Annotated in this window: 32 protein-coding genes; 14 read left to right on the plus strand and 18 right to left on the minus strand. The window is 58.2% G+C overall.

All coding sequences use genetic code 11. The features are described from left to right. Positions 1-305: 305 nt before the first annotated feature. A complete protein-coding gene (locus IE087_RS22925) occupies positions 306-1349 on the minus strand; it encodes an IS110 family RNA-guided transposase (protein WP_189371914.1) in 1044 nt (347 codons plus the stop codon). A 301-nt stretch (positions 1350-1650) separates the two neighbouring features. On the opposite strand from IE087_RS22925, the gene IE087_RS22930 reads away from it, so the two are divergent. The 3 genes from IE087_RS22930 (at position 1651) to IE087_RS22940 (ending at position 5672) form a co-directional block, all read left to right on the plus strand. Beyond that, entirely contained in the window at positions 1651-3348 is a 1698-nt protein-coding gene (locus IE087_RS22930; protein WP_189371915.1) for an AMP-binding protein, read from the plus strand. Positions 3349-4859: 1511 nt separating this feature from the next. Beyond that, positions 4860-5036, plus strand: coding sequence for a hypothetical protein (locus IE087_RS22935; protein WP_189371916.1), 177 nt, complete (start codon positions 4860-4862; stop codon positions 5034-5036). A 186-nt stretch (positions 5037-5222) separates the two neighbouring features. Continuing rightward, on the plus strand, positions 5223-5672 hold the full coding sequence (locus tag IE087_RS22940; protein ID WP_189371917.1) for a UCP032817 domain-containing protein: 450 nt from the start codon (positions 5223-5225) through the stop codon (positions 5670-5672). Between the two features lie 205 nt (positions 5673-5877). Here IE087_RS22940 and IE087_RS22945 read toward each other — a convergent pair whose 3' ends face one another. The 7 genes from IE087_RS22945 to IE087_RS22975 form a co-directional block, all read right to left on the minus strand. Continuing rightward, complete coding sequence (locus IE087_RS22945; RefSeq protein WP_189371918.1) at positions 5878-7134, minus strand: MSMEG_0569 family flavin-dependent oxidoreductase; 1257 nt, start codon at positions 7132-7134, stop codon at positions 5878-5880. 10 nt (positions 7135-7144) lie between these two features. Next, positions 7145-7423, minus strand: coding sequence for an MSMEG_0570 family nitrogen starvation response protein (locus tag IE087_RS22950; protein WP_189371919.1), 279 nt, complete (start codon positions 7421-7423; stop codon positions 7145-7147). Then, on the minus strand, positions 7416-8399 hold the full coding sequence (locus IE087_RS22955; protein WP_189371920.1) for a sll0787 family AIR synthase-like protein: 984 nt from the start codon (positions 8397-8399) through the stop codon (positions 7416-7418). Before IE087_RS22955 ends, IE087_RS22950 begins: the two co-directional genes overlap by 8 nt. Continuing rightward, positions 8399-8947, minus strand: coding sequence for an MSMEG_0567/Sll0786 family nitrogen starvation N-acetyltransferase (locus tag IE087_RS22960; RefSeq protein ID WP_189371921.1), 549 nt, complete (start codon positions 8945-8947; stop codon positions 8399-8401). Before IE087_RS22960 ends, IE087_RS22955 begins: the two co-directional genes overlap by 1 nt. Beyond that, positions 8944-10044 carry an MSMEG_0568 family radical SAM protein gene (locus tag IE087_RS22965; RefSeq protein ID WP_189371922.1) on the minus strand — a complete coding sequence of 367 codons (1101 nt, stop codon included), beginning with the start codon at positions 10042-10044 and terminating at the stop codon, positions 8944-8946. The genes IE087_RS22960 and IE087_RS22965 overlap by 4 nt, the downstream gene beginning before the upstream one ends. Then, positions 10037-11017 (minus strand): Nit6803 family nitrilase, encoded by a 981-nt coding sequence (locus IE087_RS22970; RefSeq protein ID WP_189371923.1) that lies wholly within the window; start codon positions 11015-11017, stop codon positions 10037-10039. Before IE087_RS22970 ends, IE087_RS22965 begins: the two co-directional genes overlap by 8 nt. 76 nt (positions 11018-11093) lie before the next feature. Next, a complete protein-coding gene (locus IE087_RS22975) occupies positions 11094-11576 on the minus strand; it encodes an MSMEG_0572/Sll0783 family nitrogen starvation response protein (RefSeq protein ID WP_189371924.1) in 483 nt (160 codons plus the stop codon). A gap of 268 nt (positions 11577-11844) precedes the next feature. Between IE087_RS22975 and IE087_RS22980 the strand changes: the two genes are divergently transcribed. The 5 genes from IE087_RS22980 (at position 11845) to rpoC (ending at position 23307) form a co-directional block, all read left to right on the plus strand. Then, positions 11845-13212, plus strand: coding sequence for an aminotransferase-like domain-containing protein (locus tag IE087_RS22980; RefSeq protein WP_189371925.1), 1368 nt, complete (start codon positions 11845-11847; stop codon positions 13210-13212). A 367-nt stretch (positions 13213-13579) separates the two neighbouring features. Beyond that, positions 13580-14092: a 50S ribosomal protein L10 gene (gene rplJ / locus IE087_RS22985; protein ID WP_189371926.1), complete on the plus strand. Its 513-nt coding sequence runs from the start codon at positions 13580-13582 to the stop codon at positions 14090-14092. A 69-nt stretch (positions 14093-14161) separates the two neighbouring features. Next, the gene (rplL, locus tag IE087_RS22990; RefSeq protein ID WP_189371927.1) at positions 14162-14539 is read left to right on the plus strand and encodes a 50S ribosomal protein L7/L12; all 378 of its coding nucleotides are present in this window, start codon (positions 14162-14164) and stop codon (positions 14537-14539) included. 294 nt (positions 14540-14833) lie between these two features. After that, entirely contained in the window at positions 14834-18970 is a 4137-nt protein-coding gene (rpoB, locus tag IE087_RS22995) for a DNA-directed RNA polymerase subunit beta (RefSeq protein WP_189371928.1), read from the plus strand. Positions 18971-19062: 92 nt separating this feature from the next. After that, the gene (rpoC, locus tag IE087_RS23000; RefSeq protein ID WP_189371929.1) at positions 19063-23307 is read left to right on the plus strand and encodes a DNA-directed RNA polymerase subunit beta'; all 4245 of its coding nucleotides are present in this window, start codon (positions 19063-19065) and stop codon (positions 23305-23307) included. 149 nt (positions 23308-23456) lie between these two features. On the opposite strand, the gene IE087_RS23005 is transcribed toward rpoC, so the two are convergent. From IE087_RS23005 to IE087_RS23025, 5 genes are read right to left on the minus strand one after another with little or no spacing between them, the layout of a single operon-like run. Then, positions 23457-24944, minus strand: a complete 1488-nt coding sequence (locus IE087_RS23005) for an AMP-binding protein (RefSeq protein WP_189371930.1) — start codon at positions 24942-24944, stop codon at positions 23457-23459. Then, the gene (sauS, locus tag IE087_RS23010) at positions 24941-26344 is read right to left on the minus strand and encodes an acylating sulfoacetaldehyde dehydrogenase (protein ID WP_189371931.1); all 1404 of its coding nucleotides are present in this window, start codon (positions 26342-26344) and stop codon (positions 24941-24943) included. Before sauS ends, IE087_RS23005 begins: the two co-directional genes overlap by 4 nt. Before the next feature lie 54 nt (positions 26345-26398). After that, complete coding sequence (locus tag IE087_RS23015) at positions 26399-27370, minus strand: tripartite tricarboxylate transporter substrate binding protein (RefSeq protein ID WP_189371932.1); 972 nt, start codon at positions 27368-27370, stop codon at positions 26399-26401. A 40-nt stretch (positions 27371-27410) separates the two neighbouring features. Beyond that, entirely contained in the window at positions 27411-27875 is a 465-nt protein-coding gene (locus IE087_RS23020; protein WP_189371933.1) for a tripartite tricarboxylate transporter TctB family protein, read from the minus strand. Beyond that, a complete protein-coding gene (locus IE087_RS23025; RefSeq protein WP_189371934.1) occupies positions 27872-29401 on the minus strand; it encodes a tripartite tricarboxylate transporter permease in 1530 nt (509 codons plus the stop codon). The genes IE087_RS23020 and IE087_RS23025 overlap by 4 nt, the downstream gene beginning before the upstream one ends. 99 nt (positions 29402-29500) lie before the next feature. Between IE087_RS23025 and IE087_RS23030 the strand changes: the two genes are divergently transcribed. Beyond that, positions 29501-30529, plus strand: coding sequence for a LacI family DNA-binding transcriptional regulator (locus IE087_RS23030; protein WP_189371935.1), 1029 nt, complete (start codon positions 29501-29503; stop codon positions 30527-30529). Positions 30530-30598: 69 nt separating this feature from the next. Here IE087_RS23030 and IE087_RS23035 read toward each other — a convergent pair whose 3' ends face one another. The 3 genes from IE087_RS23035 to IE087_RS23045 all read right to left on the minus strand — a co-directional run bounded on the left by IE087_RS23035 (position 30599) and on the right by IE087_RS23045 (position 35002). Beyond that, entirely contained in the window at positions 30599-32923 is a 2325-nt protein-coding gene (locus tag IE087_RS23035) for a DUF1989 domain-containing protein (RefSeq protein WP_229801551.1), read from the minus strand. 368 nt (positions 32924-33291) lie between these two features. Next, positions 33292-34557, minus strand: a complete 1266-nt coding sequence (locus IE087_RS23040) for an MFS transporter (protein ID WP_189371936.1) — start codon at positions 34555-34557, stop codon at positions 33292-33294. Between the two features lie 115 nt (positions 34558-34672). Continuing rightward, positions 34673-35002, minus strand: coding sequence for a hypothetical protein (locus tag IE087_RS23045; RefSeq protein ID WP_189371937.1), 330 nt, complete (start codon positions 35000-35002; stop codon positions 34673-34675). Between the two features lie 180 nt (positions 35003-35182). Here IE087_RS23045 and IE087_RS23050 point away from each other — a divergent pair, with 180 nt between their 5' ends. After that, a complete protein-coding gene (locus IE087_RS23050; protein WP_189371938.1) occupies positions 35183-36049 on the plus strand; it encodes a DMT family transporter in 867 nt (288 codons plus the stop codon). Here the strand turns inward: IE087_RS23050 and IE087_RS23055 are convergent. Beyond that, on the minus strand, positions 36038-36844 hold the full coding sequence (locus IE087_RS23055; protein ID WP_189371939.1) for a putative rhamnosyl transferase: 807 nt from the start codon (positions 36842-36844) through the stop codon (positions 36038-36040). The two genes, IE087_RS23050 and IE087_RS23055, sit on opposite strands and share 12 nt — an antisense overlap. Positions 36845-36862: 18 nt before the next feature. Continuing rightward, positions 36863-37672, minus strand: a complete 810-nt coding sequence (locus IE087_RS23060) for a heparin lyase I family protein (RefSeq protein WP_189371940.1) — start codon at positions 37670-37672, stop codon at positions 36863-36865. Between the two features lie 379 nt (positions 37673-38051). On the opposite strand from IE087_RS23060, the gene rpsL reads away from it, so the two are divergent. The 4 genes from rpsL to IE087_RS23080 form a co-directional block, all read left to right on the plus strand. Further along, complete coding sequence (rpsL, locus tag IE087_RS23065) at positions 38052-38423, plus strand: 30S ribosomal protein S12 (RefSeq protein ID WP_109385713.1); 372 nt, start codon at positions 38052-38054, stop codon at positions 38421-38423. A 12-nt stretch (positions 38424-38435) separates the two neighbouring features. Further along, positions 38436-38906: a 30S ribosomal protein S7 gene (gene rpsG, locus IE087_RS23070; RefSeq protein ID WP_189371941.1), complete on the plus strand. Its 471-nt coding sequence runs from the start codon at positions 38436-38438 to the stop codon at positions 38904-38906. A 26-nt stretch (positions 38907-38932) separates the two neighbouring features. After that, positions 38933-41050, plus strand: coding sequence for an elongation factor G (gene fusA, locus IE087_RS23075; protein WP_189371942.1), 2118 nt, complete (start codon positions 38933-38935; stop codon positions 41048-41050). Positions 41051-41136: 86 nt separating this feature from the next. Next, positions 41137-41550: GTP-binding protein (locus IE087_RS23080; RefSeq protein ID WP_189368279.1), on the plus strand; the 414-nt coding region annotated here is incomplete at its 3' end.

The raw sequence follows: 41550 nt of genomic DNA on the forward strand, positions 1-41550 counted from the left end.
ACTTCCGAGAACATGACAGAAATCATTTGCGAACAGCAGCCGGTACATACAAATGGGCCGCATCAAACTTTGCAAAGTTTTCTATCTGCGGCTTCGATTTCAAGGGCGGATTTAGGTCGCATCGGGCTCATGGTTCTCTCCGGGGTCGAACGTGCCGCCCCATAATGGCGTCGGTGACGGGATGCCTTCTAAAAGTCCGCTGCGAAGTCGCCTGGTAGGGCGCATCGACTTTGCATCGCGAGATCATCCAGCCTCCGTCCCGATGGGACCTGTTTTCCGCTCAGTGCGGATCTCAGTAGTTCAGTTCAGACCGGCAGCGCCTCCTTTGTCCAAGCAAACTCAGTGCCATCTCGCCATAGCCTCGCCAGGATGACCGCCATTTTGCGCGCAGTCGCGACCGTCGCCTTCTTGAGCCCTTTGCGTTGCACAAGTCGCATTGCCCAGCCTTTTAGCGGACTGAACTTTGCGACCCTCTGTATGAGAATGTTCGCAGCCTCATATAGCAGTTTGCGCATGCTGCGGTCGCCACGCTTAGAGATGCGACCGGACCAGTCAGTCTCGCCCGATTGGTAACGTCTTGGCGTCAGCCCAAGATACGCACCAACATCCACCGCGCGCCGGAACCGCGTCGCATCGTCAATGGTGGCGATGAAGCTTAGGGCAACGATAGGCCCAACTCCTGGCACACTTGTAAGCCGCCGCGCTAGTGCACAATCCTTTGCACATTTCTGTATCTGAGCATCAAGGTCGGTAGTCTTGTGGCAAACTGTTTCATGCACCTGGATCAAGGATGCAAAGACGGCTTCCAGGATCGGATCACCAGAAACAATTTCACTCAGGTGGTCACGGAAGTCGCGACGGCTTCGCCCTTTGCGCACTGGCCCAAGACGGATACCGAAGGTTTTCAGGATGCCGCGCGCTTGTCCTTCTATGTCCATTCGGATGCGTACGAGACGTTCGCGGACTGATAGGAGCAGGCGCAGCCGGTCGCTATTCTCACTTTTGATATGTACCTCGCGGTACCAGCCGGTTCTCGCCAACTGAGCCAATGCCTCAGCATCCGAACGATCCGACGTATTCATCCGCGCAGACAGGGCTTTGTGCGCCGCACGGGCGTCGATGCAGACCACAGGCGCCCCAAGATTGGTAAACTCGCGCGAGAGCCAAATGGACAGCGGTCCAGACTCATGCACAATCCGTTCAACGCAATCGGCGTGAAGAGAAATCGTTTCAATGATCTCATCCGGGTCGGTCGAACACTCTCCTTCGAACACGCCCGAGCCATCTTCATTCAATATACAAATGGCGCAACTGGCCTGCGATATGTCCAAACCAACATAGTTTTTCATGGTCGTCTCTCCTGCAGCTCAAGGTTCCTGAGATCGACAGTAGACGATCTCAATGCCCTTGAAGCTGAGCGCGCAGCAGATACGCCATCTCCGCTTCCTGCGCTTTAGGCTCTTTGTCCAGTCTAAGTGTTGCGCTTTGGCAGGTAGTGGCTTTCGCAATCAAGCAGATATCAGGGTCGTTACCCGCTTCCTTGGTACATCGCGAGGGCGGTCACTCCATTTGAAACCATGTGCCTTTGCCCGCAAAAGATTCTGCGTATACTGATCTTATGCCACCTATGCGTGTGGCTGAGGGAGGAATATGACGCAATCACTGGAACACCCATTCGGCATGCAGGCGGCAGGCTTCGGTTTGGACAAGCTTGAGACCGGCACACTCGTCGAAGCGCTGGACAAAGCTGTGGAGGCATATGGTGCAAGGCCCGCACTGACCACGATACTGCCCACCGGGGCAGAGACCACCGCCACCTATGCCGAGATCAAGGACCATGCTGAGGCGTTGGCTGTCTACCTGCGGGAAGAGCTGGGCCTGTCGAGCGGGGACACTGTGGCGATCATGTCGCCCAACTGCATTGGCTTTTGCGTTGCGTCACTTGGTGTTGTGAAAGCGGGATGCGTGGGCACCAATGTAAATCCGCTTTATACACCGCACGAGCTTGAACATCAGCTGACCCACAGCAAGGCCAAGGCTATCGTCATCATCGACCTTTTTGGCAACAAGCTGGACGAGGTGGTGGCACGCTCAGGCGTGCAGCACGTCATCACCCTGTCCGTTGTCGACTTCTTTCCGACGCTCAAGAAAACCCTGTTGAAGTTCGTGCTGAAAAGGGTGCGCAAGGTGGTCCCGACCATGGCAACGCCCGCGGTGTCCTTGACCACGGCTCTGGCCAAGGGCAGGGCGCGCATGTCTTCCGCAGATGTGCCAGCCTATACACGAGACGTCACTCCTGCGTCGCCTGCGCTTTACCAATATACCAGCGGCACGACGGGCCGGAGCAAAGGCGCGGTTCTGTCCCATCAGGCAATCTTGTCGAATGCAGAGCAGGGGCGGCTGATGACAGCCGGCATCTTGCAGGACGGGAATGAGGTCGCGCTGGTGGCTTTACCCCTCTACCACATCACCGCGTTCAGCCTGATCTTTGTCTCTGGCATGACAGTGGGCGCACACGGCATCCTGGCCCCCAGCCCGCGTCCACCCTCGAACCTCAAGGCGGCATTCGAGAAGTACCAGATCACCTGGTTCACCGGGATCAACACGCTGTTCGCGGCCCTGATGGCGGAGCCGTGGTTTGACCGCTCCCTATTCTCGGCCATTCGGTTCTGTGGCTCTGGAGGCGCGGCGCAGCAGACCGGGGTTGCCCAGAAGTGGCAGGAGATGACGGGTGTCGAAATCCTGCAGGGCTATGGCATGACCGAGGTGTCTGGCATCCTGACCTTCAACCCGCCGGGATCAAATCGGCTTGGGATGGTGGGTGTGCCAGCCCCCGGCGCGCAGATCCGGATCGTGGATGATGCGGGCAACGACGTCCCCGCGGGGACACCGGGCGAGGTGATCGCACGCAGTCCGGGCATGATGGACGGATACCTCGACAATCCCGAAGCCACGGCAGAGACGATCCGGGACGGGTGGTACTATTCTGGCGACATTGGCGTTGTCGATGACGATGGCTACCTCGAGATTGTGGACCGCAAGAAGGACATGATCCTCGTGTCGGGCTTCAACGTATCCCCCAACGAGATTGAAGACGCCATCTCGACTGTGCCGGGTGTCGTGCAGGTTGGGGTTATCGGGATTGAGGATGAAAAGACGGCCGAAGCCCCGGCCGCCTTCGTGGTGCGGTCAGATGAGGCGCTGAGCGAAGAGGATATTCTGGAGGCCTGCAGGGCGCGTTTGACCAACTACAAGGTGCCCAAGGTCGTGCGCTTTGTGGATGAGGTGCCGGTGACGCTGTCAGGCAAGGTGCTGCGGCGGCAGTTGCGCGAAGAATACACTGGCTAAGGGGACGGATTCTGCGTTGAACATGGCGCCTTTCGTTTGGAGCCACGCCTGTTTCATCTTTTGTCCCCGCGGGGACAAGCTGTTCGATGGATTCATTGCTATTTAAGGCATCTGCAAGAAGTGCGGAGGTTCAGTGGGTTGGGCCAACGCACGGCGGGTTTTCAAGATTTTAACGGGTAGGACGGTAGCCTGCCCTACGAGGACGGTCGGGCGTTTGACAGTAGGGCGGGTGCATTCTGTACGTGCCATGTGCGTGCCCTGTTGATGCTGTCAAAAGGGCCCAGTCGCGCGCCGCAAACCTTGGGATGTTGTGTGAGTTTTCCACCTGATCCTTAGACGGTTTGTCACGACACTTCTGAGAGTGGTTTGCCTTGAATTGATCCACTGGCCTTTTCGCCCTGCTTGCTGTGTTGGGGCGCGAAAACTCGGGGTAGAAATTCAACTAAAAATAGAATCTTTGGCTTGACTTTGATGGGGTGCACATGTCGAATGCGCTGAGAGTTGACCAGTATTTTAAACGGTCATCCGCAGCTAGGTAGCTGTTTTTCCCCAAAATTACAGAAAGGACGTCGCATGCGGAGCGTTAAGCCGTTTGAACCCAGGCTCAGGACAAAGACCCCCACACAAGCCAACAGCTGCGAAACTGGAAATGGCAACCAAGGAGGCGGTGACCAAGATTTTGGTGGGGGCTGGAATATGGCTGATCCACTGCCAACACAGACAGAAGACTAGTGCTTTGCAAGCCGTGATGCATGGATCTTCCGAGTCATTCCTCTCATGCGGTTCCGATTTCGGCGGACCCCAAAAGTATACAAGAGCGATTACGTCCGTTCTTCAAACTAAAACCATGAAACCAGAACGGACAAAGAATGCGGAGTATTGCAGCGTTCGGAGAAAGAACACGACCCAAGGCAGATGATTGTCACCCACAGACGCCTTTGGCGGCGTCTTGCAAGATTTGCGATGTTGCAGGCGGCGGCGACCAAGATTTCGGGGATGGCTGGGTCATGATTGATCCCCAACCGGGGGCCGCAAAAGACGAGGGCCTTACCAAATGAGCAGCCTCAAATCGATGTGGCTCGCATATTGCGCATGGTACACTCTGATTGACCTTAAACACCCTCATCGGCGGATATGAGCGCCAATGAAACAACAACTTTTTGAAAGGAAAATATGCAGAGTATTGAGGCATTTGCCCCGAGAACTCGGAAGGCTCAAACGACTGATGGGAAAAGGACGCCGTTGGCTGCATCTTGCAGATCCAACGGTTTCCATCGAAGCAGTTGCATGAGCGGTGACAGTTTCGATGAAGGACGCTGCATGAGTGGTTTCGCTGGATTTCCCGAAACCGTGCCACAATCTGCACAGATTGGAACACGTGACCACGTACAGGCGAAACCCTAATTTTGCCGGGGCAGAGCCCCGTTGCGCCCCAGATGGCCATCAAGCTGGCCAAACCAAGAGACGTCTGGGGTCGCCCTTGCCCACAACATCTCATGAAAGGAAGAAAAATGCGCAAAATTGAAGCCTTTGCCCCGAGAACGCGGACCACCCGTGCGACCAATGATGCAGGGACGTTTTCGACTGCGTCTTGCGGAGCAGAAGGTGGCAATGGAAGTAGTGGCGATCAGGACTTCGGCGGTGGTTGGGGGGCGATCGAGCCCCAAGTCACCCAATCGCAGGAGTAAGCTTGGCTACAGTGGTCGCGGCCACTCGCGATGTATGGCGGCCAGGTCGCCATGCTTGCAATCCTATCGCCTTCACCCTGATGGACCTGTTCCGAACAGCGGCAGGTTTCCAGATCAAGTGACGCAAAGCGGCTGCCTTTCTCACGCACAACATGCCACAGGAAAACACGCGAAAGGGTACGCTCGGTGGAAAATGCACAACCCGACTTGTTGGACCTTGACCCATCCAAGGACCCGAAACTGGCCTATATTGATGGTATGGATTTTGAGTTGCTGGCTGATCGGCTTTGCGAAGAAGACTTGGCCACAGAACTTGACCCGCTGATGGACCGCGATCTGTGTTCCGCGCTTATCCAGAACTACAAAAGGTTTCTGAAGCTCAACTTGATCTACAAAAGCCAATCACTCAGGCCGACGATGGGGATCGATGTGATCTGGCACTACCACATACTGGACACCAAACGGTACATTGCGGATTGCCGACATGTGTTCGGGGCATATCTGCATCATATCCCGAGTTATCATCGCAGTGCGGAACCCAGGCAAACTGACACTAAAGGTGTGGACATGGACGCGTTGTTCCAAAAGCACTTTGGGACGTCTATTCACGTACACTATGCCGGGCGCGTCTATTAGCACCGAGAGTCCCGCTCACTCAGAGGTGAATGTCGCCTGCGAACACCGTGTCACGAAGTAATGTGGTAGGATTTTCATTCGCTGTCTGCGGGCTCATCACCCCGCAGCCAATCCGAGGAAACACCGGATGGCGCAAGTTGGACCATGCCGAGTTTCTTGGAAAACCGGCGCTGAACAGTTGGGTGGCCCAGCGCCGATGTCTTGCTCAGGACGCCGCCTTGAGTGTCGAATTCGTTTTGGCCAGGATATGGTTGGTCAAATACTGCGCGTCTTCGTCGATCCCAAGGAAACGCCCCGATCCCCAGGTGTTGAGCCAGCCAAGCCCGATAAAATAGAACCCGTCCGCCTGACAGACGCCGCGGTCGTAGAGGGGGCGCCCCTTTGCATCGAAAACGTCCACATCAATCCAGTGGTAGTCGGGCCGGAACCCTATGGCCCAGAGGATCGAGGTGATGCCTTCGCGGTCGCAGTCGACCTTGGTGATTTCCTGTGCGGGCTGCCAGACCTTTTCAAACGGAGGTTCTGACGGCGCAGTGATGTCATGTTTGTCGATATACGCGTCAATCGCGTTGCGAATGCCAACATAGCTGTCGTCGGCATCGTCCAGATTGGTGCCCAGATCCGGCAGGAATTCGACCTTGCTGCCGTGCATGCCACTGACCGAGCCGTAGAGGGACACACCGTCGCGTGCAAATTTTCGCAAGTCGATCTCGTGCCCTCCATCGCGGCCAGTCATGTAGTGATTGGTTTTCGAAATCGCATGTTCGGGGTTGGGGTGTTCCGCAATGGTCATGTGGTAATGCCCCATTTCATACAGCCAGTCCGTTGCATCGCGACCGCGGTACACACGCGGCGACCGGGGGGCGGGGCCTACGGCCAGGTGCACCTTGCGGCCCTTGAGGTGCATGTCCTCCATCAGTTGCACACCGGATTGTCCGGTGCCAACAATCAGCGTACCGCCTTCGGGCAGTTGTTCTGGCCGGCGATAGTCAACCGAATGCATCTGCTGGATCGAAGGGTCGAGGTTTTGCGCATAGGGCGGTACAATCGGGTTGTCATATCCGCCTGTCGCAATCACCACCTGATCGGCCGTGAAATTGCCTTGGCTGCTGTCGACCAGATACCCGCCGCCGGGGCGCGGGGTGATCTTCGTGACTTCGCAGTATTCGACAATGGGCGGGTTGAAGGTTTCGGCGAAAGCATCAAGGTAATCGGTGATCTCGTCCTTGACCATGAACCCATGCGGATCGCGGCCCTTGTAGGGAAAATCGGGCAAGCGGCACTGCCAATTGGGTGTGACCAGGCAGAACGTATCCCACCGGTTGTTCCGCCAGGAATGAAATTTGGCATGCCGTTCAAGAATGACGTGATCCAGGCCCTGTTGGCACAGGTAGTAGCTGACGGACAGGCCGGCCTGACCGCCGCCGACTATCACGACGGATTTGTGTTCGCGATGGGTCATCTTGTGTTCCTCATGTCATCGAAAGGCAGGTGACACCTGCCGAACTGGAAAAGCCCTTGGCCTTGGTTTCAATCTGGGCAAGCTGCGCGTCGGCATTGCTGCAACGGTGGCCAAACTTGGCCGCGACACGTAGGCTGGCCGTGTCCAATGCGGTGCTGCACAGATCCACGAAATCGGCGACGGGATAGGTTGTGCCCGCTGTCAGAAAGTCGCGTACGACCGTGGATGGGGAATAGCAGGTATCGACCTCGCCATTGGGCCACCGAACTGTAAACAGTGTCTCAGGCATCTTGGGTCTCTCTCGCAGACAGGTTTAGGTATGGTGTCCGGGCATAGTCCCAGAACAGGGCCGACCCCTCGCGCGCGGTCAGGTGCACGGCGCTGCCGTCGCCTACGTCACCGCAGATTGAGGCCGCAACGCCGCTTTGCGCGAACGCCGCGCAAATGGCCGATGCATGTTCGGCGCGTGCAGACAAAAGAAAGCCATAGCTGGGAAAACTGCGCAGCCAGCGTGTCATTTCAACGCCCGAAGGATGCGGCAACGCCTCGAGCTGGATGTTGATGGAAACGCCAGACGTTTCGGCGAGCATCAGGGCAGTGCCAACGATCCCGCCCTGGCTGATGTCCTTTCCAGATGTCACCAAACCGTCTTCGGCCAGTGTTGGCAGAACCTCCATCGCCGCGCGCAGTTGCGCTGGCGGAGTTGTCAGCGCTGCATTCCAGTTGTCAAAGGGTTCCCGGTAGCTGCCCCGCAGATCCACGGCACAGATCAGCACATCCCCTGGCCGCGCCGCAAAGCTTGAGATCAGGGCCTTGGCCTGACCGATGATGGACACAGACAACTGCAACTCTTCGGTACGCAGGTTGGTGTGTCCGCCCACGATAGGAACACCGTATGCCTGCGAAGCGGCCTTCATCCCGGCTAGAACCGGTTGCGCCTGTTCGGCATTCGGGGCCCATATCGCGTTAGTGATGGCGCGCGGGCGTCCGCCCATGGACAGAATGTCCGAGATGTTGACCATCACGCCGCACCATCCGGCGAACCAGGGGTCGGTTTTGACAAAGGCGTTGATGAACCCTTCGCAAGAGAACAGGTCAAAGCCGTCGCTGGCTGGCAAAACCGCGCAGTCATCGCCCGGGTGCCCATCGCTTTCGCTGCTCAGGCCCAGCGTTTGCGTGCTGGCCGAGATATCCAGCTTGCCCCGAATGGAGGGGTGTTCGCGCAATTCTTGCACCATCTTGCGCAGGGGAAGATGAGGTTTCATCACGCCGCCTTCCGCTTGACCGACAGGGCTTTCCAACCGGCAAAGGGGTCAAGGATGGGTGGGTAAAATGCCAGATCCGCCTGCATTTCCATATGCGGCACGCCATGGACTTCGATTTCGCGCAGCGGGGTCCAGTGCAAGCGCTGGAACAAAGTCACATTCTGAATCTGTACTTGCGCTAGAAAACGGTCGCAGCCGCGACCATGGGCCGTGCTGACAGCGAGGCGGATCAGCTCGGCCCCAAGCCGTCCCATACGGCGGTGGCTTTGCGCTACGGCAAGGCGCGAACCGCGCCACACGCGCGAGCTGCATTCGTGGATGCGCACCGTTCCCACCACCTGATCGGCCTCGGAGGCAAAGGTGCTGAGTGCGGCAAGAGGCAACGCCACGTCGTCGATCGCGTCGCGATCGTGCGTGTCGAAAATCCCCTGTTCCTGGACAAAGACCTGGTGGCGCAGTTGCCGCACGCCCGCCAATTCCCATGGCTGCGCGGCCGCGCGGATGATGAAATCGGGTGACAGGAACCCTTTGACGCTGTGTAAGCTCATGCGACCCTCAACTTTTCATAGATGGACAGGGCCGAGCATGCGCCGCATTTGGCGCAACCCGCTTTGGATGCCTCGGCGCTCATCCCTGCGCGCAGGATCATGCCCGACAGAGGTTTCAGGATGCGGGCCATGAAGTCGGCATTCGGGGTCGGGTGGCTTTCCATCGGGGTGCCAGAGATGGGCACGAAGGGCACCACGAAAGGGTAGACGCCGATCTTGCACAGCTCTTGCGATGTTGCGAGGATCGCTTCTGGCGTGTCGCCAAGTCCGGCAATGATGTAGGTCGAGACCTGACCACGGCCGAACACCCTGACGGCTGCTTTGAAACTGTCGAAATACTTGTCCAGACTTACCTGAGCCTTGCCGGGCATGACGCGCGCGCGCACCTCTGGTGTGACGGCTTCGAGGTGCATGCCCAGATTGTCGACACCTGCCTGGAACATGTGTTCGTGCCAGACGTTGTCCTCGGGCGGTTCGCATTGACCTTGAATGGGCAGATCAACAGCGGCTTTGATCGCTTTGGCGCTTTCGACCATGACCTGGGCCCCGCGGTCTTTGCCTGCCGGGGTGCCTGTGGTCATCACCATGTGCTTGACGCCATCCAGTTCGACGGCTGCCTTGGCCACTTCGGCCAATTGCGCCGGTGTCTTGTGGGCGATGGTCCGCCCTGCCGCCAGTGACTGTCCGATGGAACAGAACTGGCAGGTCTTTTTGCGGCTGGCATAGCGTATGCACTCTTGCAGCACGGTTGTGGCCAACACGTCCCGGGAATGCAGCGTGGCGATCTTGTGATATGCGATCCCGTCTGCCGTTTTTAAGTCGTAGAAGCGGGGGCGCTGCGGGAATTTTAACCGACCCAGCGACACACCGGATTTTGTAACCTCTGCCATACCGTCCGCATCTGGCGCTTGCACCAGATAGGGGCTGTCAAAAGCCGGTGCCGTGTGGACCGGCACCATCACCGTTGTACCGCCAATCGTGACCGCCTTGTGATCGGATGGACCGGCACCGCCCCGGCGGCTTTCCATACCGATGGTCGGGTCGACCATGCGCATGCCATGGGTTTGCAATTCGTTGATCAGTTCTGCTTCAGACATCTTCAGCCTCCGTTTCGACGCGTGCCGTAAGGTCCTGTGGGTCTTCGATGCGGTGCACGGGCTGGGCCGGGCGTGCGTCATGGACGAGATGCAGCAATTCGGGCCGCGCATAGTGGCCGACGCTGTCCATCATGCGTTTGCGTTTCGTGACCAATTTCATATCGAGATCGGCGATCAGGATGCCTTCGCCTTCGGTCAGAGGCGGCACCACATGGCGCCCGTCGGGCGAGATGATGCAGGTCATGCACCCGTCCCGCAGGCCCTTTTGCAATTTGGGATCGTCGCTGATGCTTGCGATCTGGTCTTCGGTCAGCCAGCCGGTGGCGTTGACGACGAAGGCACCTGCCTCGAGCGCATGATGGCGCATGGTGACTTCGATCTGTTCGCCAAAGATCGGGCCTACGAGGCTGCCGGGAAAATGGCCGACATGGATTTCTTCGTGCTGAGACATCAGTGCGTAGCGTGCCAGTGGATTGTAGTGTTCCCAGCAGGCCAGCGCACCGACGCGCCCGACCTTGGTGTCCACCACCTTGATGCCAGCACCGTCGCCTTGGCCCCAGATCATGCGTTCGTGATAGGTTGGTGTAATCTTGCGCCGCTTCAGCGCCAGGGTGCCATCCGCATCAAAGATCAGCTGGGTGTTGAACAGTGAACCATTGTCACGTTCGTTCACGCCAAGCACCACGACGACGCCCCGCTTGCGGGCGGCATCGGCGACGGCCTGCGTTTCGGGCGATGGCACAATGACCGCCTCTTGGTACAGGCGGAGGTGCTCCGGGCCCTGTAGCATCGGGGGCAGGATGAACGAGAAGTAAGGGTAGTACGGAACGAAGGTTTCCGGAAAGACGATCAATTCGGCCCCTTTTTCGGCGGCGTCGGCAATCGCATTCAGGACACGTTCAACCGTGCCGGACCGGCCGGCGAGGTCGGGCGCGATCTGAACCGCAGCGGCACGGACAACACGATCTGACATGGGGCCTCCTTTGGGGCGTGTTTTCGATAAACGGGATATGCCCCGGGGCCGTGTGTGACCCCGGAGCGCGACGCCGTTACAGCGTCCAGGTGTCGACGATCACTGCATTGTCGCGGATGTGCAGCAACTTGAGGTCCAGCACGTCCTGAGGCGCGATGGGCGTGATGCCCGGCAGCAGCGACGGTTCGCCATGGCCCATCAGCATTTGCAATGCAAAGCGGCAGGCATAGACTTTGCCACCCTCCGCAATGAACTTCTTGAGGTTCGCTGCATAGTTCTGAGCGCCAGGGAATGCTTCGTCACCCAGTGTCGGGAAACCGCGCTGCACGCCCAGTGATACACCGGGACCGTATAGAAGAACCGACGTTTCGAACCCTTTGCGCTGCAGGCGAATGGCTTGCAGGATGTTGACCAGACCGATGGACCCTTCGAAGGCCACAGTGTGGAATGTCACCAGGGCTTTTTGGCCTTCTTCGGCCTGCACATCTTCAAATACTTTGTCCTCGTAGTTGACGAAGAAGTCCCCGTCCTTGTGTGCGGGTGTTGTGACTTCGGGCATTGCGTTCTCCTGTCGTTCGCATGGCTGTTGCCCATTGCTAGACGTGGCGGAGAAGAGAACACCATTGATCCATACAATTATGCGATCAATGTAATTGTATTGATTGTATGAACTTGCTCAAAACATGAGCAAGACCAGGTGAAGTCGACCTGAAATAACGCTATTTCTGTCTGAGGCTGTGCGGGACGACTTGAGTAGGGGTATTCGTATTGTATGCGTAATACCCATACAATACGCGAAACCTTATCAGAGTTTTACCGGAGGTGGCATGGAAAACTGGTCTTCCCGAATCGAGCAGTCAGGCAAACCTCGGTATCTGGCGATTGCGGATTGCATCGCGCAGGACATGAAGGATCGTGTTCTGCTGCCGGGTGATCGGCTGCCTGCACAGCGCAAGTTGGCCCATATGATTGGCGTGGACTTCACGACGGTCTCGCGCGGTTATACTGAGGCGCTCAGCCGTGGCCTGATTGAAACGCATGTTGGGCGCGGCACGTTCATTCTGCCGCAACACAGTTTCAGTGACACCGGGGACGAGCGCCGCGCCCTTGCGCATGATCTGACGATGAATGCGCCGCCCGAACCCACTGATCCCGAGTTACTGGAGCGGATGCGCGGGGGCTTGGCGGCTGTGTCGAACGATCTGGTGCACCTGCTGCGCTACCAAAACCCGATTGGCGGCGACATTGATAAAGAGGCCGCGTCAATTTGGCTGTCCATGCGCGGCCTTGTTCCAAACCTTGACCGGATCGCCGTCACGCCTGGCGCGCATGCCACGATGTTGGCCATCCTGACCATTCTGGCCCGCCCGGGCGATTGTATCCTGTGCGAGGATGTCACCTATGCCGGGTTCAAGAAAATTGCCGCGCAGCTTGGATTGCGTTTGATCGGGTTGCCGATGGATTCCGACGGCATACTGCCGGATGCGCTGGAGGCGGCCATCGCCGAGCACCGGCCCAAGGCGCTTTATCTGAATCCGACGTTGCACAATCCAACCACGATGATCGTGCCGCAGGACCGTCGGTTGGCCATAACCGATGTTATGAAGCGATATGACCTGCCTTTGATTGAGGACGACGCTTATGGCTTTGTGCTGCCCGATGCGCCTCCGCCGATGGCGGCCAGTGCGCCTGATCTGACTTGGTACATTGGCGGGCTTGCAAAATGTATCGGCGCAGGGCTGCGTCTGGCATACACCATCGCGCCCACAGCGCGTGCTGGCCTGGCATTGGAAAACGGCATTCGGGCGGTGTCGGTCATGGCGTCACCGGTTGCGGCAGCCATTGCGACGCGCTGGGTCCTGGATGGCACTGCGGATCAAATCCGGCGCTTTATCCGTAAGGAAACGGCGATCAGGCAAGAGATAGCCGCAGAGGCAATCACAGAGGTCGACTTCATCTCGAACGAATACGCCTTCAACATTTGGTTGCCTTTGCCGGAAAATGTGACCGGAGCCGTGCTGATGTCCCATATGCGTGCCCACGAGATAGGGATTTCCCCAGAGAGTGCCTTTCGAACCGTCGGCTCTCAGGACCGGTTCGTGCGTATTTGTCTTGGCGGGCGGCTTCACCGCAAGGCCTTGCCGCAGACACTGGCGCATTTGAACCACCAGATCTGGCAGCTTTCGCGGGAGTAGATCAGAAGGCGCAGGTGATGGCCTGTCTCGAGCAATCTTTTGATGGCGGGTAGGGGGCAATTCAGCCAGGGATGGCTCAGGCGGCGGATTGCCCAAAAAAACCTTCACATCCCGCGTCAAACCTTCTAACCAACCTCACAAGGGCTTCGTGTGATTCGCGCAAGCCCTTATTTCGTCCGAGACGGTGGGTGACTGGGATATGCCAGTCATAATTCCTGCCCGAGGCGGGAACAGGCCACGTTAAGCTCAGATGCTCTGTTGAGCCTCGGGCGGCTTTGGACCCGTGTATTTCGAGGACCAAACCGCCGGAGTGATCCGGTGCAAACTGAGCCGGGGACCCGCAAGGCCCCCAAATTTGGAGAAAACTGTGGATAGAGCCCAGAAAGAGAAAGTGGTCGAGGAACTCGGCCAGATCTTTGAAAGCTCTGGCGTCGTTGTGGTTGCCCACTACGCCGGTCTGACAGTTGCCGAAATGCAGGACCTGCGCGCACGTGCCCGTGACGCGGATGCTTCTGTTCGGGTTGCAAAAAACAGGCTCGCCAAGATCGCCCTGGATGGGAAGCCATGCGAAAGCATCGGTGACTACCTGACGGGCATGACCGTTCTGACCTTCTCCGAAGACCCCGTGGCAGCTGCCAAGGTGTCCGAGGACTTTGCCAAGGAAAACGACAAGTTCGTGATTCTTGGTGGTGCCATGGGTGAGAACGCGTTGGACCGGGCCGGTGTGACGGCTGTGTCGAAGATGCCTTCGCGCGAGGAGCTTATTGCCTCGATCGTTGGTTGTCTGGGCGCACCTGCATCGAACATCGCCGGGGCCATTGGCGCACCTGCAAGCAACATCGCCTCCGTTCTCTCGACCATCGAGGAAAAGGCGGCCTAAGGCATTGTCTGATTGGCGTGCGGACATCGCGCACGTTGGAACACACTGTAAACGGAAAGAGCTGATACAATGGCTGATCTGAAGAAACTGGCAGAAGAGATCGTTGGTCTGACCCTGCTGGAAGCACAAGAACTGAAAACCATCCTCAAGGACGAGTACGGCATCGAGCCCGCCGCTGGCGGCGCTGTGATGATGGCTGGCCCTGCAGGCGACGCCGGTGGCGCCGCCGAGGAAGAGAAGTCGGAATTCGACGTCGTCCTGAAAAACGCCGGCGCCTCCAAGATCAACGTGATCAAGGAAGTCCGCGGTATCACCGGTCTGGGCCTGAAAGAAGCCAAGGACCTGGTCGAAGCCGGTGGCAAGATCAAGGAAGGCTGCGGCAAAGACGAAGCCGAAGAGATCAAAGGCAAGCTGGAAGCAGCTGGCGCCGAGGTCGAACTGGCCTAAGTCCTTTAGGGACGGGGGCGCCTTTGTGCATCAAGGGCGACAGGGGTTCTTGCCGAATTCCACACCCCCACTTGAAAACGATGGGCTGGATGCGCATATCGCGCGTCCGGCCCGACCCGTCTTGGTAAGGGCTTTTTCCGAAAAGTCTTTTCCAAGATGCGGTTTGAAAGGTCGGGAGGTAGCCGGTGGGACGGCAACCATGAATTGACCTGAAACCCATCGTCTCACGGGTGCAGCGTGCCGGGGCCCGACGGCATTGCAGTGTCCAGAGAAACGCTGAAAGGTGACATCAGTATGGCGCAAACGTTCCTTGGCCAGAAACGTCTTCGTAAATATTATGGCAAAATCCGCGAAGTGCTGGATATGCCCAACCTCATCGAGGTGCAAAAATCTTCTTACGACCTGTTCCTGAACTCAGGTGATGAGCCCACGCCCATGGACGGCGAAGGCATCATGGGTGTGTTCCAGTCGGTCTTCCCCATCAAGGACTTCAACGAAACCTCCGTTCTGGAGTACGTCAAGTACGAGCTGGAAAAGCCCAAATACGACGTTGAGGAATGCCAGCAACGCGACATGACCTACAGCGCGCCGCTGAAGGTGACGCTGCGTTTGATCGTGTTTGATGTGGATGAGGACACAGGCGCCAAGTCGGTCAAGGACATCAAGGAACAAGACGTGTTCATGGGCGACATGCCCCTGATGACGCCGAACGGGACGTTCATCGTGAACGGCACCGAACGTGTGATCGTGTCCCAGATGCACCGGTCGCCCGGTGTGTTCTTTGATCACGACAAGGGCAAGACACACTCCTCCGGTAAACTGCTGTTCGCCTGCCGCATCATTCCCTACCGCGGCAGCTGGCTGGACTTCGAGTTCGACGCCAAGGACATCGTGTTTGCCCGTATCGACCGTCGCCGCAAACTGCCGGTGACCACGCTTCTCTATGCTCTTGGTCTCGACCAGGAAGCGATCATGGACGCCTACTACAACACCGTCAGCTACAAGCTGAAGAAGAACAAAGGCTGGGTCACGCCGTTCTTCCCCGAGCGTGTGCGTGGCACCCGTCCGACATATGATCTGGTTGACGCCAAGACCGGTGAAGTGATCGCCGAAGCAGGGAAGAAAATCACGCCCCGCGCGGTCAAGAAGCTGATCGACGAAGGCAATGTCACCGAGTTGCTGGTGCCTTACGAGCACATCGTCGGCAAATTCGTCGCCAAGGACATCATCAACGAAGAAAACGGCGCGATTTATGTCGAGGCCGGTGATGAGCTGACCCTTGAGTACGACAAGGATGGCGATCTGATCGGCGGTACCGTCAAGGAACTGGCGGATGCGGGCATCACCGACATTCCGGTTCTGGACATCGATAACGTCAATGTCGGTCCGTACATGCGCAACACCATGGCGCAGGACAAGAACATGAACCGCGAAACCGCGCTCATGGACATTTACCGCGTTATGCGCCCGGGCGAGCCGCCCACTGTTGACGCGGCAAGTGCCCTGTTCGACACGCTGTTCTTTGACAGCGAGCGCTATGACCTGTCCGCCGTTGGCCGGGTGAAGATGAACATGCGTCTGGCCCTGGATGCCGAAGACACGCAGCGCACCCTGCGCCGCGAAGACATCGTGTCCTGCATAAAGGCGCTGGTGGAACTGCGTGACGGCAAAGGCGATGTCGATGACATCGACCACCTTGGCAACCGTCGTGTCCGTTCCGTTGGCGAGTTGATGGAAAACCAGTACCGCGTCGGCCTGCTGCGCATGGAGCGTGCGATCAAAGAGCGGATGTCTTCCGTCGAGATCGACACGGTCATGCCGCAGGATCTGATCAACGCGAAACCGGCTGCTGCCGCCGTGCGCGAGTTCTTTGGCTCGTCCCAGCTGTCGCAGTTCATGGACCAAACCAATCCGCTGTCCGAAGTGACACACAAACGCCGCCTGTCGGCGCTTGGGCCGGGTGGTCTGACCCGTGAGCGCGCTGGCTTTGAGGTGCGCGACGTACACCCGACCCACTATGGTCGGATGTGCCCGATTGAGACGCCGGAAGGGCCGAACATTGGTCTGATCAACAGCCTCGCCACCTTTGCCCGAGTGAACAAGTATGGCTTCATCGAAACGCCTTATCGCGTGGTGAGCGACGGTCAGGTGACGGATGAAGTGCACTACATGTCCGCCACGGAAGAGATGCGCCACACTGTTGCACAGGCGAACGCATCGTTGGACGCTGACGGCCGTTTCAACAACGAGATGGTGAACACCCGCCAATCCGGCGACTACACGCTGGCACCTGTGGATCAGGTGGACCTGATCGACGTGTCGCCCAAGCAGTTGGTCTCGGTCGCGGCCTCGCTGATCCCGTTCCTTGAGAATGACGACGCCAACCGCGCTCTGATGGGCTCGAACATGCAACGTCAGGCGGTTCCGCTTCTGCAGGCCGAGGCGCCGCTGGTCGGCACCGGCATCGAGGAAGTTGTGGCGCGCGACTCTGGTGCGGCTATCATGGCGAAACGCGCCGGGATCATCGACCAGGTCGACGCCACCCGGATCGTGATCCGAGCCACGCATGACCTTGAGCTGGGTGATGCGGGTGTGGACATCTACCGTATGCGCAAGTTCCAGCGCTCGAACCAGAACACCTGCATCAACCAGCGTCCGCTGGTGAAGGTGGGTGATACGGTTCAGAAGGGCGAAGTGATTGCCGATGGTCCATCCACCGATATGGGTGAACTGGCGCTGGGTAAGAACGTGGTCGTCGCGTTCATGCCGTGGAACGGCTATAACTACGAGGACTCGATCCTGATCTCCGAGCGTGTCAGCCGCGATGACGTCTTTACCTCGATCCACATCGAGGAATTCGAAGTTGCCGCTCGTGACACCAAGCTGGGGCCGGAAGAGATCACCCGAGATATCCCGAACGTCGGTGAGGAAGCCCTGCGCAACCTCGACGAAGCGGGCATCGTGTATATCGGTGCGGACGTTGAGCCCGGCGATATCCTGGTGGGCAAGATCACACCGAAGGGCGAGAGCCCAATGACGCCGGAAGAAAAGCTTCTGCGCGCCATCTTTGGTGAAAAAGCCTCGGACGTGCGCGATACGTCGCTGCGCGTGAAGCCGGGTGACTTCGGCACGGTTGTGGAAGTGCGTGTCTTTAACCGCCACGGTGTGGAGAAAGACGAACGTGCGCTGCAGATCGAGCGTGAGGAAGTTGAACGCCTGGCCCGTGACCGTGACGACGAGCTGACCATTCTGGACCGCAACATCTATGCCCGTCTGGGCGACATGCTGCTGGGCAAAGAGATTGCCAAGGGGCCGAAAGGCGTCAAGGCGGGGTCCAACGTGGACGCCGACTTGCTGGAAGCCTTCCCCCGGTCCGCGTGGTGGCAGATTGCCCTGAAAGATGAGCAATCCGCACAGGTGGTCGAGGCCCTGAACGAGCAGTATGAGGCGCAGAAACGTGCCCTGGATGCCCGGTTTGAGGACAAGGTCGAGAAGGTGCGCCGTGGTGACGATCTGCCCCCGGGCGTGATGAAGATGGTCAAGGTGTTCGTGGCGGTGAAGCGCAAGCTGCAACCGGGCGACAAAATGGCTGGTCGTCACGGCAACAAGGGTGTGATTTCGAAAGTGGTGCCGATGGAGGACATGCCGTTCCTCGCCGATGGGACCCCGGTCGATTTCTGTCTGAACCCGCTGGGTGTGCCGTCGCGTATGAACGTCGGTCAGATCCTTGAGACACACATGGGTTGGGCCGCACGCGGCCTGGGCGTGAATGTCGATGAGGCACTGCAAGAGTACCGCCGTTCGGGTGACCTGACGCCGGTGCGTGAAGCGATGCAACTCGCCTATGGCGGTGATGTCTATGAAGAGGGCATCGCGGGTATGGACGAAGAGCATATGATCGAAGCCGCTGGCAACGTCACACGCGGTGTTCCGATCGCCACGCCCGTCTTTGACGGTGCGAAAGAGGCGGACGTGAACGACGCGCTGGAGCGTGCAGGGTTCTCGACCTCGGGTCAGTCGGTGCTGTTTGATGGCCGTACAGGTGAACAATTTGCCCGCCCTGTGACCGTGGGCATCAAGTACCTGCTGAAGCTGCACCACCTTGTGGACGATAAGATCCACGCCCGTTCGACCGGTCCATACTCGCTTGTGACCCAGCAGCCGCTGGGTGGTAAGGCGCAGTTCGGTGGTCAGCGCTTTGGTGAGATGGAGGTCTGGGCCCTGGAAGCCTACGGCGCCGCCTACACCCTGCAAGAGATGCTGACGGTGAAGTCGGACGACGTGGCGGGCCGGACCAAGGTCTATGAAAGCATCGTCAAGGGCGAGGACAATTTCGAAGCCGGCGTGCCAGAATCGTTCAACGTTCTGGTCAAGGAGGTCCGCGGTCTGGGCCTCAACATGGAACTCCTGGATGCGGAGGAAGATGAATAAGGAAATTCGTCGAATTTCCTCGACCAAGATTTTTCGTACGAAAAATCTTGGTCCTGCTTCCACCGCATTTGCCCAAGATTTGAGGTAAGAAAATGAACCAGGAACTGACAAACAACCCGTTCAACCCGCTGACGCCGCCCAAGGTCTTTGACGAGATTAAGGTGAGCCTCGCGTCTCCCGAACGTATCCTCTCGTGGTCGTTTGGCGAGATCAAGAAGCCCGAAACCATCAATTACCGTACGTTCAAGCCCGAGCGTGACGGCCTGTTCTGCGCGCGTATCTTTGGCCCGATCAAAGACTATGAGTGCCTTTGCGGCAAGTATAAGCGCATGAAATATCGCGGCGTTGTCTGCGAGAAATGCGGCGTCGAAGTCACGCTGCAAAAGGTCCGCCGCGAGCGGATGGGCCACATCGAACTGGCCGCACCCGTCGCCCACATCTGGTTCCTGAAATCACTGCCGTCGCGCATCGGTTTGATGCTGGACATGACGCTGCGTGATCTGGAGCGTGTGCTGTATTTCGAAAACTACGTGGTGACCGAGCCAGGTCTGACCGATCTGTCCTATGGTCAGATGTTGTCGGAAGAAGAGTACATGGACGCGCAGGATGCGTTTGGCATGGACGCCTTCACCGCGAACATCGGTGCCGAGGCGATCCGCGAGATGCTGTCCCAGATCGACCTTGAGGCCGAAGCCGAAAACCTGCGCGCCGATCTGAAAGAGGCGACAGGCGAGCTGAAGCCCAAGAAGATCATCAAGCGTCTGAAAGTGGTCGAGAGCTTCCTCGAGTCCGGCAACCGCCCCGAGTGGATGGTCCTGACCGTGATCCCCGTGATCCCGCCAGAACTGCGCCCGCTGGTGCCGCTGGATGGCGGCCGTTTCGCGACCTCCGACCTGAACGACCTGTACCGCCGGGTGATCAACCGGAACAACCGTCTGAAGCGTCTGATCGAGCTGCGCGCGCCTGACATCATCGTCCGCAACGAAAAGCGGATGTTGCAGGAATCCGTCGACGCCCTGTTCGACAACGGTCGTCGTGGCCGCGTGATCACGGGTGCCAACAAGCGCCCGCTGAAGTCGCTGTCTGACATGCTGAAAGGCAAGCAGGGCCGTTTCCGTCAGAACCTTCTGGGTAAGCGCGTCGACTTCTCGGGCCGTTCGGTGATTGTGACGGGGCCCGAACTGAAGCTGCACCAATGTGGTCTGCCGAAGAAGATGGCGCTCGAACTGTTCAAGCCGTTCATCTACTCGCGGCTTGAAGCCAAAGGTCTGTCTTCGACCGTCAAGCAGGCGAAGAAGCTGGTGGAAAAGGAACGTCCCGAGGTTTGGGACATTCTGGATGAGGTGATCCGCGAACACCCTGTCATGCTGAATCGTGCGCCGACGCTGCACCGTTTGGGTATTCAGGCGTTCGAACCCGTGCTGATCGAAGGCAAGGCCATCCAGCTTCACCCCCTGGTCTGTTCGGCCTTTAACGCCGACTTTGACGGTGACCAGATGGCTGTGCACGTTCCGCTGAGCCTCGAGGCCCAGCTGGAAGCGCGCGTGCTGATGATGTCGACGAACAACGTTCTGTCACCTGCAAACGGTGCGCCGATCATCGTCCCGTCGCAGGACATGATCCTTGGCCTGTACTACACCACGCTGGAACGCGCGGGTATGAAGGGTGAAGGCATGGTATTCGGCTCGATCGAGGAAGTGCAACACGCCCTCGATTCCGGCGAAGTGCATCTGCACGCCAAGGTCACGGCACGTATCCCGCAGATCGACGCAACCGGCCAAGAGGTCATGCAACGCTTTGAAACCACTCCGGGCCGTGTCCGTCTTGGCGCGTTGCTGCCCTTGAACAACAAGGCGCCGTTTGAACTGGTGAACCGTCTTCTGCGGAAGAAGGAAGTGCAGCAGGTCATCGACACCGTCTACCGTTATTGCGGTCAGAAAGAGTCGGTCATCTTCTGTGACCAGATCATGTCCATGGGCTTCAAGGAAGCGTTCAAGGCGGGCATTTCGTTCGGCAAGGACGACATGCTGATCCCGGACAGCAAGTGGACCATCGTTGATGATACCCGCGAGCAGGTGAAAGACTTTGAACAGCAGTACATGGACGGTCTGATCACTCAGGGCGAAAAGTACAACAAGGTTGTTGATGCCTGGTCGAAGTGTAACGACAAGGTCACCGACGCGATGATGGGCTCGATCTCGGCCGAGAAGACGGACGAGAATGGCGCTGAAATGGAGCCGAACTCGGTCTACATGATGGCGCACTCCGGTGCCCGTGGTTCGGTCACGCAGATGAAGCAGTTGGGCGGGATGCGCGGCCTGATGGCACGTCCGAACGGCGACATCATCGAAACACCCGTGATCTCGAACTTCAAGGAAGGTCTGACCGTTCTTGAATACTTCAACTCGACCCACGGTGCGCGGAAAGGCCTGTCTGACACCGCTCTGAAGACGGCGAACTCGGGTTACCTGACCCGTCGTCTGGTGGACGTGGCGCAGGACTGCATCGTGCGCGATCTGGACTGTGGCACCGAGAATGCGATTACGGCCGAAGCCGCGGTGAACGACGGTGAGGTTGTGGCATCGCTGGCCGAGCGTGTGCTGGGTCGTGTGGCCGCCGATGACGTGCTCAAGCCTGGGACCGATGAGGTGATCCTGGCAGCAGGTACGCTGATCGACGAACGCATGTCGGACATGATCGAAGAGATGGGCGTTCAGTCCATGCGTATCCGGTCTCCGCTGACTTGTGAGGCCGAAGAAGGCGTCTGCACCATGTGCTATGGCCGCGACCTGGCGCGCGGCACCATGGTCAACACTGGTGAAGCGGTCGGCATCATTGCCGCCCAATCCATCGGTGAACCAGGTACACAGCTGACGATGCGGACATTCCACATCGGCGGTGTTGCGCAAGGTGGCCAGCAGTCGTTCCTGGAAGCGAGCCAGGAAGGCAAGATCGTCTTTGAGAACCCGCAGACGCTGACCAACGCGGCTGGGCAGGTTCTGGTCATGGGACGGAACATGAAGCTGATCATTCAGGACGAGAATGGTGAAGAGCGCGCAAACCACAAGCTGGGCTATGGTACGGCACTGTTCGTGACCGACGGTCAGGACGTGAAGCGCGGCGACAAGCTGTTCGAGTGGGATCCTTACACTCTGCCGATCATTGCGGAGAAGGCTGGTACCGCCAAATATGTCGACCTGGTTTCGGGCCTCGCGGTTCGCGACGAGACTGACGAAGCAACCGGCATGACCCAGAAGATCGTGATCGACTGGCGTGCGGCCCCCAAAGGCAACGAGCTGAAACCGGAGATCATCTTGGTGGGTGAAGATGGTGAGCCTGTGCGCAACGACGCAGGCAACCCGATCACCTACGCGATGTCCGTGGATGCGGTTCTGTCGGTGGAAGACGGTCAGGACATCGCCGCAGGCGACGTTGTGGCGCGTATTCCGCGTGAGGGTGCCAAGACCAAGGACATCACCGGTGGTCTGCCGCGTGTGGCCGAACTGTTCGAAGCCCGTCGTCCCAAGGATCACGCGATCATCGCTGAAATCGATGGTTACGTGCGCTTTGGCAAGGACTACAAGAACAAGCGCCGCATTGCGATTGAGCCCAGCGACGAGACCATGGAGAAGGTCGAGTACATGGTGCCCAAGGGCAAGCACATCCCGGTGGCCGAAGGCGACTTCATCCAAAAGGGTGACTACATCATGGATGGCAACCCCGCCCCCCATGACATCCTTGCCATCATGGGTGTCGAGGCTTTGGCCGACTACATGATCAACGAGGTGCAAGAGGTCTATCGTCTGCAAGGCGTGAAGATCAACGACAAGCACATCGAGGTCATCGTGCGTCAGATGCTCCAGAAATGGGAGATCGAGGACTCGGGCGACACCACGCTGCTGAAAGGCGAACACGTGGACAAGCAGGAGTTCGATGCTGCCAACGAGAAGGCCCTGTCGAAAGGCGGACGGCCTGCTCAGGGTGGTCCGATCCTTCTGGGTATCACCAAGGCGTCGCTGCAGACCCGGTCGTTCATATCGGCTGCGTCCTTCCAGGAAACCACCCGCGTGCTGACCGAAGCGTCGGTACAGGGCAAGAAAGACAAGCTGGTTGGTCTGAAAGAGAACGTGATCGTGGGTCGTCTGATCCCTGCCGGTACCGGTGGTGCGACGCAGGCCGTGCGCAAGATCGCATCCGACCGCGACAATGTTGTCATCGAAGCCCGTCGGGAAGAGGCCGAAGCGGCCGCTGCCCTGGCGGCTCCGACGGCCGACGATGTGGTGGGTGGCGACGTGTTCGACACGGTCATCGACCATTCGGAAGACAGCCGCGACTGATCTCGGTCACAGAGTGAAAATCAAAACCCCCGCCAGAGATGGCGGGGGTTTTTTGTTTTGGTACATTGCGCAAGAGCATGAAGCGTCCACTTGCCCACTGGATAGGTCGTTTGTTTGCTGGGGGTGAGAAGTGGCCCGTTGAAGGGGACTTAGATCAAAGAGGCCAGTTTAAGCCGTTGGATTTTTCCGGATGGCCCTTTCGGCAACTCCTTGAGAAAGTGAATGCTTTCCGGGGATTTGAATGCGCCAAGTCGTTGGTGACACAGGGCAATCAAGGCGGCCTCGGATAGTTCCGAGCCGGGTTTGACGCTGACAGCGGCTTCGACCCGTTCCCCATAGCTTTTGCAGGGTCGCGCGAATGCCGCCGCTTCGATAATATCCGGCTCGGAATAGAGAACCTCGTCGATCTCGCGCGGGGCGATGTTCTCACCTCCCTTGATGATCAGCTCTTTCAAGCGACCGGTCACGAAGACATAGCCGTTTTCGTCGATGTGCCCGAGATCCCCGGTGCGAAGCCAGTCTCCGGCAAAGGTTTTAGCGGTGGCCTCCGGGTTGTGCAGGTATTCGACCATCACGTTGGGACCGCGAATGGCGATCTCACCCTCTTGCATTGGCGGGGCATCCTCGAGGTCGGCTGTCAGGATGCGGACCTCATTGCCATAGGCGATGCCCGGTGATCCGATCTTGCGCGTGCCGGGGGGCAATGGGTTCGAGAGGATCTGTGCTGCGGTCTCGGTCAGTCCCATCGTCTCGATGATCGGTACCTGGAAGCGCTCCTCAAAGGCGGATTGTGTCTCGACCGCGAGCGCAGAGGAGGCGGAGCGCCCAAACCTTAGCCGGGCGGAAACATCCGCGTTCGGGTTGGTGTCGCTGTGCAGAAGATGGCTGATGATTGTTGGCACGACAGAGAACCAGGTCACTTTTGCTCGGTCGGCCTGATCCCAGAACTGGCTGGCTGAAAACTTGGCCGTCATCGCCAGCGATCCGCCAGAGACGAGCGACCCCATCAAAGTCACGCAAAGCCCGTTGATGTGGTAGATGGGCAAAACGCAAAAGCCGCGATCCATTGCCGACAGGTCATGTGCAATGGCGGTCGTCCACCCGCCGGCAAGCAGGCTGGCATGGGTGTGCACGACGCCTTTTGGCTGACCGGTTGTGCCGGACGTGTACATCAGCAACGCATGCTGTGTCGCATCGAAAGCCGCCAATGAGGTCCGTTGCGCCAGCATGTCAGGTTTCAGGATTGTCAGGCGCGTCGGCGCAACCCGGGCAATCACGTCCCTTTGGCTGTCGTGGACAAAGGCATAGCGCGCACCGCTGTGATCGAGGGCATAGGCAATTGCATCAGGTCCCGCGGCCAGATTGATCATGGTTGCGCGAAACCCACCGTAAAGAGCGGCATAGAGCGCCACGACACCAGCGCGACCATTCGGATGGACGATGGCGACGCTTTCGCCGAGGGCGACACCTTGCCCTGCCAGCCCTTCGGCTGCGGCCTTGGCCTCATCGCGCAGGGTCTGCCAATCAAGCGTCTCCCCTGTTTCCGGGAACACAATCGCCACACCACCCGTGTCAGCCCTGGCATCAAGCCAGTCCCTCACCGTGCCTTTGGGCGGCCTGTTCCGGTCGAAGATCATTGCCCGGCTTCGTTCCAGTAGTCGCCGAAAATCTCGTCGAGCGCGGGTTCATTGGCTGGGATTTCCCGCACGATCTTGGTGGTTTGCATGAAGTGGCGCCAATGCAGGTTGGTATCAATTGAATTGCCGCCCCAAGACCCGCAGCCCATCGACAACGAAAAGGGCATGCCATTGGTGAACGATCCACCGGTGGCGAATGTATGGGCCTGATTGACGATCACCCGACTTGTGGGGATGGCCAATGCGAGCATCAAGGGTCGGTCGTCTGTCTGTGTGTGCAGCCCGACGGAATGACCAGCCCCCTGATGCAACTCGATCTCGCGCGTGATGCGCACTGCGTCCGCGAAATCCTTTGCACGGTAGACCGTCAGAACCCGGCTGAGCTTCTCGCCCGACAGCGGATGGTCAGGCCCGATGCCTGATGTTTCGACCGCCAGATAGGACGTGTCGGCCGGCACTTCATCTGTCAGCCCGAGTGCTGCGATCATCTTGTCCGCGTCCTGTGCGATGGCCCTCGGGTTCAAGTGGCCCTTGATCCAGAGTTTGGACGTCACCTTGGCTTCGTCCCGGATCAGTGCGCCGCCCGTGCGCGCCATTTCGGCGGCAAAGCCGTCATAGACTGCATCCACGACAACAACTGCGTTCTCAGATGAGCAAGAGGTGGCATTGTCGAACGTCTTGGACGCTTTGATTTTCTCGGCTGCCGCTGCCAGGTCTGCTGTTTCGTCAACGATCACAGCCACGTTGCCCGCCCCGACGGCGAGCGCGGGTGTGCCCGATGTGTAGGCGCGTTTGACATTGTTCTGACTGCCGGTGACGACGATCAGATCGGTGATCTCAAGCAGGCGTTGGGTCGTTTCCTTGGAGCCGCGTCCGGGGATCATCTGGACCAGATCCTTGTCGATGCCCAGCTTGTCGAATTCAGCGTGGATATAGCCCAAGAGCGTTTCGCAGGTTGGCACGCCCTTAGGAGAGGGGGATACGACAATGGCGTTGCCGCATTTCAATGCATTGATGATGTTGTTTGCGGGGGTCGCGCCGGGGTTTGTCGAGGGCACAACCGCTCCGATCACACCTATGGGCCGGGCCACTTCGGTGATGCCAGTGGCCGGGTCGTCGGCGATGATTCCATATGTCCGGGCCTCTTTGATGTCGCGCATCAGGCCCAGGGTTTTACGATGGTTCTTGGTGATCTTGTCGGGCACATTCCCCAGCCCGGTGGTCTCAACCGCGAGTTCAGCCAAATGACGGTTGCGGGCGGGTTCCATGATCGCCCAGGCGGCGGCTTGTGCGGCCCGGTCGTATGCTTGCTGCGATCCATTGCGTTCAAAGGCGCTTTGCGCCGCTCGCGCACGGGCCACGATGGCTTCAACGTCTGCAATGGGATCAATGGTATTCATGGGTGTGTCCTGAGTTGAGTGCAGCGCCCGGCAATCGGGCGCTGCACCAGTGATTTAGAGACCGGCAAGCAGGTCTTCGAGGGTTGCCTGCCGCGCTGCCCACATTTCGAGCACTTCGTCGCGCGTCATGATGTTCATGGGCGAACCGCCCGCAGCCATACGCTTTTGTACGCGGCCATTTTCGAACATGGTGGGCACGGTTGCCGCCAGTTTGTCGATGATGGGCTGTGGCGTGCCTTTGGGCACCATGACACCGCGGAAGTTGACCGATGCGTTGTCGATGTCAAACCCCTGTTCCTTCATGGTGGGGACATCTGGCAAAAACTCTTCATTCCGTTCCAGATCGAAGACACCGAGGATTTTCACGTTGCCCGCTTCACGCGCGCGGTAAGCGTCGGAAAGGTTGTTCACCCCACCCAGCACTTCGCCCGCGATGACGGCACGCATCGCACCTGCGCCCCCTTTGTTGTTGGGGATATAGGCGAGTTTCACGCCTGCTGCCTTTTCCAGTTGCAGTGCGGCAATGTGGTGACCCACGAACAGACCCGCGCCAGAGAACGTCAGGCCACCCGGGTTTTCCTTGGCGTAGTTGACGACGTCTTCCATGGAGTTGAATTCGCTGTCTGCACCAACAACGAAGACCGCGGGGTCTGCGCCCCAGTTCGCAATCGGTTCAAAGCTGTCGGCAGAGTAGGATACGCCGCCTTCGATCGACTGCGCGATGAAGTGCGGGATGTTGTAAGCCCCCAGCGTGTAGCCGTCAGCCTCGGCTTCGGAGGCGAACCAGTTCCAGCCCACGCGGCCACCCGCGCCGGGACGGTTGACGATGGCGATGGGCATGCCAAGCGCATCTTCATTCCCGGCGGTCATTGTCACGATGCGCGCCTGGAAATCCGTTGCACCACCGGCACCGTAGCTGACCATCATCAGGATGGGCCGTTCCGGATAGGCTTCATGGCCATCGGCTTGTGCCGACCCCGCCATTGCGGCGAGTGCAAGCGCCGCCCCTATGATCCATTTTTTCATTTTATTCCTCCCTTGGGGTTAAATCTGCCGCTTTTGCGGTTCAGAAAAAAATCTCTCGCGGTGTGAAGACATTCAGCAATGCCGCGAAGAGGCCGTACATGACCGCCATGAAGCCAGCGGTGATGAGTATCCGTTTGATCCAGCTTTTAATGTCTGAATGCGGGGCCGGATCGTAGAGCGAAACGAGGACAAAGAAGGCAATGGTGGTTGCCGTGTAGAACCCCAGCCCCTTGGCCGCCCAGAACACATAGATGAGCGCAACAATCAGCCCCGGCAGCATCTTACGCATCGCATTTGCGCTGATCCCGTTCCCGACCTTTGTGCGCCCGAGGATCGCCTTGGCGAACGTCCAGATGGCGAGAACCGCAAAGACCGATGAGATCAGCCGCGGAAAGACAAATGCGTCTGCGGGTTCCTGAGTGAAACTGATATAGGCGACGCTGATGCCGACCCCGGCGATGAGGCCAGAGGCTATGATGTGCTGGCTGCGGGGCAGATCGCTCATGACAGGGCCTCTTCCTTGGCGACGGCATCGTCCTTGGTGGTGTAGCGGCGCGCGGCGATCTCCATCCAGATCGAGTAGCTGATCGAGGCCAGCACAATCAGGATCAAGAACCAGTTGAGCCAGCCGGTGAAGAAGTAGGTGCCCGCTCCAACGGTCGCGTTCGCGATCATGGATCCTTGGATGAAGTTAGCTTCGGCAATGGGCCCCAAGATCAGGCCAAGCACAAGCGGGGCCGCCGAGAACCCGAAACGTTCGAGAAAGTACATGGCCATGCCCAGCGTCGCCATCACATAGACATCGCCCATGGAATTCTGCACCGAGTAGCTTCCGAAAACGGCGAGGCCAAGCACCACCGCCGCCATGACAGCATGCGGCACCCGTGCAACGCTGGCCGCGAGCCCGGCGATGTAGAGCCCGAAAACACACATCAGGATCTGCCCGATCAGCATGGAGTCGATGAAAGTCCAAGCCACCTGTGGGTAGTTCATGAAGAGGTCGGGACCCGGGAAGATACCGTGGATCAGAAGCCCGCCAAGCAGCACCGCCGCCGTGGGCGAGCCAGGAATTGACAGCGTGAGAAGGGGAACAAGAGAAGGGCCAACCATCGCGTTATTGGCACTTTCCGCGGCGATGATCCCTTCGCTGTGACCGGTTCCGAACTTATCGCTTTCCTTGCTGAATTTCTTAGATTGGTCATAGGCCACCAAGCCCGCGATCTGCCCACCGACCCCGGGGATCAGCCCAATGATGGACCCCGTTAGGGTACCGATGGTGAGGGCCGTCTTGCGCTTGATGACTTCGAGAAAGGCCAACCGGATCGGATGCCGTTTGACGCTGATCACCTCAGCATCGTCGCTCGAGCGTCCCTTTGTGAACATGGTGATCACCTGCGGGATGGCGAAGAGACCAATAAGCGCGGGGATCACGTTAATTCCCCCGCTGACCGAGGGATGGAAGATAAAGCGTTGTGCGCCCATGATGTCGTCAAAGCCAATGGTCGCAAGCCAAAGGCCGATGCACCCGGACAGCAAACCCTTCACGACCGAGCTGGAATCGAGTGTACCAATCACTGTCACTCCGAGGATTGCCAACCAGAAGAGGTGGGATGGTCCAAATGCCAGCGCCCATTGCGCAAGAACGGGGGTCAAGAAAATCAACAGGAAGACGCCGAACAATCCGCCCACTGCCGAGGCGAGAAAGGAAAGCTGCAGCGCCTTGGCTCCTTCGCCTTTGGTGGCCATGGTGTGGCCATCCAGCGTCGTGGCGATATTGGCCGGAGCACCCGGGATTTTCAGCAAGATCGCACTCACTGCGCCGCCTGCCACGGTCGACGTGTAAGCGGCCCCCAGCAAGATCAGCCCTTGTTGCGGTTCCAGTTGAAAGGTGAAGGGGATCAGCAACGCCACGGCCATTGTTGGCGAAAGCCCGGGCGTAGCCCCGAGGATCAGGCCGCCAATGGTGCCAAGCAAAAGCAACCCGAAATTGATCGGGGTGAAGACATCGCCCATGTAGAACAGAAAGTCCATCAGGCCCAACTCCTCCCAAACTCAGGCTTGACCAGATACGCTAAGCGATGAAAATAGTTTTGCAAATGTTTTCATAAATTTCTGGATTTGGACGCTTAGGTGGCTGAAACAAAAGCGAAAAAAGTGGATATCCTGACCGTGGCAAAAGCTGCGCGCGTGTCAGCGTCTACGGTGTCACGCTACTTCAACCATCCCGATTTACTAAAGCCCGCGACGCGTAAGCGCATCGATTCCGCTGTGCGCAGAACAGGATACATTCGAAATCGCGCAGCCCAAACGATCCACGGTATTCGGTCCGGAACGATTGGCGTACTTATCCCGACATTGGATCATGCGATCTTTGCCGAAGTTGTGCAGGCTTTTTCCGATACCGTGGCCGAAAAGGGATTTACCATTCTTCTCGCGTCGCATGGTTATGACCTGCAGCGCGAATACGCGATCTTGCGCAAGTTCCTTGAACATCGCGTGGATGGGGTCGTTCTGACGGGTCTGGATCATGACGATGCCGTGTTTCAGCTTCTCGACCAGCAAGAAATACCTTGCGTTCTGATGTGGAACCACGCAACCGGATCGCGCTTTCCCTGCATCGGAGCCGACAATGAGAAGGCTGGGCGCATGATTGCGGAGCATGTCCTGTCATTGGGGCACCGGAGGATCGGTTGCATGTTTCCACCCACCGAAGGCAATGACCGGGCACTTGCCCGGCGCGACATCGTGTTGCAGACCTTGAAAAACGAAGGTGTATCCGTTCCTGATGCCTGGTCGCTCACCACAGTTTACAGCATCTCGGAGTCGAAGGCCGATGCTTTGAGGCTGTTTTCAGAACCCGACCGACCCACCGCTTTGATCTGTGGCAACGATATCCTTGCAACCGGGGCACTCTATGGCGCCAAGGCGGCGGGGCTGTTGGTGCCGGACGATATCTCGATCGTTGGGATCGGTGATTTCAAAGGGTCGTCGGACATCGAACCTGCGTTGACGACGGTGCGCCTTCCAGCAAAGCGCATCGGTCACGAAGCGGGCAAGGCTTTGGTCGCGGCGATTGTCGAACAAGACGGGTGTGATCCGTGCAGTTTGCACTGTGAACCCACACTCATCCTGCGCCATTCCGCGAAGGCGAAACAGTAGGGGCACGGGAAGATCAACGAGACACCTTTCGAATGTTCAAAGGCGGTGGCTTCACGATCCTCTGCGGCGTCAGGCGCGCGCTTTCTCTCTTTTGGGATCAAGGAAGGGCAGATCGACAATCGTTGCACCCAGACGCTTCATGTGTCCGTCCAGTTTGCCGACTTCCAGTTCTGTCCCAGTTACGGCGTTTTCAATAGCGACACGTGCCATGCCGATGGCATGACCCAATTGAGGTGAGGCGCATGCGCTGGTGATCACACCCACCTGTTCGCGACCAATAAACACACCATCCCCATGATGGGGCACTTCATTGCCGGACATATGCAAACCAACAAGTCGGCGACGTGGTGCGGTGTTGTTGCGTTCCAGTGCTGCCCGTCCGATAAATTCGGGTTTGCCGAAATCGACCGCGAACCCCAACCCGGCTTCAAACGCGTCCGCTTCGGGGCCAAATTCGGCGCCCGAGATCATCAGCCCTGCTTCAATCCGCAGCATCTCCAACGCATGACCGCCCATCGGAACCATGCCAAGCGGAGCGCCTTCCGCGACAAGGGCGTCCCAGATGGCGACAGCGTCATTGCGATCACAGAAAATCTCGTACCCGAGTTCGCCGGTGAAGCCGGTCCGGCAAAGCATGAACACCGGCCCGTCACGATCACGAAGCCGGGCAATGGTAAAGCCAAACCAGTTGAGATTGTCGATTGTGGGGCGCGATGGTTGTGTGAACACCAACTTTCGCAGGATATCCCGCGACTTTGGTCCCTGCAGCGCAAGGTTCTGCATTTTGTCGCCATGGCTGAGTACGCGGACATTCAAACAGTGTGCCTCGGCTTGCTCGCGCAGATGCAGGCCGGAATTGTCCGATCCACAGCACCAGCGAAATGCCGTGGGTTCCAGTCGGAACAATGTGCCATCGTCCAGAACCGTTCCACGCTCGTCGCATATCAAGGCATAGAGCCCGCGGTGCACCGACAGTTTGGCGACATTCCGGGTCATGCACAGTTGCAACAGCTCTTCTGCATCCGGTCCGATGATGTCAAACTTCCTGAGCCCTGACATGTCCTGAAGCGTCGCCGCCTCCTTGCACGCCCAGTACTCGGCCACCGCGCCGGTCGCGTCATATTGTGTCGGCATCCAGAGTTGCCGGGCTACCTGGTAGTTGCTTGTCAGTTTCGAAATGCGCTGGTGGAACGCGGAATGGGTTGTCATCTGTGCTGCCTCACCGGGGTTCGATCTCCAAGACACCGCGTGCTGGATATCGCTGCTCTCTTCATAAATACGCACGTGAACATCCGTAGGGTTCCAGCCATTGATGGGATCGACATCGTCGGGGCAGGCGGTGGACACACAAACCAGATCCGTCAACGCCTGAAGGGCGACATAGTCTCCAGGGCGCGACCATGCTTCATCCGTGGCGATGTGATGGTCCTGCCAGTCGATCCACGAATTAAAAAAGAAGTTGATCGCGGGCCATGCGCGACGTTCCTGAATGCCATAAGGCGCAAATGCCGCGCTGATATTGTCAGAACAGTTGATGTGGCCGGGAAAGCCGCGTTCCTCGTACCCACGCGCTGTGCACGCCAGCGCAAATGTATCGTGCCGACCGACCGTATCCTGACGCACTGCGAGCAGCGGATTGATGTCCTGGTCAAAGAACTTGTCGTGCAAACCGGGAAGCGGATACGCGCTGCGTGTCTGTGTCCGAGACACGGTGCTGTCGATGAATCGCTCGAGTCCGCGATCCAGCGCATCACTGCGCATCGCCATGAAGTCAGAACACTGCTGTCCTTCGACATCGATGATCTGAACGAATTGCCCCTTTTTCAGAGAGTAGGCCTTGGCTGTCCCACGACTGACCCGCCATTCGTCAACCACGCGCCCCAACGGTTCTGGCAGCGTTGCTTCGTTGATTGCGTTGCTTGGAGGCTGGATCGACAGCGCAGCAAATCCGCCACCGCCGGTGCTGATGTAGTCAGGCGATACCGGAACGATGCAGAACAGATGAGCGTCTTGCGACATCGTTGCGATATGGATGTCGCCGGGCACGTCAGATGCGTCAAAAATACGTAGCCCGCGGCCATGGTTGAGCTGACTGTCGCGGTTCTGGGCTAGCATCTGCATCTGCCTTGTGTCGAAGCCATCGGCAGGCAGCGGTTGCCCGGCATCGCCAACCCCCTCAAATGCTGAGAGACCAAATGCGCGCTCGCTGTCCGTCAGCGCTGTCAACCAGACATCACGCCCGCCGTCTACATTTGTGATCGAAATGACAGAACCTGCTTTGACGCGCATCCTGCTTGCTTCGCCATAACGGATGTCGCGCCGCAGAGAGACCGCATCCTTTAAGCCCTGGTATCGTGTACGGGCAGGCGACGGCATGTCGCTTCGTTTTAACACTTGGCTGTTCCCTGTTTGGTTCAGGCCGCAGATTGTGATTGCGCAACGCAACCAGAATTATCTGAACGCTTGGGAGCGGCTTTGGTCAAGTATCTGCTGCGCCACTTTCCGACTGGCGTGGCGAAATCTGGCGCATGTGCCATGTCCCGGCGGTTCCGTTTGTCACGAACGGAATTGAAAGTGTGGCCGAGCAGATCAGGCAGCCGGCTCTGGATCCTCTGTATTTTGTTTCTCTGCACAATCCTGATGCATGCACGCTGGGGCGGCACGAGCACCTGGCCCTGGCTATGCCCGGTACAGCGAGGTGGTCTGGCACCGCATCGTTTGAGTGTCCGGGTGCGCCTCATCGACGGGCAATGCTTCACTGCCTATTCAGAATGCTTCAGTGGTAGAAAACCACGCCCCAAGGGCCTCCATGCGCAAACTGTCAAGATCGTCGCCCCGATGGCTGCCAGCACAAAAGGTGAAACGAGTGCCAGCGAACGTGACATGGCATCTTCAGCCCCGCTGACGACGAGCCCGGACAGCAGCAAGCCGATGGGCATCATGCCCCAGGCCAGCAGGCGGTAGATGCTGTTTACGCGTCCAAGCAAAGCGTCGGGAATGTATCTTTGGCGGTAAGATACTGAAACGGTATTCCAAATAAGGCCTGTGAATTCGAACAACGCCAGTACCAGTGCCAACACGTAACCGTTTGGTGCAAAAGGGATAATGGCAAAGGCGACCGCAGACGCCAGCGTCATCCATTGGGCGGCTTTATTCTGGCCAATGACTTTTATCACGCGGTCCGCGACCAAACCTCCGGCAATCCCCCCAACCGCGCCAGCGGCGAGGATCAGTCCGTACCCCTGCGCTCCAATCCCGAGGTTTTCCTGCACATGCAAGATCAGTGCGATTACGACCATCTGATGCAGCAGGTTCCAAATGCCGGTGATCACGGCAAGCACCTGAAGAAAAGGGGCTGCCCGCAAGAAGGCGATACCTTCAGCCAGATCGGCGCGCAGTGAGCTTTGTTGTGTGCGCGTTGGTTTGAAATTGCCGGGCAGCGTCAGGATGAGCAGTGCGGCGAGCGCGAACATTAAGGCATTTATGGAAAAAGGCGCCCAGATCAGGGCGGCAATCAGGAATGCACCAAGCGCTGGACCAAGCAGCGAATTGCCGACCAGCTCAACGCTCCAGAGCCGCCCGTTGGCCTTCTCAAGCTCGCTGTGTGGCACGAGTGCCGGCAACATGGTTTGAGCGGCATTGTCCCGGAACACCTCTGCCGTGCCCACAAGCAGCGCACAGGCCAGGAGCGCATAAAACAGAAAGGGGTCCGATGTTCCGTTGTCGGGGGCCGGTGCAAGCGGTGACGCGGTCCACACCAGAACCGTAGCGGAGCCAAAGGCAACGGCCCGCAACACGTCCATGCCCAGAATGAGCTGCCTGCGATCCACGCGGTCCGTCACTACTCCGGCGGGTAGGGCAAACAAGAACCACGGCAGTCGCAGCGCAATCGGCATGAGCGCGATCAAAAGAGGATCGCGGCTGAGCAGCGAAGCGATCCACGCCCACACAACCACGGCTATGCCGTCCGCCAGATTTGTCATGCCGCTCGCGGCAATGAAACGGGGCAGACGGTTGGGATTGGACATGGTCACCTCGTTACATGCGATGAACCATGTCTAGGGGCTTAAGTGGACTTGAGGTCAAGCCCCAAACGGATGTCCAGTTTTCGTTTGCGGCTTTGACTCAGGAGATGCTCGGCAATCATTCATATTGGTGACGAATGGATATACTTTCTCCATTTTCGCGCGTGATCTCGCGTGCATAGAACTCGTTCAGCAAAAGATCGTTGTCGAGGATACCCGACACTCGGATGCGCTCGCCGCTTTTCAGGTCAATCATTTGCGGACCCAGGTACACTCGCACTGCGCCAGACTCGTCGCGCAGCCGGATTTCATCACTGTCGAAAAACCTGTCCACAACACCTTCGACGGTGGCGGTTTGGCCACGTTGCACACTGGAGATGGGTACAACTTCGGACAGTGCCGGAGTCGCGATGCCAATGGCGATCGCCACAGACAGGAAAAAGTGCATGAGATCCTCGTTTTGTTGAATGCCTGACTAATTTAGTGTGATTTGAGAGCTTCGCAAGTGAGCCGAACATGAGATACGCGAAACGACGCTGACCCGGGGGCCTGCTGTCCGTCCGGTTTCGCTCTGGTCTTCGCTGCGCCCGAACGCTAGCGTGCCGCTGAATTGATCCGGCAGGTCCTGATGTCCCCCAACACACTCGGCGCGCTTTTGATGATGGCGTCCATGGCTTCGTTCACGATCAATGATGCGTTGATCAAATTGACGGATGGCGCAGTGCCGTTGATGCAATTGCTGGTGATCCGGGGTGTGCTGTCATCGGTTTTGATCCTGTGTCTGGCCCGATGGTTGGGAAGCATCCACTTTCGCATTGCGGCGCGCGACTGGGCATTGATCGGGGTGCGGTCCGTGGCAGAGGTCGGTGCGGCCTACTTCTTCATCACCGCGCTTTTGAACATGCCGTTGGCCAATGTGACGGCAATCTTGCAGGTCTTGCCCCTGACCGTTGCGGTCGGGGCTGCGTTGCTGTTCCAGGAACCATTGGGCTGGCGCCGTATGTCGGCCATCCTGCTGGGCTTCATGGGTATGCTTTTGATCGTGCGGCCCGGGGCGGAAGGGTTTTCGCTGTGGTCGGTCTATGCCCTGATTGCCGTGTTGTGCGTCACGGTGCGCGATCTGGCGACGCGTCGATTGTCATCCGAGGTGCCGTCCATGACCGTCACATGGGTTGCCGCGCTGACCGTGACCGTCTTTGCCGGTGTCGCGTCGACCACCGCGGAATGGGTCCCGATTGACACGCGGCTGGCGCTGCTTATCGGCGGCGCATCGGTCTTTATCATTGGTGGCTATTTCTTTTCCGTGCAGGTGATGCGGGTTGGTGAAATCAGCTTTATCGCGCCGTTCCGATATACGGGCCTTGTGTGGGCCTTGGTGCTGGGGTGGTTGGTCTTTGGGGACTGGCCATCGTCTCTGACCTTGATCGGGGCTGCCATCGTGGTCGCAACCGGTCTGTTCACCCTGTACCGCGAACGGAAGGTCTCAGCGCGCTGAGAACACGCGGCGCACATGATCAATGTCGACCGCGAAACGGTCGCGAAAGAGCTGTTCCTGTTCAGATGTCAGTGAGTCGACCGGAACCGGTTTGACATTTTTCTGTCGGCTGTCGTTGTATCCGTTGTGCGTGCGCACAAACATGTCCGGGTCGGCATAGGTGACGCATGGCATGAATTGCGGGATGCGTTCATGCATGAAGTTGTGGATCGTCATCTTGCAGTCCCCCTGAATGTACATGCCCAGGGCCGACACGTAGAAGGCGCGGTGGATCTGCGTGGCTGAAATGCCCTGTGCGCCGACCTCAGCCACATAACCCTGGTTCCAGTCCAGTCCGATGGTCTTGTGTTTTTTTGTCAGCGGGCGGATGTCTTTGGCGGCGTCGCGCAGCTTTTCAATGAAGTCGATGGCACATGCGTCGTCATCATCATGACGAAACTGGATGCAGGGATTCGAGGGATTGCGGCGGGCATTGTTCAGCAATGCCTTGGACATTTCGCGGCTGGGGTGGGGTGGTTCGGCGATGATCTGTACCTGCTTCATGTCCGATGTCAGGTCGTGCAGGCGATCCCGGTGCTGTTTTGGAAACTGATCCCCAATCAGGATCAGCAGATCAAAGTCCTGATCTGTCTGCGCCCGAAGGCAGGGCAGGGCCATGGTTTCAAGCAGCCTGAATCGCTCTTCCAGCCGATCATGTGCCCAGAGATAAGCCGTCCGGTCCTCGATGCTTTCATGACCCACCTGAAAGCCTCCGATCGCAGGGTAGGAGAAGCGGCACAGCCCGATGATTTGCATGAGGGTTTGCCCTTTTGCTTAGTCAACGGCTCGGCGTTGAGCTTCGACGGCGACCTTTTCATAGCTGCGCCCCATACGCACTTCGTCAACATAGATCATTTGTGTTGGCATGGGCCCGCGGTGCTGACTGACGAAAGACCGGTAGATACCGTATTTAAAGTAGTACGCCTTGGGCGCATAATTCTGATTGTAATTGTGCGCTGCCACACGCGTCCCGTTCTTGTACACTTCGATGGTGCCAGGTGCTGTTTTGGTGTTCACCCGCACAACGAAGTCTGTCCATTTGCCGCGCAGTTCACGAATGGATGCAAGGTTATAGTCCTTGATGTCATTGCGTACATTGTCGAATGGGCCTGAAAGCACGTGCACACGCAGGAAGTAGCGGTCCGCTAGCATCTCCATCTGAAACACGCCCGGCTCGGATGGAAAACCACCTGTAAAGCCGGTCGGACCGCCCTTCATCTTTACTTGGCCCATGGTCGTGCGGACACGCGAACTTGTTTTGAAATCTGGTGGCAGATAGATCGAGAACCCAATCCATTGATCCGTGCCTGCACGCCAATCCTTCTTGACATAAAGCTCGGATCGTTCCCGGTCGTTGTCGCAATCACTCCATCCATCGTCCCAGCCGCAATCGCCTGCGCGGACCTCAAAACGCTGGGCGCGTTTGCCCAGGCGCGATAACCCTTTGACCTTGGCAAAGCCATGTTCGGTATTGTTGTGCTTCAAGCTTCTTTCCACTGGGGGGCGTTGGGCATCTGCGGATTGCGGCAGAGCAAAGGCGAGGGCGGTCAAGCAGAGCAGACCCAGAAGCGCTAAAGTTTTCATTTTCCGTCCGAATTTGTATAGTGAGCAGGTCTAGCGGCGAACCCGCGCGCCTGTCTAGCTAAACGACAAAAGGGTATCCTTGGGAAACTGCTGCATCGGCCTTGTGTTGTTGGTGTCCGCCCTGTTGACACCCTCAGAGACTCGCCATATACGCGCGCTATCTCGGCAAGGGGGTCGCCCCGGCACCGAAATCAAAACTTAAGTGGACACGATCCGGCCCCTGCATTGGCCCGATCCTCTGGAAACCCACCGCGTCGCCCCGACAACCGGAGCGATTGCGGTTTTTGCGCTGTTGTGGACGCACAGACAGCGATGGAATTGAAACCGCGGGTTGGACCCGCATGACACATGTGTTGATGAGACGGGGAAAGAACCTGCAATGCCAACGATCCAACAGCTGATCCGCAAGCCGCGGCAGCCCAAAGTAAAACGCTCGAAGTCGCTTCACCTTGAGGGCAACCCTCAGAAGCGCGGCGTGTGTACCCGTGTGTACACCACCACACCCAAGAAGCCGAACTCGGCCATGCGGAAGGTTGCCAAGGTGCGCCTGACCAATGGTTACGAGGTCATCAGCTACATCCCCGGCGAGAGCCACAACCTGCAAGAGCACTCGGTTGTGTTGATCCGCGGCGGTCGTGTCAAAGACCTTCCTGGTGTGCGTTACCACATCCTGCGCGGTGTTCTGGATACCCAGGGCGTCAAAGATCGTAAGCAACGTCGTTCGAAATACGGCGCCAAGCGCCCCAAATAAGGAGAGCAGCAGATGTCACGTCGTCACGCCGCCGAGAAACGCGAAGTCCTGCCCGACGCCAAGTATGGTGATAAGGTGCTGACCAAATTCATGAACAACATGATGCTGGACGGAAAGAAATCGACTGCCGAGCGTATTGTTTACAACGCGCTTGATCGCGTTGAGAGCAAAATCAAGCGCGCACCCGTGGAGGTGTTCCACGAAGCGCTGGACAACATCAAACCTTCCGTCGAAGTGCGTTCGCGCCGCGTCGGTGGTGCCACCTACCAGGTGCCTGTTGAAGTTCGTCCCGAGCGCCGCGAAGCGCTGGCTATCCGCTGGCTGATCACAGCCAGCCGGGGCCGGAACGAAAACACGATGGAAGAACGCCTCGCCGGTGAACTGCTCGACGCTGTACAGTCGCGCGGTACTGCCGTGAAGAAGCGCGAAGACACGCACAAGATGGCCGACGCCAACAAAGCGTTCAGCCACTACCGTTGGTAATCCAGACACCCTGAGGAAGCAGCCCCATGGCACGCGAATATCCGCTCGACCGCTACCGCAACTTCGGCATCATGGCTCACATCGATGCTGGCAAGACCACATGTTCGGAACGCATCCTGTACTACACAGGCAAGTCCCACAACATCGGTGAGGTGCACGATGGTGCAGCCACCATGGACTGGATGGAGCAAGAGCAGGAACGCGGGATCACCATCACCTCGGCTGCGACCACCACGTTCTGGGAGCGCACAGAGGATGGCAAGACTGCCGAAACCGAAAAGCACCGCCTGAACATCATCGATACTCCCGGCCACGTTGACTTCACCATTGAAGTTGAGCGTTCGCTGGCTGTTCTCGACGGTGCTGTTTGTGTTCTGGACGCCAACGCTGGTGTTGAGCCGCAGACTGAAACCGTTTGGCGTCAGGCTGACCGCTACAAGGTCCCGCGCATGGTTTTCGTCAACAAGATGGACAAGATCGGCGCCGACTTCTTCAACTGCGTGCGCATGATCGAAGACCGCACCGGTGCCCGTGCTGTGCCCGTCGGTATTCCGATCGGTGCCGAGACCGAGCTGGAAGGTCTGGTTGATCTGGTCACCATGGAAGAGTGGCTGTGGCAGGGCGAAGATCTGGGCGCATCCTGGATCAAAGCTCCCATCCGTACCGAGCTGGCCGACATGGCCGCCGAGTGGCGCGAGAAGATGATCGAAGCCGCCGTCGAGCAAGACGACGACGCGATGGAAGCCTATCTTGAAGGCAATGAACCCGACGTTCCGACGCTGCGCAAACTGCTGCGCAAGGGCACGCTGGCGCTGGACTTCGTTCCGGTTCTGGGTGGTTCGGCCTTTAAAAACAAAGGTGTACAGCCGCTGCTGAACGCTGTGATCGACTATCTGCCCAGCCCGCTGGACGTTGTTGATTACATGGGCTTCAAACCCGGTGACGAAGAAGAAACCCGTAACATCGCCCGCCGTGCGGATGATGACATGGCGTTCTCCGGCCTCGCCTTCAAAATCATGAACGACCCCTTCGTGGGCTCGCTGACCTTCGTTCGTATCTACTCGGGCACCCTGAACAAGGGCGACTCGATGCTGAACTCGACCAAGGGCAACAACGAGCGCGTCGGTCGTATGATGATGATGCACTCGAACGACCGTGACGAAATCACCGAAGCCTATGCGGGCGACATCATCGCGTTGGGTGGGCTGAAGAACACCACAACCGGTGATACGCTGTGCGACAAGGGTGACCCGGTGGTTCTAGAAACGATGAACTTCCCTGATCCGGTGATCGAGATCGCGGTTGAGCCCAAAACCAAGGGCGACCAGGAGAAGATGTCCCAAGGTCTGGCCCGTCTGGCTGCCGAAGACCCGTCCTTCCGCGTGGAAACTGACCTCGAAAGCGGTCAGACCATCATGAAGGGCATGGGCGAACTTCACCTCGACATCCTCGTGGATCGTCTGAAGCGTGAATTCAAGGTCGAAGCCAATATCGGTGCGCCGCAAGTGGCCTACCGTGAGACCATCGGTCACGAGGTCGAGCACACCTACACCCACAAGAAACAGTCGGGTGGTTCGGGTCAGTTTGCCGAGGTGAAAATGATCATCACCCCGACAGAGCCCGGCGAAGGTTACTCGTTCGAGAGCCGCATCGTTGGTGGTGCCGTGCCGAAGGAATACATCCCCGGTGTTGAAAAAGGCATCAATTCGGTCATGGACAGCGGTCCGTTGGCGGGCTTTCCCGTGATCGACTTCAAGGTGGCCCTGATCGACGGTAAGTTCCACGACGTTGACTCCAGCGTTCTCGCCTTCGAAATCGCGGCCCGCATGGGCATGCGCGAAGGTATGAAGAAAGCTGGCGCCAAGCTGCTCGAGCCGATCATGAAGGTCGAGGTCATCACGCCTGAAGAATACACCGGTGGTATCATCGGTGACCTGACATCGCGTCGGGGTCAGGTATCGGGCCAGGAGAACCGCGGCAACGCCATCGCCATCGATGCGATGGTGCCGCTGGCCAACATGTTCGGCTACATCAACACCCTGCGTTCGATGTCGTCGGGCCGCGCCCAGTTCACCATGCAGTTCGACCACTATGATCCCGTGCCGCAGAACATCAGCGACGAGATTCAGGCGAAATACGCTTAATCGGGAAGGCGGGGTGAACCCCGCCCTACCACCCACCGTAGGGCGGGGTTCACCCCGCCACCCTTGAGACAAAGAGGAGCCTTAAGATGGCAAAGGAAAAGTTTGAACGTACGAAGCCGCACGTTAACATTGGCACGATTGGCCACGTTGACCACGGCAAGACGACGCTGACGGCGGCGATCACGAAGTATTTTGGTGATTTCCAGGCATATGACCAGATCGACGGCGCGCCCGAAGAGAAAGCGCGTGGGATCACGATCTCGACCGCGCACGTGGAATACGAAACCGACGCGCGTCACTACGCCCACGTCGACTGCCCCGGCCACGCCGACTACGTCAAGAACATGATCACCGGTGCGGCGCAGATGGACGGCGCGATCCTGGTTGTGAACGCGGCTGACGGCCCGATGCCCCAGACGCGCGAGCACATCCTGCTGGGCCGCCAGGTTGGCATCCCGAAGATCGTCGTGTTCATGAACAAAGTGGACCAGGTCGACGAC

The sequence above is a fragment of the Tateyamaria omphalii genome (assembly GCF_014651375.1).
GTDB lineage: Bacteria > Pseudomonadota > Alphaproteobacteria > Rhodobacterales > Rhodobacteraceae > Tateyamaria > Tateyamaria omphalii.

What these genes read in the sequence shown, in the direction of transcription:
- IE087_RS22925 (WP_189371914.1), bottom strand. Translation starts at nt 1,349, where the DNA reads ATGAAAAACTATGTTGGTTTGGACATATCGCAGGCCAGTTGCGCCATT.
- IE087_RS22930 (WP_189371915.1), top strand. Translation starts at nt 1,651, where the DNA reads ATGACGCAATCACTGGAACACCCATTCGGCATGCAGGCGGCAGGCTTC.
- IE087_RS22935 (WP_189371916.1), top strand. Translation starts at nt 4,860, where the DNA reads ATGCGCAAAATTGAAGCCTTTGCCCCGAGAACGCGGACCACCCGTGCG.
- IE087_RS22945 (WP_189371918.1), bottom strand. Translation starts at nt 7,134, where the DNA reads ATGACCCATCGCGAACACAAATCCGTCGTGATAGTCGGCGGCGGTCAG.
- IE087_RS22950 (WP_189371919.1), bottom strand. Translation starts at nt 7,423, where the DNA reads ATGCCTGAGACACTGTTTACAGTTCGGTGGCCCAATGGCGAGGTCGAT.
- IE087_RS22955 (WP_189371920.1), bottom strand. Translation starts at nt 8,399, where the DNA reads ATGAAACCTCATCTTCCCCTGCGCAAGATGGTGCAAGAATTGCGCGAA.
- IE087_RS22960 (WP_189371921.1), bottom strand. Translation starts at nt 8,947, where the DNA reads ATGAGCTTACACAGCGTCAAAGGGTTCCTGTCACCCGATTTCATCATC.
- IE087_RS22965 (WP_189371922.1), bottom strand. Translation starts at nt 10,044, where the DNA reads ATGTCTGAAGCAGAACTGATCAACGAATTGCAAACCCATGGCATGCGC.
- IE087_RS22970 (WP_189371923.1), bottom strand. Translation starts at nt 11,017, where the DNA reads ATGTCAGATCGTGTTGTCCGTGCCGCTGCGGTTCAGATCGCGCCCGAC.
- IE087_RS22975 (WP_189371924.1), bottom strand. Translation starts at nt 11,576, where the DNA reads ATGCCCGAAGTCACAACACCCGCACACAAGGACGGGGACTTCTTCGTC.
- IE087_RS22980 (WP_189371925.1), top strand. Translation starts at nt 11,845, where the DNA reads ATGGAAAACTGGTCTTCCCGAATCGAGCAGTCAGGCAAACCTCGGTAT.
- rplL (WP_189371927.1), top strand. Translation starts at nt 14,162, where the DNA reads ATGGCTGATCTGAAGAAACTGGCAGAAGAGATCGTTGGTCTGACCCTG.
- rpoB (WP_189371928.1), top strand. Translation starts at nt 14,834, where the DNA reads ATGGCGCAAACGTTCCTTGGCCAGAAACGTCTTCGTAAATATTATGGC.
- rpoC (WP_189371929.1), top strand. Translation starts at nt 19,063, where the DNA reads ATGAACCAGGAACTGACAAACAACCCGTTCAACCCGCTGACGCCGCCC.
- IE087_RS23005 (WP_189371930.1), bottom strand. Translation starts at nt 24,944, where the DNA reads ATGATCTTCGACCGGAACAGGCCGCCCAAAGGCACGGTGAGGGACTGG.
- sauS (WP_189371931.1), bottom strand. Translation starts at nt 26,344, where the DNA reads ATGAATACCATTGATCCCATTGCAGACGTTGAAGCCATCGTGGCCCGT.
- IE087_RS23015 (WP_189371932.1), bottom strand. Translation starts at nt 27,370, where the DNA reads ATGAAAAAATGGATCATAGGGGCGGCGCTTGCACTCGCCGCAATGGCG.
- IE087_RS23020 (WP_189371933.1), bottom strand. Translation starts at nt 27,875, where the DNA reads ATGAGCGATCTGCCCCGCAGCCAGCACATCATAGCCTCTGGCCTCATC.
- IE087_RS23025 (WP_189371934.1), bottom strand. Translation starts at nt 29,401, where the DNA reads ATGGACTTTCTGTTCTACATGGGCGATGTCTTCACCCCGATCAATTTC.
- IE087_RS23040 (WP_189371936.1), bottom strand. Translation starts at nt 34,557, where the DNA reads ATGTCCAATCCCAACCGTCTGCCCCGTTTCATTGCCGCGAGCGGCATG.
- IE087_RS23045 (WP_189371937.1), bottom strand. Translation starts at nt 35,002, where the DNA reads ATGCACTTTTTCCTGTCTGTGGCGATCGCCATTGGCATCGCGACTCCG.
- IE087_RS23050 (WP_189371938.1), top strand. Translation starts at nt 35,183, where the DNA reads ATGTCCCCCAACACACTCGGCGCGCTTTTGATGATGGCGTCCATGGCT.
- IE087_RS23055 (WP_189371939.1), bottom strand. Translation starts at nt 36,844, where the DNA reads ATGCAAATCATCGGGCTGTGCCGCTTCTCCTACCCTGCGATCGGAGGC.
- IE087_RS23060 (WP_189371940.1), bottom strand. Translation starts at nt 37,672, where the DNA reads ATGAAAACTTTAGCGCTTCTGGGTCTGCTCTGCTTGACCGCCCTCGCC.
- rpsL (WP_109385713.1), top strand. Translation starts at nt 38,052, where the DNA reads ATGCCAACGATCCAACAGCTGATCCGCAAGCCGCGGCAGCCCAAAGTA.
- rpsG (WP_189371941.1), top strand. Translation starts at nt 38,436, where the DNA reads ATGTCACGTCGTCACGCCGCCGAGAAACGCGAAGTCCTGCCCGACGCC.
- fusA (WP_189371942.1), top strand. Translation starts at nt 38,933, where the DNA reads ATGGCACGCGAATATCCGCTCGACCGCTACCGCAACTTCGGCATCATG.